Origin of the sequence: Kitasatospora sp. NBC_01302 (assembly GCF_035976515.1) — a bacterium.
GTDB lineage: Bacteria > Actinomycetota > Actinomycetes > Streptomycetales > Streptomycetaceae > Kitasatospora.
The window spans coordinates 8337577-8395247 of the sequence record NZ_CP108404.1 but is presented as its reverse complement, the minus strand read 5'-3'; the positions used below and the strand labels follow the sequence as shown (position 1 = coordinate 8395247).

The window sequence follows — 57671 nt, the reverse complement described above, 5'->3', positions numbered from 1 at the left end:
ATAGGCGCTACTGCGCCCACAGCGCCGCGTGCGAGCTGCCCTTGACGGTCCGTCAGGCAGCGCACAGCGCCGCAGCGCGGGCCGGGGTGATCCCGGCCCGCGCTGCGGTGTTGTGCGGTGTGCTGCTGTTTCTGCCGTTGCTGCCGTTGCTGCCGTAGCTGCTGTTGTTGCCCCGGTGTCAGGCGAGGCCGGCCTTGGTGGAGCAGATCGGCCAGGCACCGGGGCCCTGCGCGGCGAGGACCTTCTCGCCGATCTCGATCTGCTGCGCCTTGGTCGCCTGGTTCGCCTGCCCCGCATACGCGGTGCCACCGAACGCCGCCCACGTCGACGGCGTGAACTGCAGACCGCCGTAGAAACCGTTGCCGGAGTCGATGCCCCAGTTCCCCGTCGCCTCGCACTGCGCCACCTTGTCCCAGGCCGACGCCGGAGCAGCCGAAGAAGCCGTCGCCGTCACAAGACCGGCCACCGGCAGCACCGCCAGAGCGCCACCCAGCACGGCCATCCGCCGCCGGTTGCGCTGACGGGCAGCAGTGCTGACGGTGGCCACAGTGGTCTCGTTACGGAAAGTCATATAAATCCTCTCGACAAGCCAAAAAGACAAGGCGGAACCAGACCCCGAAGGGCCAACTCGCCTGTGCAGGAAGAAGCGCGGCCCACCCGGGACACCCGGGACTCGCCGCGCCGACACCAACGAAGCTACGGGCCCGCCCCGGCCGCCATCAAGCAATCACCACAGAACCCCAGGCCAGACCCGCAATACCACCGGTAACCCGCCCCTGAAGCCCTTGAAAACACCGGCCCGGCCACCACCCCGCACCCCCCGATGTGGCCGCCATCACCGCCCACCGCCCGTGAGCCCGACCACAAACTCCACCCACCGTCATCCCGCCCCCACGCCCCGCACCCGCCACCAAGATCCACCACCCCCGCCCCGATGGCCCAGCTCACACCGCCGGGGCGGGGGCGTCCGCGGCCGGGTCGCCGCCACCGGTGAAGAGGGCGACCAACCCGCGGGGCGCGTCCTCGGCGAAGCAGAGCACGAGGTTGGCGGCGGACTCGGCGGCGGCCGACTCGCTGCGCGGGAACATCGCCTTCTCATAGGCGTCGAGCGCGGCCTCGGTGTCGCCGGGGTGGTCGGCCAGGGCCAGGCCGAGCTCGGCGCCGTCCTGCATGGCGAGGTTGGCGCCCTCGCCGGCGAACGGCGACATCAGGTGGGCCGCGTCGCCCAGCAGGGTCACCCCGGGCACCCGCTCCCAGCGGTGGCCGACCGGCAGCGCGTGGATCGGGCGCGGCACCAGCGGGTGCCGGCTGTCGCCGATCAGCGCCGTCAGGCTCTCGTCCCAGCCGTCGAAGTGCGCCAGCACGGCCTGGGCGGCAGCCCCTCGGTCGGTGAAGTCGATGCCGGCCGCCCAGTCCTCGGGCGCCAGGAAGGCGGCGTAGACGTGCACGCTGCCGTCGGACTCGCGGTGCGCCAGGAAGCCCCGGCCGGCTCCGAGCGCGAAGAGCATGCCGCCACCGACCACGGCCGCGCTGCGGGGGTGGCGGACGTCGGCGTCCGGCAGGTCCGTCTCGACGAAGGACAGGCCGCTGTAGGCGGGGCGCGCCGCGGAGAGCAGCGGGCGGACCTTCGACCAGGCGCCGTCCGCCCCGATCAGCAGATCGGCGGTGACGGTACCGCCGTCGGCGAGGGTGAGCTCGTGCCGGCCGTCGGCCAGGGTGCGCACGGCGGTGGTCCTGGCGCCCCAGCGGACGGCCTGGGCGGGCAGCGCGTCGAGCAGCAGGTCGCGCAGCCGGCCGCGGTCGACCTCGGGACGGGTGCCGGTGCCGTCGTCGTCCTCCGCCAGGTGGACGGTGGCGTGCCGGTCGAGCACCCGGGTCGCCTCGCCACCGGGCAGCACCAGCCGGCGGAAGTCCTCGTACAGGCCGGCCGCGCGCAGCGCGGCCTGGCCGGACTCCTCGTGGATGTCGAGCATGCCGCCCTGGCCCCGGGCGTGCCGGGAGGCGTCGAGCTCGAGGACGGTGGCCGCGATGCCGTGCAGGTGCAGGACGCGGGCCAGGGTGAGGCCGCCGAGGCCGGCTCCCACGATGGCGATCGGGGTGTGGGTGTGGGTGGTCATCTGCTGTCTCCTGGCGTGGGCTCGGGCCGTGGTGGGTGGCCGTGGTGGGCGTGGGCGACCGGGGTGGGGGTGTGCAGGATGCCGTTGAGCAGCACGTGGAAGCCCCAGGCGAGGCGCTGTTCCGGGGCGCCGGAGATCAGCGGGGCCGCCAGGGCGGCGATCTGCGGGTGGGTGTCCGGGGAGGCGCCGTCCAGCGCCCGGGTGAGGGCGTCCCAGTCGGCCCCGGCCCGGCCCGACTGGCCGCGGGTGGCGTGTTCGGCCGCGGTGGCGGTGGCGAACTGCAGCAGCACGTCCACGCCCCAGGCCGCCTGCCCTGGCGGTACGGCGCCCTCGTCCAGCAGGGCGAGCAGCGCCTCGATCAGGTTCAGGTAGTGCGGTCCGCCGGGTCGCGCGGAGAGCGCGGAGCGGGCCAGGCCCGGCAGCTCGAAGAGCATCGCGGTGTAGTCGGTGAGGATCCGCTCCAGCCGGCCGCGCCAGTCCCCGTGCCCCTCGGCCGGGCCCAGGTCGATGCCGCCGAGCAACTCGTCGAGGATCGCGGCGTGCAGCTCGGCGGTGTTGCGCACGTAGACGTAGAGCGAGGCGGGGCCCGTGTCGAGCTCCTGCGCCAGGCGGCGCATGGTCACCTTCTCCAAGCCCTCGGCGCGCATGATCGCGACCGCGGCCCCGATGATGCCCGCCCTGCTCAGGGGCGGCTTCGCCGGGCGTTCGCGGCGGCTTCTGGGGGGCTGAGGGGTTGTGGTCACTCCTGAAGCGTAACGAACATGTTCGTAGCAAACAAGTACGTGACGAACATGTTCGCCCGAGGGTGCACATCAGAGGCCGGCCCAGCTCGGACCCGTCAGCTCCGGTCGGGCCGGCGGGCGCGGTAGCAGAGCTCCGGGCGGCCGACCTGCCCGTAGCGCGGCTCGCGCACGGCCAGGCCCACGTCCACCAGGTGCTCCAGGTAGCGGCGGGCGGTGATCCGCGAGACGCCGGCCGCCACACCCGCGGTGGCAGCCGAGATGCTGCCGTCGGCCGCGCGCAGCACCGCCGCCACGGTCTCCAGGGTCGGGGCGCTCAGGCCCTTGGGCAGGCTGCTGCGCTCGGCGGTGCGCAGCACGGCGAAGGCCTGGTCCACCTCGTCCTGCCCGGTGGCCTCGCCGCTGCGGGCCAGGCTCTGGCGGTAGCGGGCGTAGCGGTCCAGGCGCTCGTGCAGGGCGGCGGCGCTGAACGGCTTGAGCAGGTACTGCACCACGCCCGCGGAGACCGCCTGGCGGACGGTGGCCAGCTCCCGGGCCGAGGTGACCGCGATGATGTCGGTCTCGTGCCCGGCGGCGCGCAGCGCACGGCAGAGCCGCAGGCCGTGGCCGTCGGGCAGGTGAAGGTCGAGCAGGACCAGGTCGACGGGGGTGCCGGCGACCCGGGTCCGCTCCAGGAAGCGCAGCGCGGCGGCCAGTGTGTGCGCGGTGCCGGCCGCCCGGAAGCCGGGGGTGCGGCCGACGTAGCGGGTGTGCGCGTCGGCGGCCACCGGGTCGTCCTCGACCACCAGCACCTCGATCGGGCCCGATCGCCAGGGGCTCACGGCGCCCCCACCCGGCCCGCGGGGCGCGCGGCGCCGGTGGTCAGCGGGAGCCGAACGGTGAGCACCGCGCCGCGTTCGCGTCCCACCTCCACCGTGCCGCCGTTGCGCCGCGCGGCCTGCGCCACCAGGGCCAGGCCCAGCCCGTGGCCGCCGCCCTCCTTGGTGGACCAGCCGCGCCGGAAGACCGACTCGACCGCATCGGGGTCGATCCCGGGGCCGGTGTCGGCGACCCGCAGCAGCAGCTGGCCGGCGTCAGTGCGCGCGGTGACCGTCACCTCGGGGGCCGCCGCGTGGTCGCCGGCGCCCAGGATCGCGGCGTCCAGGGCGTTGTCGATCAGGTTGCCGAGCATGGTCACCAGGTCGCGGGCGGGCAGGTCGGGCGGCAGCACGCCGTCGTCGATCCGGCTGTCCTCGCTGAGCACGAACTCGACGCCGGACTCGGCGGCCTGGGCCGCCTTGCCCAACAGGAGCGCGGCCAGCACCGGTTCACCGACCGCGCCGACCACCCGGTCGGTGAGCCGCTGGGCGAGCGCGAGTTCGGCGGTGGCGAACTCCACCGCCTCCTGGTAGCGGCCGAGTTCGACCAGCGAGACGACCGCGTGCAGCCGGTTGGCGGCCTCGTGCGCCTGCGCGCCCAGCGCCTCGGTGAAGCCGCGCACCGAGTCCAGTTCGCCGTTCAGCGACTGGAGTTCGGTGTGGTCGCGCAGGGTCAGCACGGTGCCCATCGGGCGGCCCGGCACCCGGGCGGGGCCGGCCGGGCCGGTGCCGATCGCCGAGGTGTTGAGCACCACCACCCGCTCGGCGGTCAGGTGCACCTCGTCGAGCACCGGGCCCTCGGCCAGCACCGCCCGGGTCAGCGCCCGGGGCAGTTCGAGGTCGGCGAACGGCCGGCCCTCGACGTCCTCGTCCAGATCCAGCAGCTCGCGCGCCGCGTCGTTGCAGAGCACCACCCGCCCGGCCGGGTCGAGCAGCACCAGGCCCTCGCGCACCGCGTGCAGGGTCGCCTGGTGGTACTCGTACAGGTGGCTCAGCTCGGCGGCGCCCATGCCGTGGGTGTGCCGGCGCAGCCGGGCGTTGGCCAGGTAGGTGCCCAGGCCGCCGAGGGCGAGCGCGGCCAGCGCGACGCCGACCAGGGCCAGCAGCGGTCCGCGCAGCTGCTCGCTGATCGACTGCAGCGTGATGCCGGAGCTGACCAGCCCGATCACCTGTCCGCTGTCGTCCCGCACGGGGGTGATCACCCGCAGCGAGGGGCCGAGCGTGCCGGTGTAGGTCTCGGTGAAGGTCTCCCCCGCCAGCGCCTGCCCGATGTGCCCGAGGTACGGCTTGCCGATCTGCGCCGGGTCGCGGTGCGCGAGCCGGATCCCGTGGGTGTCCAGCACGGTCACGAAGTCCACCCCGCTGTCCGCCCTGACCTGCTCGGCGTACGGCTGGAGCACCGCCGTCGGGTCGGGGCCGACGATCGCCGCCCGCACCGACGGCGAGTCCGCCACCGCCCGCGCGGCGGCGGTCACCTGGCGGCGCGCGCTCTGCTCGGCCCGCTCCCCGGCGCCCAGGTACGCCAGCACCGCGCATCCGGCCACCACGGCGGCCACGATCACGATCTGCACGGAGAACAGCTGGCCCGCCAGGCTGCGCGGCAGCCGGCGGCGGCGCCGGCCGGCGGCGGGCGGGGCGCTGCCGGGTGGTCGGGTGGGACGGGGTGGGCGCGGCATGGCGGACAGTCTGCCTTAGCGCCTCCCTCACGAGAGGCCCTGGTCCGGGCGGCCTCGGACCGACGGGCCGCTGCTCGGGCGCCGATCGGGGCCGGTCCGGCCCTCGTGAACTCTATGAACGCAAACGTGACCGTCGTCACGCCCGCCGCCGATAGTCGGAGCGGCCCGTCCCCCCGTGGGCCGCAGCGAGGCAAAGGAGCCGACAGCCATGGCGATCATCAGTACGGACCGGAGCGACCGGACCAGACGGGCGACCGACCGCACCCAGTACCTCTATCTCGCGGTGCTGGCCGCGGTCCTCGCGGGCATCCTGGTCGGGTTGCTGGCGCCGGGGTTCGCGGTCGGCCTCAAGCCGGTCGGCACCGGATTCGTGAACCTGATCAAGATGATGATCAGCCCGGTGATCTTCTGCACGATCGTGCTGGGCGTCGGTTCGGTGAGCAAGGCCGCCAGCGTCGGCCGGGTCGGCGGCCTGGCCCTGGGCTACTTCCTGGTGACCTCCACCATCGCGCTGGGCCTCGGCCTGGTCGTCGGCAACCTGCTGGAACCCGGCTCCGGACTGCACCTCACCGCGGCGCTCGCCAAGGCGGGCCATGCCCAGGCGGCGGCCGGCCAGGCGACCGGCGCCAGTGACTTCCTGCTCGGGATCATCCCGAACACCCTGGTCTCCGCGCTCACCCAGGGCCAGGTCCTGCAGACCCTGCTGGTCGCCCTGCTGGCCGGCTTCGCGCTGCAGGCGATGGGCGCGGCCGGCGCACCGGTGCTGCGCGGCATCGAGCACCTGCAGCGGCTGGTCTTCCGGATCATGTCGATGATCATGTGGGTCGCCCCGATCGGCGCCTTCGGCGCGATGGCCGCCGTGGTCGGCGCCACCGGCACCGCCGCGCTGAAGAGCCTGGCCGTCATCATGATCGGCTTCTACCTGACCTGCGTGCTCTTCGTGGTGGTCGTCCTCGGGCTGCTGCTGCGCCTGGTGGCCGGGGTCAACGTGCTCGCCCTGCTGCGCTACCTGGGCCGGGAGTTCCTGCTGATCCTCTCCACCTCCTCCTCGGAGAGCGCGCTGCCGCGCCTGATCGCCAAGCTGGAGCACCTCGGGGTCAGCCGCCCGGTGGTGGGCATCACGGTGCCGACCGGCTACTCGTTCAACCTGGACGGCACCGCGATCTACCTGACGATGTCCTCGATCTTCATCTCGCAGGCGATGGACAGGCCGATGTCGCTCGGTCAGCAGCTCTCGCTGCTCGTCTTCATGGTGATCGCCAGCAAGGGCGCCGCCGGGGTCACCGGTGCGGGCCTGGCCACGCTGGCCGGCGGTCTGCAGTCGCACCGGCCCGAACTGGTCGACGGCGTCGGGCTGATCGTGGGCATCGACCGCTTCATGTCGGAGGCCCGCGCGCTGACCAACTTCGCCGGCAACGCGGTGGCCGCCGTGCTGATCGGGCACTGGACCAAGGAGCTGGACCACGGTCAGCTGCACCGGGTGCTGTCCGGCCAGGCGCCGTTCGACGAGCTGCTCCTGGCGGACGCGGCCGACGCACCGGTGGCCGCGCCCCGCGCGGACCCGGCCGACCCCCAGCCGGCGGGGGTCTGAGCGTCACGGCTGCGAGCGGCGCGGCTGCGAGCGTCACGGCTGCGGTTCGGTGTGTTGTCCCACCGGTTGTCACACCTGTGCGGCAGTCTGCTGTGCCGTCACCCCGGAACGAGGACGAGGAGCAACCCCATGCGCATCGTGGTCAGCGAGTTCATGAGCCTGGACGGCGTGGTGCAGGCGCCGGGCGGCGCCGAGGAGGACACCGACGGCGGCTTCGCGCACGGCGGCTGGTCGCACCCGTTCTTCGACCCGGAGGTGGTGGGCGGCGCCTTCTCCGAGGCGCTGGCCACGGCCGAGGCGCTGCTCTTCGGGCGCCGCACCTGGCAGACGATGGCCGCCGCCTGGCCCGAGCGGGCCGGCGATCCCTTCGCCGACCGGATGAACGCCATCCCCAAGTACGTCGTCTCCAGCACCCTCGGTGACGAGCTGGGCTGGCGCAACTCCACCCGCATCCCCGGCCAGGACGCGGTGGCCCGGATCGAACAGCTGCGCCGGAGCGAGGGCGGCGACCTGCTGGTGATGGGCAGCCCCACCCTGGTCCGCGCGCTGCTGGGCGAAGGGCTGGTCGACGAGCTGCGGCTGATGGTCATGCCGGTGCTGCTCGGCGGCGGGAAGTCGATCTTCCCCGAGGACGGGGCGCTGCGCACGCTCGAACTCGTCTCCACGGTCACCGGCAGCACGGGCGTCAACGTGTGCACCTACCGGACCGCCGGCAAGGGGTAGCCGGATCGACCGGGGCCGCCCGCGTGAACGGGCGGCCCCGGCTGGGGTGTTCGGCCGCGCCAGGCTCAGCGCCCGTGGACCGGGACGCAGGTGCGGCTCCCGGCGGCGTTGCGGTCAGACCCGGCGCTGGACGTGCAGCAGGTACTCCTTGCGGTCCAGCGGGTTGTGGTCCGTGCGCGCCCGCTCCGGGGTCGCCCCGCGGACCGGGCGGTAGCGCTCGAAGGCGTACTCCAGGACGGCCTCGCCGCGGGTCAGCCCCGGCAGGCGCTGCTCCAGCCGGTGGACCGCGGCGGCGGGGATCTCGCCCTCCAGCAGGCAGCCGGCGCCGTGCGGCACCGGGGCGTGCGGAAGGGCGCCGAGCCGGGTCAGCAGCGGCAGCACCGGGCCGTACGCATCGTTCGGCAGCTCCAGCCGGAACCGGTGCACGGGCTCGTGGACCGTGGTGCCGGCCTGCCGCAGCGCCGCCATCAGCACCAGCGGCGTGAGGTGGCGGAAGTCCCCGGCAGTGCTGGACATGCTGGCGTCGAAGGTGCCGTGGGCGTGGCTCTGGCGGGCCCAGTAGCCGCTGTGCGTCATGGTCACCGTGCAGTCCAGCACCTGCCAGCCGCGCAGCCCCTGGGTCAGGGTCCGGCTGACGCTCTCCTCCACCGTCTTGATGAACGCCAGTGGCAGCGAGCCGAGTTCGACCGCCAGTTCGAACCGCACCCCGGAGCCGGGCGGGCCCGGCTCGACGCGCAGCCCGACGGTGGCCAGGAACGGGTTCGGCGGCTTGGCGATGACCTCCACGGCCGAGCCGGCGCCGCACAGGCGCTCGACGCAGATGGTGGTGGTCTCGCGGAAGTCGACCGCGACCCCGTACTCGTCGGCGAGGGTGGCCTGGATGACCTCCTTCTGGACCTCCCCGTACAGCGAGACCGACACCTCGCCGCGCAGGTCGTCCTGGCGCAGGTTGATCAGCGGGTCCTGTTCGGCGAGTTGGGCCAGCGCGAGGTGGACCGCGGCCCGGCCGGCGCCGTCCCGGGGGACGACGACGGTCTCCAGGGTCGGCGGCGCGAAGTGGCGCTGCTCCCCCGCCGGGCCGGGGTGCGCGCCGAGCGGATCGCCGACCCGCACCTCGCCCAGGCCCCGGAGCCGCCCGATCCGGCCCGCGGCGAGAGCGTCGGCCCGCACGCAGGAGCCGTCCTCGAACAGCTCGACGGCGGTGACCTTGCCGGCCCGCCGGTCGTCGCCCGCGCCGAAGCCCACCTGGTCGCGGGTGCGGACCGTCCCGGCGAACATCCGCACGTAGGCGATCTTCTCCCCCGCCGGTCCGCGCTCCACCTTGAAGACCGTGCCGCTGGGCTCGCCCTCGGCGTCACCGCCCGCGGCGGGCAGCAGCGTGGCGATGCCGGTCAGCAGGGCGTCGATGCCCGCGCCGGTGATCGCCGAGCCGAACAGCACCGGGTGGAGCAGCCCGCGCGAGGTCAGCGCCGCGAGCCGACGGCGCAGTTGCCCGCCGGCCGAGGCCTTCGCCTCGTCCGCGAGGTAGGCGGCCAGGAACTCGTCGTCCTGCTCGGCGAGCCGGTCGACGAGCGCGGCGGTGAAGGCGGGGTCGGAGTCGGCGTAAGGGGCGTAGGCCGCCGCGCGCGTCCCGCTCCCGGTGACCGATCCGAGGGGCACCAGGGCCGGGGTCAGTCGCTCGGCGATCTCGCGCAGCACCCGGTCGCGGTCGGCGCCGCGACGGTCGATCTTGTTCACGAAGAGCAGGGTCGGGATGCGCAGCCGCTCCAGCGTGCGCATCAGCACGCGGGTCTGCGCCTGGACGCCTTCGACGGCCGACACGACCAGCACGGCGCCGTCGAGCACGCCGAGCACCCGTTCCACCTCGGCGATGAAGTCCGGGTGGCCGGGGGTGTCGATGAGGTTGACCGTCGCTCCCCGGACGGCGAACGACACGACCGCCGCCTTGATGGTGATCCCGCGCTGCCGTTCCAGCGCCAGCGAGTCGGTCCGGGTACTGCCGTCGTCGACGCTGCCCAACTCGTCGACGACTCCGGCGGCGTGCAGCAGCCGCTCGGTCAGACTGGTCTTACCGGCGTCGATGTGCGCCAGGATGCCCAGGTTCAGCATGTGCACGGTGCGTCAGGTCCTTCGATTCGGCGATGGTTTCGGCGGCGAGGGACGCAGACAGTGGACGCATGGGTGTGCTCCTTGGTCGATGGGGGCGCTGGGGCGTTGCGGCGCCGCCGGGCAGTGGATCAGCCGGCCGCCCGCGGTGGCAACCGATTTACGGCTCGCCGACCGGTGCGAAGATGGCCCGGTGGACCTGAATGAGCTGCTGGTCGGCCACTGGAGCAGTGTGCCGTTCTCCTATGGCGTGATGGAGGCCTCCGAGCTGGGGCTGCTCCGCGACGGGCGGGGGTGGAGCGCCTGGTTCAACGCGGACTCGCTCTGCGTGACCCGGCTGCGCTGGCACTGCCCGGAGCCCGGGGTGCTGGAACTGCGCGAACAGTGGACCGTCGCCGGGGAACTGGGCGGGACGGCGGGCCCCTTGGCCTTCGCCGGCACCGAACCGCCGGTGTGGGCAGGCGAGGTGACGCGGCACCGGTACACGATCGGCTCCGCCGTGCCGATGCCGGACGCCGATCCGCTGCCGGCGATCACCTTCGAGGAGGCGGTCGAGTTCTGTCACACCTTCGCCCGGGGCCCACGGGAGATCACCCCCGAGGAGGACCCGAGCCACCGGGTCCCGCCGCCGGCCGGCCGCTGAGGGTCCGGGTGCTCGGGCTTCACACGTCGACGTTCCGGGTGCCGAGGCTCTGGGTGCGCCGGTTCTCGGTGCTGAGGTTCTGGGTGCTCAGGTTTTCGGTGCTGAGGTTCTGGGTGCTCAGGTTCTCGGTGCCCAGGTTCTGGGTGCCCAGGTTCTGGGTGCCCAGGTTCTCGGTGCCCAGGTTCTCGGTGCCCAGGTTCTCGGTGCCCAGGTCCTGGGTGCCCAGGTTCTCGGTGCCCAGGTTCTGGGTGCCCAGGGTCACGACCAGCGCCAGCCGGTCGGCGTCCGGTGTGCCGGGCTCGGCGGTGTAGACCATGATGCGCAGGTCGCTGCCGGCCACGGTGAGCGTGTCGCAGTCCAGCGTGAGCGGGCCGACCTGCGGGTGGTCGATGGTCTTGCGCGCGGCCTCGTGCCGGTCGACCGCGCCGGAGTCCCACAGTTCGGCGAACCGCTCGCTCTTCGCGCGCAGCTCGGCGACGAGCCCGCGCAGCCGCTGGTCGGCCGGGTAGCGGGCGGCGGCCTCGCGCAGGTCGGCGACGAGCGCACTCTGGAAGCGCAGCCGCTCCTGCTCGGTGTGCCGCACCCGGCCGCCCGGTCCGAGCAGGTTGCGCCACACGCCGTTGCGCTCGTTGCCGCGCCGGCCCGACGGGTCGCCCATCAGGGCCGCGTAGGGCGGGTTGGCCAGCAGCAGCGTCCAGCTCGCGTCGAAGACGGCGACGGGGGTGCCGGTCAGCCGGTCCAGCAGCCGCTGGACGCTCGCGGTGATGTGGGTGGGCACCGTCAGCGGGCCCGGCGGTGCCAGCCCGGCCAACAGGTACAGGTGGGCGCGCTCGGCGGCCGACAGTCGCAGCGCCCTGGCCAGGGCCTCGACGACCTGCGCCGACGGATTGGCGGCGCGCCCCTGTTCGAGCCGGGTGACGTAGTCGACGGAGATCCCGGCCAGCAGGGCCAGTTCCTCGCGGCGCAGGCCGGCCGCGCGCCGGTGCCCGCCGCCGGGCAGCCCGGCGTCCACCGGCGCGACCCGGTCGCGCCAGCGGCGCAGTGCCGGTCCGAACTCCCCTGTGGTCATGCGGACCAGTGTGCCTCGGCGGCCGGGGAACTGCCTGGTACCACCAGTCCCAGGAAGAGCGGGCAGCTGGCTGGACCCGGTGGCCGGGGGGCAGGCTCGGGGCATGACGACAACACTGATCACCGGCGCCAACAAGGGTCTCGGCTTCGAGACCGCCCGACGGCTCGTCGCCGCCGGCCACACCGTCCACCTCGGCAGCCGGGACGAGGAACGCGGGCGCCGGGCCGCCGAGGCGCTGGGGGCCCGACTGGTCCTGCTCGACGTCACCGACGACGCCTCCGTCGCCGCGGCGGTGCGGACCGTCGAGGCCGCGGGCGGTCTGGACGTCCTGGTCAACAACGCCGGCGTGGAGCAGCACGGGCCGGACAACTCGACCATCGGCGCCGCCGAGCTGACCGCCGACACGATGCGCTCGGTGTTCGAGACGAACGTCTTCGGGGTGGTCCGGGTGACGCACGCGTTCCTGCCGCTGCTGCGGCGCTCCGCGGCCCCGGTCGTGGTCAACGTCAGCAGCGGCCTGGCCTCGCTGACCCGGGTCAGCGACCCGCAGGACGTGGCGCACGGGTTCCCGGGCGTCGCCTATCCCGCGTCCAAGACCGCGCTCAACATGGTCACCGTGCAGTACGCGAAGGCGTTCCCGGACATCCGGATCAACGCGGTGGAGCCGGGCTACACCGCGACGGACCTGAACGGGCGCGCGGGCCACCAGACCGTCGAGGAGGGCGCCGAGATCATCGTCAGGATGGCGCTGCTGGGGCCGGACGGACCGACCGGCGGATTCTTCGCCGCCGGTGGTCCGCTGCCCTGGTAGGCACCGCGTCGGTCAGGCGGACTCCTCCAGCTCCCAGGCCAGCTGAGCCATCTGGCCGGCGACGGCGAGCGGGTTCGGGGTCTCGGTGCTGCCGTCCAGGTACCGGTACTCGCTGCTGAGGGTGACCAGCAGGCGTTCCACCAGGCCGAGTTCCGGGTAGCGGCGCTCGGTCGCCAGCTGCCGGGCCGCCTCGTAGGGGGTGAGCCCGGCGCTGTGCAGGGCCCCGGCCCGCTCGGCGAGGTACTCCAGGTAGGAGATGTGGGCACGCACCCCGGCCCGGTCCAGCAGCGGGCCGTGACCGGGGACGATGGTCTGCGCCCCGGTGTCCAGGATGTCCTGGCAGGCCCGGATGATGCCGGACAGCGGGCCGGCCCAGTGCACGACGTGGTCGCCCGGCTGCTCGTCGGTGCTCGCGAAGATGACGTCGCCGGCGAAGACGACCTGCTGCTCGGGCAGGTGGACGATCAGGTCGCCGCCGGTGTGCGCGGGGCCGACCGTGCGCAGCCGGACGGGGATCCGGCCGACCTGCAGGTCGAGTTCGCCGGTGAAGGTCCGGGTGGGCAGCACCGGCACGCAGTCCGACCAGTCGAACCCGCCGAAGTGCCGCAGCAGGTAGCGGGTGACCGGGTCGGTGGCGCCGCTGTGCACCAGCGCACGCATGGTGGCCGGGTCGGGGTCGAACTCGATGTGGTGGACCGTCTCCTCGGTGGCGATGATCTCCGCCTCCGGCAGCACCGAGGCGCCCCACAGGTGGTCGCCGTTGCCGTGGGTGACGAAGACGGACTCGACGGTGCCGCCGGGCGCGAGCAGCGGGGCGCTCGCGACGCGGAACTCCTCCGCCAGACGCCGGTCATAGGGGGCGTCGACCCAGGCGGCCGGGCCGCTGGGGCAGGCGATGAGCCCGCCGTTGGAGAGCCCCCAGCCGGCACTCGGCGTGGTCAGGCGGGCATAGACACCGTCAGCAATCGGAAGAACATCCTGGTTGATCATCATAGTTGAACAGTCTGTCGTCGCTCGGTGTCACTGGGAACAGAAACCAGTGGTGGATTTCGCGGATCCGGCCCGCCGCGGGTCGGCCTTTGCGTGGTCTTTGCCCGCCCAGAGGGTTGGGCACCGTGATTCCGGCACGGCTGCGCCACCGGTCGCAGGCCTGCCACCTGGCTGATATGCCTGAATGGTCCGCTCGGGGCAGGCCCAGCCACACCAGGAGCCGACATGACCGATTACCCCCTGCTCAACCTCTTCTGGACCATGCTGGAGTTCTTCCTCTGGATCCTCTGGCTGTTCCTCCTCTTCAAGGTCATCTCCGACATCTTCCGCAGCCATGACATGGGCGGCCTGGCCAAGGCCGGCTGGATCGTCCTGGTCATCCTGCTGCCCTTCCTCGGCATCCTGCTCTACGTGATCGTGCGCGGAAAGTCGATGGCCGAACGCGATCGCGAGCAGGCCCGGCAGACGGACGCGGCCGTCAAGCAGTACATCCGTGACGCGGCCGGGGCGCCGGGAGACGGTGGATCCGGATCCCACGTCGATCAGCTGGCCAGACTCGCCGACCTCAAGGCCAGCGGCGCCCTGACCGAGCACGAGTACCAGGCGGCCAAGGACCGGCTCCTGGGCACGGGCACCGGCGTGGCACCCGCGGGCAGCACGGGCAGCACGGGCAGCACCGGCACGGGCACCAGCACGGGGACGGGCACGGGCACGGGCACGGGGACGGGCAGCGGAGTCGGCTGACCGGGACCGATACCTGACGCTTCACCGGCCGCCGGTGCGCCGAGCCCCCTCAGCGCACCGGCGCCGCGTGCGCCGACGCCACCCGCTCCTCCGCGTCGGCCAGCAGGAAGCAGACGGGCGGCAGGACGAGTTCGATCACGGTCAGGGCGATCTGGAACCACTGCGGCCAGCCGTACCGGGCCAGCGAGAGCAGCCGGCCCGCCGCGCCGAGCAGGAGGACGCCGGCCAGCACCCGCACCGCCGCCGCCGGGATCGGGCGCTGCCGGGCGGCCCAGAGCCACGCCAGCCCGTACCCGGCGAAGCCCGCCCCCATGAAGCGGCCCCAGCTGTCGACCGTCACCCCGGCGCCGCCCGCGCCGGGGATCGCGGCGTTGCCGAGCAGCACGTGGAACAGCCCGATCGCCACGCACGCCCAGCCCATCAGTTGCACGAGCACCCGGAGGGTCCTGGCCATGATTTCCACCCCGCCTTAGTAGACATGTGTCCACTAAGGTAGACCCTGGTAGACATGTGTCAAGTAGGATTCCGCCATGCCTCCCCGCCAGCGCCTCACCCCCGCCGACCGCCGGGACCAGCTCCTGGCCGTCGGCGCCCGGCTGTTCGCCGCCCACCCCTACGACGACGTGCAGATGGAGCAGGTGGCCGAAGCGGCGGGTGTCTCCCGGGCGCTGCTCTACCGCCACTTCCCGAACAAGCACGCGCTCTTCGCGGCGGTGTACCGGCAGGCCTCGGACCAGCTGCTCGCCGAGACCCGGATCGATCCCGCCGAGTCCCTGGTGGACCAGCTCGTCCAGGGCATGGACGTGCACCTGGACTACTTCGTCGCGAACCGCAACGCCGTCCTCGCCGCCAACCGGGTGCTCGCCGGCGACCCGGTGATCGGGACCATCATGACCAACGAACTGGACGCCCTGCGCGCCCGGCTGCTCACCGTGCTGCCGCTCGCCGACGCGTCCGCCCGCGAAGCGGTCTCCGGCGTGCTGAAGAGCTGGCTGGTCTTCGTCCAGATCCTCTGCGTCGACTGGCTCACCGAGGAGACCTGCAGCCGCACCCAGCTGCGCGACATCTGCGTCGGCGCCGCCCTCGGAGCACTGCAGCCACTCCTGCCGGCCGACTCGGCCGCGGCAGCGGACCGGCCGCAGTGAGCGGGGGCGGAGGCGGGAACGCCGGTGGCCCAGCCCCCGGGTGGGGGGCTGGGCCACGTCGTGTCAGGGCGGGGTCACCGGGCCGCGCGGGGGCGGACGCCGGACTGCCCTGTCGTCCTGATCAGAGCTTGATCTCGTCGCGCAGGTACTCGGCGGAGAGCCCGCCTTCGTACCAGCCGCCGATGTCCTGCATCTGTCGAGTCGAGAGATCGAACGCGAGGCGGTACTGGTTCCGTGCGACCATGGACCGCTGCCTGAACTCCTCGTGGTTCTCCCGCATGTGCTCGGCGGCGGTCCAGCAGTTCACCCTCGACAGCCGGGCCAGCAGCGTGCTGACGAACGCCGCGGCTCCACCCGCCGAAACCGATGCGCGAACAGCCCGATGAACTGGGGGAATCGCTCACCACAGGCGTCAAGGTCCAAGCTCGGGGCAGCAACCGCCGTAGGCATCAGTGCCTTCACAACCACGATGATCAGCGGTGACTGTTTCGTCCCTCCAGCCACCCCAGTCACACCGGCCTCGAAGCCCATGTGGCCGCCCAATACGGCAGCCGTAGATCGCTGCTGTGAGCGGGCCGCGTTGGCTCCGGTCACACGAGACGCATCTTGGCCAGCAATTCGAGCACCGCGGACTCACAGTTGTCAGTTGCCCAGCCGTACAGCTCTTGTACGGCTCGCGAGTAGCTGCCCTCCATCTCCGGGAGATCGGCAAGGACTTCGACTTCAGCTACGCCGCCATCCGTAGAGTCCTCCGGGGGATGGCGATCGCAAATTCCCGTCACCTTGATTGTTTGCTCATTGCCCGCTTGGCCGTCCGGGGCGAGCTTCGCAAAATACGGGCCGTCGAAGAAGTACATGTCCGCTGTCAACCCGGAGCGAACCTCCAAGATGGCAGAGCGAAGGGATCCTAGCACCGACAGCGGCGAATCGCTCCAATTGCACGAGGGAAACGCCTTGCCGTCCAGCCGAAGCCACACATCGCCCGTCAGGAATCGTGGATCCCTCGAACTCACCAACAGCGATTCACGGTCGACCTGGATGTCGAACACTAATCCTCCTGTCTGGAATTTCCTTTCATGGCGGTGGGGTGGCGCTCAGGACGGGAAACCGTTCTGGGCACCACCCCGATCCGTGATGCCCCGGTCGGCTTGGCGTGGTCGTCAGTCGCCGGACAATTCGTCTTCCTCAACTGGCTGGAGGTAGCCTGCTGGCCCTCCAATGGCCAGGATGTCTTCAAGAACAGCGCAGATGTTGCTCACACCAGGGTCGCGGATGACCAGGAGATCAGGGCAGGTGAGGTACTTCCCACCCAGCGACTCCCCAGTCTCCCTCCAGTGCTCCAGGATGCGTGCGATCTCGGCTGCCGAGAGCACGGTGGCACTCCACCTGGAGCCGTCCTCCAGGGTGAGCAGGAGGTCCAGGTTGCATGCGTCTTCGGGTTCATGACCGCAAGCGATCATGAAGAGTGCGGTCGCTCGGCTGAGCTGTACGGTGAATACGGTGTCACTTGGCATAGAGCTGCAACAACCTCGCAATGACCTTGTCTTCGTTGGCTTTACTGGATTTTGCAACGATCTGGATTCCGCCGTCAACGTTTCGGAAGAAGAGGCGGGCGCCGTTGCTGGAGCGGAGGTACGACACGTCTGTCCCTGTCAGGTAGCTACTACCGATGCCCTGGTTCAGGTTCCCGTCAGCCAGTCGGGCAATCATGTTGTCAAGGTCTCGTTGGACGACCTGGTTCTTGCCGGCAGCCTCCGCCGCCTTCACCAGCAGGGAATCATCATGGATGACCGAGGTGATTCGGCAGACACCTGAGGCGTTATGAACCAACACTGGAGTCGAGCCAGCCAGCACATAGAAGGTGTGCAGGTCGTCGACTGTCAGGTCGTAGACGCTCTGCGACTCCAGATCGCCACGATCGGTGAGGCCTGCCACCTGATGAGTCGAGCCGTCCGCGGCCCGGGGCGAATCACCTGAGTGCAGGTCGACAGCGAACGTCCAGCCGCGCTCGGGAACGTAGAAGCTGTGCCAGGCTGTGGTGCTGACGTTGCCTCCGCCCTTGAGAGCGATGTCAATGAGTCGGCGGGTCGGGTGCGAAAAGGCGGCTGTCACGGGCTCGGCACGGACACCCCCGTTCGTGCTGGTGGCAAGGACGTAGTCGCCGGCTTTCACACCGCTGATCGCCTTGTGAGAGCCATCGGCCATCAGTACCTGGGTATCGGACGGGAAGCTGTTCGTGGCGCAGCTCGCCAACGTTTCCTCGGCGGTCTTCGCCTCGTTCTCCAGTTCGGCGACAGCGCGGGCGTCTAGCTGGGCGGTGTCGAGGGCCTTGAGCGCGTCGGCAATGCCTACCCCACTGCGCATGGCGTCGTCGAGGGCCCCAACAACCTTGACGGCGTCGGCGACCTTGGCCGGGGGGACGAACCAGCTGGCGGCCCAGGCGCAGCCGCTGATGCTGCCGTGGGAGCAGTCGACGAAGTCCTGGGCGACGCCGTCCCAGAGGCTCTTGAGGATGGCCTTGTCGATCTGTTTGGCGATGTCCCAGGTGCTGAAGTGGCGTACGACCTGCCTGGGGGTGTCGGTGATCTTGTTGCCGAGCCAGGTGGTGTCCTCGGGCGGGCAACCGGTGGCGTCGATGTTGCCGGGGGTGGCGGTGTTGCACAGGTAGAAGTCGGTGGTGACGGTGTAGTGCAGGGTGAAGGTGATGTCGCAGCCGGCGTTGCCCATACCGAGCAGGCACTCGCCGGGCTTGGGGTCACCGTTCGGGGTCTCCTTGACGGTGGTGAACACCTGGGGCGTCAGTGTGGGACCGCCTGTAGTGACTGCGGTCTGTTGGGCTGCCTGGGCCTTGGCGCGTTCGTTGGCTTCGGCCTTGGCCTGGTCGGCGGCGGCCAGCTCCGCGGCGTGGACTGCGGAGTCCTGGGCGGCCTTGACCTGCTTCTGAGCGTCCTGGGCGGCGGCTGCCGCGGCGGTGGCGTCGGTGGCGGCCTGCTTGGCGACCTCGCGGGCGGTGGCGGCCGCGGCCTGGGCGCTGCCGGCGGCGGCCCAGGCCTTGCCGGCGTCGTCGCTGGCGGCGACGGCCGAGTTGTGGGCGTCGGTGGCATCGCCCGTGGCGCCCTGGGAGGCGGCCTGGGCTGCGGCTGCGTCGGCGGCTGCCGCGGTGTCGTACTGGACGGCGCGGGCCTGGGAGGCCTGGGCGTCGGCCGCGGCCTGGGAGGCCTGGGCGCTGGAGGCCAGTGCGTCCTTCGCGGAGGCCTGGGCCTTGGCGGCCCAGTCCGCGGCGCGGGCTGATGCCTGGTCTGCGGCCTGGGCGTCGCCGGTGGCGGCGTTGGCCAGCGAGGCAGCCTGGGCGGCGGCCTGCTGGGCCTGGTCGGCCTTGGCCTGGGCCAGGGCCTGCTGCTGGGCGGCGATCGACTTGGCGCCCTGCCCGGCCAGCACCGCGAGGTTCGCGGAGAAGTCGGTGTCCTGGTAGGGGGCGCCGAACTGGACGGCGTCGTTGGCGGGTTGGGCGACCTGCCTGGCCGAGGAGGCCGCCGCGCTGGCCGCCTGCGCGGTGGCATACGCGTAGCCGGCGGCTGAGGCGGCGGTGTCCTTCGCCTGTCCGGCCTGGGCCCAGGCCTGGATGGCGTTCTGCTGTGCGGTGTCGGCCTGGGCCTTGGCTGCGTTGGCGTCGTTCTGCGCGGCGGTGGCGTCCGAGGAGGCCCGGTCGGAGGCGGACATCGCGTCGGCTGCCGCCGACTGGTCGGCGCGCAGCGCCGCGTCGGCCGCGGACTTGGCGGAGGCGGCGTCGCTGGCGGCGCTCTTGGCCTGGTCGGCTGCTGCCTTGGCGCGGGTGGCTTCCGCGTTGGCCGTCTGGGCGTCCTTGGAGGCGGTGGTGGCCGCATCGCTCGCCTGGTTGGCGGCGGTCTGGGAGGCGGTGGCGTCCTGGTCGGCCGCTGTGGCTGCGTCCTTGGCGGCCTGGGCGTCCGGGCCGGTGGACTGGGCGGCGGCGTAGGCGTCGGCCGCCTGCGCCTTGGCGGCGATCGCGTTGTGCTGCTGCTCCGCGTCCCACGCCTTGCTTCGCGCGTCCTGCGCGGCTTTGTCGGCCTGCTGTGCCGCGAGAACCTTCTGGTCCGCGGTGGCGCCGGCGGCTGTGGCTGCGGCTGCCGCGGTGGTGGCAGTGTTCGCGGCCTGCTGGGCGGCGGTGCGGTCGGTGACGGTCCTGGCCTGCGCGGTGGCTGCCTTGTTCTTGGCGTCGGCCGCCGTGCCCTGCGCCGTCTCGGCCGCCTGACGCTTGGCGTGCGCCGTGTCGGCCGCCTGCTTCGCGTTCTGCTCCGCGCCCTGCGCGGTCGTCAGCGCGGCCTGCGCGTCCTTGGCGGCCTGCGCCGCCTTCTGCGCCTGCGCGGCCGCACCGTCGGCTTCGGCCTGCGCCTGGTCGGCCGCTGCCTGGGCCGCAGCACTGCGGAAGCTCGCCTGCGCGGCGTGCGTCTGAGTCTGGGCCAGCTGCTGCAGGGTCTGCGCGTCCGAGCCCGAGGCCAGGGTGGCGTTGTAGGTGGTCTCCGCGGCCTTCGACACCGCCGTCAGCGCGGCCGCCGTGGCCAGGGTGACCTGCGCCTGCTGCTGACCGGCCAGCAGACCGCGCCCGCGCGGCGCACCGGCCGCATCCGCGATCGCGTACGCCTGCTGCTGCGCCTGCACGGTCGCGTCAGCCGCCTGCTGCGCGATGGCCGCCTGCTGCTGGGTGATCTGCCACTGCGCCTTGGCCACCTGCTGGGTGGTGGGCAGTTCGTTGCGCACCCGGTCGAACTCGGCCTGCTTGGGGAAGTTGATGTTCTGGTCGCCGCTGCCGGTGCCGGTGTTGTCCTGCTGGACGTCGAACTGCTGCGGGCCGGTGCCGTTGCAGTCCCACACCTGCGCGGCCTGGCCCCAGTCGGAGGTGTGCAGATCCAGGCACAGCTTCGAGCCCACGTTGTACAGGCGCGTCAGGCCGTTGGTGGTGCTCCACTGCCACTGCTGGGAGGTGGTGCCGTTGCAGTCGTAGATCTGCACCCGGGTGCCGTCGTGCTGCGGGCCGTTGTTGCCGTCCACGTCCAGGCACTTGTTGGTCGCCGCGTTCTGCAGCCATCCCTGGTCGGTGGGCCGCCACTGCTGTGCGAAGGAGCTGTTGCATCCCCAGGACTGGACGGTCGTCCCGTTGGCCGGGTTGCTCTGCGCCACGTCCAGGCAGTTGCCCGAGGCGGTGTGCAGATGGAAGGTCATCGGCCCCCGGCCGGCCGTCCCCGGCCCCCCCGGGGGAGAAGTACGCCTGCCACCGGCTCAGCCGATCGGCGACCCAGGACTGACCGAGCGCCGAACCCAAGGCCTCCGCACCGGTGCGGAGCGCGGAGGTGGCTTTCATGTTCTGGGCGAGGATCACATCGCGCTGCGACTGCTGGGAGGCGATCTCCGTCTGCCACTCGGTGGCCGCGCTCTGCACCTCCTGGCCGAGCACCTTGTTCGGGTCAACCCGGTCCGGGTTACCGCTGTCGCACGAGGCGAACGCGGCCTTGAAGTCCTCCACCGCCACCCGGAACTCGGCCGTCCCCGGCTGCGGGGCACTGCGGGGGAATCCACCGCCAGCAAGGAAGATGCGCAGTTCGTCAGCCGACATGTAGAAGGTCGGGTGCATCTACAGCCAGGCCCCCCACTCGGCGCTGTCGCGCGAGTAGTTCGGGTCATCGGTGCCCGGGTAGCCGGGGTAGAGCTTGTTCCCCAGGTCCTCGGCGGCCTTCAACGCGGCAGTGTCAACCGACGGTGAGACAGGTTGCTGCCCAGGGTCGTTGGCCTGCATCTTCTGGGTGGCCGAGGCACTGGCCCAGAGCTGGTTGAACAAGTCCGGTGGCCACTGGAAGGCAGCATCAGTGATCCCGCCCGGGACCGTCAGCCCCGCCACCTGCTTGGACCAGGAGTCCTTACTCGCTTGCTCTGCTTGGTTGATCGGATCCCATATGGCGTTGTCCTGGCGGTACGCATCGGCGAGCGCCGGGTTGCGGGAACCCTCGTTCGCGGCCACCACCGCGTGCAGCTGCGCCGGCGTCCCGTCCAGCGCCCCCGCGATCACAGACTTCACAGCCGGACCCGCGGTACGAAGCATGGAACCCGCCAGACACTGGTCCGTTCGGTACTGTTCCGCAGCCGCCGGGTCGTAGCCCGCGGCTGCGCCCGGCACGGGAGGTGAGGTGTCGGCCAGGGCCTGCACCGTGGAGGCGCTCAGCGCCATCGTGGTGACCACCGCGGTCACCGCCGCTAGGCGGGACACGAACCCCCGGGCACGTCGCCCGCGAGGTGGAGCTTTTGTCTTCATACGCAAGATCCCTGTTCAGGGCACGCGCACGCCAAGGAACGGCACACACGCCCCCCCGAGCCGCCGCATACCGTTCATCAGCCCAGGCCACCGCGATCCTGCAGCAGCGGGCACCCTCCCCCAGGGAGCACATGAGTGCATCCCAGGCACGCCGGAACATGAAAGCTCCGTACGCGATTTCTTAGTATTTCCTTAAGAAAGCCTGGGGTCAACAGGATTCTGAAGACCAATCAGGTGGGACAATTAAGGAACTACTTCCCATAACACCTGATGCGGCGTTACCCGATGAACAGGAGAAGGACACAACCAAGCGTCGTCATGTCGGCCTTGACGGGAAGCCAGCCGCTCACCGCACCCGAGGCGGCGTCTCTCTCGGCGTCGCTACTCTCTGCCCGCGGCCGGGCCGAGCAGGATCTGCACCGCGGCGGTGCCCGGCTTCCCGGCGGGGCCGGGGCCGCCCGGGAGCAGGCGGCCGTCCGGGGCCACGGTGAAGAGCAGGTCGTGGCCGGGCGGGAGGCCGGTGGTGGCGGGACGGGTGGTGAGCCGGGCGCCGTGGGCGAAGCGGTCGGCCAGGTCGGCGCCGGTCAGCCCGGCGCCGAACAGCACGGCACCGCTGGGACCGGCCTCGGCGCCGTGCTGCATCGGCTCGGCCGGGGCCAGCCGGTAGACCTCCCGGTCCTCGTCCTGTGCCAGCAGCACGGCCACCAGGGCGTTGAACTCGTCGTCTCCGGTGAGCAGGTAGACGGCGGTGATGCTCTCGGTCTCGGCGCCCTCCCCGCTGGCGCAGTCCAGCAGGTCGCCCTCGGCCAGGTCCAGACCGGCCGCGGCGATCCGCTCGCGCTGCGTGGTGCGCCCGGCCCACAGGAGTGCCTCCAGCCCGGCCGCGCGCAGCAGTCGGCCGAGCTCCAGCACCCACGGGTCGCCGCCCACCAGCAGCGGCCGGGTGCGGGCCGGGCGCACCACGCCCAGCAGTCGGGCCACCGGGGTGGCGGTGAACCCGTAGAGGGTGACGGTCGCGACGATCACCAGGAAGGTGGCGGGCAGGATCTTCGCGGCCCCGCCGATCCCGGCCGACGCCAGCCCGGCGGAGAAGGTGGCCGCGGTGGCTGCCGCGACGATGCCGCGCGGCGCCATCCAGCCCAGGAAGGCCCGTTCGCCCTCGGACAGCTCGGTGCCGATCGTGCAGAGGGAGGCGAGCAGCGGGCGGGCGACCACCACCAGCACGGCCACCAGGCCCAGCGCGGGCAGCACGACCGGCCGCAGCGAGTCCCAGGTCACGGTGGCGGAGATCGAGATGAACAGCACGCCGACCACCAGCGAGACCAGTGCCTCGAAGAACGGCCGGCGGATCGCGAAGTGGAAGTCGGGCAGGGTCGCCACCGCCACCCCCGTCGCGATCGCCGCGATCAGTCCGGTGTCGTCGCGGATCGCGTCGCAGCCGGCGGCGACCCCGATCACGACCGCCAGTTGGACGGTCGTGCCCAGGATCTCGCCCAGCCGCAGGCGCACCAGCAGCCACCAGAGCAGCGCGATGCCGACTGCACCGCCGAGCAGCCCGATGCCGATGCTGGCCAGGAACTGCCCGCTGCCGCCGCCCAGGCCGTGCCGGCGGTCGTTGAGCAGCGCGTGGAAGACCAGCGCGCCGGCGATGCCGCCGACCGCGTCGATCAGCGAGCCCTCCCAGAGCAGGATCCGCTGCAGCCGCACCTCCGGGCGGACGAAGGTCAGCAGCGGTCCGACCACGGTGGGGCCGGAGACCACCAGGATCACCCCGAGCATGGCGGCGGCCTGGGCGGAGAGCCCCAGCAGCGGGGCCGCGGTGACCCCCGCGATCACGGTGGTCAGCACCAGGCCGCCCCAGACCAGGCGGTTGACCACCCGCCGGGTGTCGCCGCGCAGGTGCCGCAGGTCCAGCCCGAGGCCCGCGTCGTAGAGGATCACCGCGACGGCCAGCGAGACGAGCGGGGCGAAGGCGGGGCCGAGGATGCGGTCCGGGTGGACGTCGTCGGTGATCGCGCCCGCGGCGAAGCCCAGAGGCAGCAGCACGATGATCGCCGGGATCCGCAGCCGGGCCGCCAGCACCTGCCCGCCCACGGCGAGCACCACGATCAGGCCGGCCCCGATGAAGATCTGCTGCGACGTCATCCGCGCCCTTCCCTCGCCCGTCCGGGTCTGCCCGCAATCAGAGGCCGCCCAGGTCAGGGGCGGCGCGACGGGGTCGAGCATCTCACCGAAGGGGCCGCGCGGCGGGGATCCCGGGGCGGGCGCGGAGGTGGTGGCGCGGAGGTCGTGGCGCGCAGCTGGTGGCGCGGAGGTGGTGGCGCAGCCGTGGCCCGGCCCCCGGGGCAGGGGCCGGGCCCGCGGTCGCGCTGGCGCGGGTCAGCCGAAGGCGCGCAGGCGGGTGGTGATGTGGGCCGCCGCGCCCTCCATCAGGACGTCGGCGACGGCCGCGACCGTGCGGGCCTGCCAGGGGTGCAGCCCGGTGCCGGCCACCACCTGGTTGAAGGCGCCCATCGAGGGGCCGCAGTGGACGAGGTAGTCGACCCTGGCGCGCTGGTCGCCCGTCACCGCGAGGCGGAAACCGCGCTCGAAGTAGCCCCGGCACAGCGCGGTCAGCTCCGCCTTCGGGTCCCCGCCGGGCGCCGCGGCCGACGGCAGCTCGCCGCCGAGGTAGCGGTCGAGGACCTGGGTGCGAGTGTCGCTGTCGAGGTCGGCGAGTGAGGTGTGGCGGCGCCACAGGTCGTGCAGCTTCGCGGCCCGGGCGGGGAAGAAGAGGCCGCGCTTCAAGTAGCGGGCGCGGACGCCGAGTTCGAACATCTCGCCCCAGGGCGCGGTGTCGACGTCGTATTCGCGTGCCTCCTGGAGGAGGTCCTTGACCTGGGTGCTGGTGGCCGCCTCCACCGTGCACTGGTTGACCGAGCCGGTCAGCACGAACTCGGCGCCGAGCAGGAACGCCGCCGCGGCCGCCTCCGGCGTGCCGATGCCGCCCGCGCAGCCGACGTGCACCCGGTGGCCGCCGGGCCGGGCGGCCCCGTCGCGCAGCCGGAGCACCGAGGGCAGCAGGGTCAGCAGGTCGGCCGTGCTGCTCAGCCAGCCGCCGTCCGCCTCCACGCACAGGTCGTCGGCCATCGGACGCGCGGCGGCGGCGCGGGCCTCCTCCTCGGTCACCTCGCCGGCCGCGAGCAGCCGGGTGACCAGGTGCTGCGGCGGCGGCGCGAGGAACTCGGCGGCGACGTCGGTCCTGGAGACCTTGGCGATGATCCGCCCGCCCTTGAGGCGGAAGCGGACCAGCGCCGGGGTGATCAGCGGGAAGCCGGAGGCTTCGATCAGATCGACGCCGTGGCGCAGCAGTTGGTCGACCAGGGCGGACTCCTGCTCCGGTGCGCCGTGGCGGTAGAGCAGGTTGACGCCGAAGGCGCCGCCGAGGCCCAGCTCGCCGGTCAGCGCGCGCAGCTGCCGCTCCACCTCGGCCGGCGCGAGGCCGCCGGTGCCGAGGAAGCCGAGCAGCCCGGCCTTGGCCGAGGCGCGCAGCAGGTCGGGGCCGGAGACGCCGCCGTAGAGCGAGCCGACCAGGTAGGCGCGGCGCAGCCCGTAGCGCTCACGGAAGCCGCGGGCGCCCAGGTCGTCGGGGCTGAGCGCGGCGGGGGCAGCGGGGGCAACAGGGGCGGCGGGGGCAGCGCTGGGGACGGTGGGGACGGACGCGATGGGGACGGTCTGCGGCTCAGGCGCGGGCGCGGGCGGCAGGGTCGGGGCGGGCAGCGGCTCGGCGGCGGCCCGGATCTTGGTGACCAGCTTGCCGAGCACCCGCCCCGGTCCCAGCTCGACGAAGTCGAAGTCGCCGAGCCCCATCAGCCGGCGCACCGTCTCGGTCCAGCGGACCGGGGAGGCGATCTGCGCCGTCAGGGTCTGCTTCAGCGCGCCCGGCGCGTACGGCTGGGCGTCCACGTTGGCGAGCACCGGGACGGTCGGCGGGTGCAGCGTGAAGCCGTCCAGGTAGGCGGCGAACTCTGCGGCCGTGTCGCGCATGTAGCGGGAGTGGAAGGGGGCGCTGACGTTGAGCCGCACCGCGCGGGCGCCGGCGGCCTCGAAGGCGGTGCAGGCCGCGTCGATCTGCTCGCCCGGCCCGGAGATCACGAACTGGTCGAGCGCGTTGTGGTTGGCGAGGTCCAGGCCGTCGAGCCCGGACTCGGCGAGCACCCGGGTCACCGTGGCCTCGTCGGTGCCGACCACCGCGGCCATCGAGCCGCCGCCGGCGGCGGCCATCAGCTCCCCGCGCCGGCGCACCAGGTGCAGCCCGGTCTCGAAGTCGAAGACCCCGGCGGCGAAGAGTGCGACGTACTCACCGAGGCTGTGGCCGATCAGGAAGTCGGCGGGCTCGGGGTCCTGGGCCAGCCGGTCCAGGTAGCTCAGGGCGCTCACCACGTAGAGCGCGGGCTGGGTGAACTCGGTGCGGCCGAGCTTGCGTTCGGGGTCGAGGACGCAGAGCTCCTGGATCGGGTAGCCGAGCACCCGGTCGGCGATCGCGGTCTGTTCGGGGAACCGCTCGAACAGCTCCCTGCCCATCCCCCGCTGCTGCGACCCCTGACCTGGGAAACCATAGACCTTCATGCCGCGTGCCTTCCTTGCCGTCTTCGGGGCTGCTGTCGTCGGGGCCGGTGTCTTCGGGGCTGCTGTCATCGGGGCCGGGGACACCGGTGCCGGTGCCGGTGGCTTCGGGGCGGCGAGCCGGCGGGCCCTGGCCGTCACCTCCCGGTCGTGGCCGAACGGGCTGAGCAGCGGCAGCGACCTGGACCGCGCCCCCGCCGGCAGGTTGTTGCGCACGAAGTTGTGCAGCGTGCCGGAGGGGCCGAGGTCCAGGTAGAGGAAGTCGCCGCGGCCCAGCATCCCGGCCATGGTCCGCTCGAACTCGATGGGCAGGCGCGCCACCCGCCAGAAGTGCTCCGCGGTGGCCCGCCCGACCAGGCGGCCGTCCACGCAGGAGACCCACGGGATCCGCGGCGGGGCGAACTCCACGCCGTCCAGGGCTCCCCGGCATTCGTCGAGCACCCGGTCCATCAGGCCGGAGTGGTAGGCGTACTCGACCGGCACCCGCTGGTGCAGCACGTCGGCCGCGCGCAGCGCCGCCTCGGCCCGGGCCAGCGCCTGCTCGGTGCCCGCCACCACGAAGTGGCCCGGGTAGTTGCGGGCGGCCACCTCGCACTCGTGCAGTTCCGGCACCCGGTCCAGCGCCTCGGGCCGGGCGATCACGGCGAGCATGCCGCCGCGCGGGCCGGCCCGCAGGCCGTCGGCCTGCCGGACCAGGACCCGCAGGCACTCCAGCGGGTCGATGCTGCCCGACACGGCCGCCGCCGCGTACTCGCCGAGGCTGGAGCCGAGCAGGTAGTCGGGCTCGATCCCGGCCGCCCGCAGGCTCTCGGCCAGCGCGAGTTCGATCATGACGATCGCCGGGTGGGTGATCCGGGTGTCGGTGAAGGGGTCGTTCTTGCGCTTGGCCGGGTCGAAGAGCCGGGCGAGCACGGACTCGCCCAGGGCCTCGGCGACCACGGCGTCGTAGCGCTGCAGGGCCGTGCGGAACACCTCGTCCTCGTCGAAGAGTTCCTCGCCCATCCGGTAGTACTGGGAGCCCTGCCCGGAGAACATGAAGACCACGGGCAGGGACCCGGTGGGCGGCCCGGCGACGTGGGCCGGACCGACGTGTGCCGGCGGGGTGCGGACCGGCTCGGCGCGCAGCGTCGGCGCGGTCACCGGTAGCTGTCCCAGAACAGGCCCGTGGCGGCGGGCGCCACGGGTTCGCCGGTGCCCCGCACGACCACCCGGCGGTTGAGCTCGGGCTGCGGCAGCGGCGGGCGGGCGCCGCGGTGGCCGGCCGGCGCGGGGCCGAGCAGCAGGTGGGCGTTGGTGCCGCCGTCGGCGAAGCAGTTGATGGCGGCCAGCTCGGCCGTGGCCGGCCAGGGCTGCGCCTGCCTGGGGAAGTACAGCGGGGAGGCGGCCAGGTCGAAGTGCTTCAGCGGTTCCTGTCCGGAGCCGAACGGCACCTGCTCGCGGTGCTGCAGCATCAGCACCACCTTGACGAAGGCGGCGATGCCCTCGGCGGCCAGCGGGTGGCCGATGTTGGGCTTGATCGAGCCGAGCGCCACGGGCTGCGCGGAGCCGCTGCGGTAGACGCCCTCCACCGCCTTGAGTTCGAGCAGGTCGGTGACGGTCGAGCCGGAGCCGTTGGCCTCCACCCAGCCGACGTCCTGCGGCTGGTGGCCGCTGCGGGTCAGTGCCGTCACCATCACCTCCTTCTGCGCCTGGAGGTTGGGCGTGGCCGGGCCCGCGGTGCGGCCGTCGTTGTTGATCGCGATGCCCTTGAGCACCGCGAGCACCCGGTCGCCGTCGGCCTGCGCGGCGGCCAGCGGCTTGAGCAGGACGACGCCGACGCCCTCGCCGAGCACCAGGCCCGCCGCCCGGCTGTCGAAGACGTGGAACTCGGCGCCCGGGTTGAGCAGTCCGCGGCGGCCGAAGACCTGGTGGGCCCGGTCGTCCGCGAGCAGGCTCACCCCCGCGACCACGGCCGACTCGATGTCGCCCGCGCGCAGCGCCTGCACGGCCATGTCCATCGCCACCAGGGCGGAGGAGCAGGCGGTGTCGACCACCAGGCTCGGGCCCTGGAAGTCGAAGAACTGCGAGATGTTGGCGGCCAGGTAGTTCTGCCCGGTGACCACCACCGGGTTCTTGGCCTGCTCCAGCAGCGCGCCGTCCGGGGTGTGGGTGGCCCGGCCGCCGACGTAGACGCCGATCCGGCGGCCCTTCAGCTCGGCCGGACGGTAGCCGGCCTGGTGCACGGCGCGGTGCACCTCCTCCATCAGCAGCAGTGCCTGCGGGTCCATCGCCGCGACGTCCGCCTCGGAGAGCAGGAAGGCCTCCGGGTCGAAGCGCAGTTCCTCGGGCAGCAGGCCGGCGTGGTAGCCGAGCGGGCGGCCGAACCGCCGTTCGGGGATCGGGCGCAGCGCCGAACGGCCCTGGCGCAGCAGCTCCCAGTACGCCTCGGCCGAACCGGCCTCGGGGAACCGGCAGGACAGGCCCACCACCGCGATGTCGCCGGTGGCGCGGGGCTGCTCGGCGGCGGGGCGCGCGGGGGGCTGGGGTGCGGGTGCGGGCGCGGGGGCTGCGACAACGGGGGTGCCCACGCTGCCCGGGGTGCCCACAGTGCCCGCGGTACTCGGGGTGCTCGTGCCGAAGGCGGCGAGCAGCTCCACCGGGTGCTCCTCGGCGAGGTAGGCCGCGAAGCCGTCGACCGTGGGGTACTCCAGCAGCGCCGAGGGGTCGACCGAGACGTCGAGCCGCTTGGCGACGGTCTGGACCAGCTGGGAGACCATGATCGAGTCGATGCCGAAGTCCTGCACCGGCACGTCACCGGTCAGCCTCGCCCGGTCGAACCGGAGGTCCGCCGCGAGGCGGTCCAGCAGCCAGCCGGCCACCGCCGCGATCGCCCCCTGAGCCTCCTTGCCAGCGGCGGGTGTTGCCGCTGCCGGTGCGGCGGCGGGGGTCGGCGCGAGCGCAGCCGCCGCGGCGGGCGCCGAAGCAGCCGGAGCAGCCGGTACCGCCTCCAGCCGACGGGCCGTCAGCCGCTCGGGGCGCCAGTCGGCACCTGCCCTGGCCACCGCGGGCAGCACCACCCGGGCACCGCTCGCAAGCGCCCGGTCCAGCAGGCCGAGCCCCTGCTCGTCCGTCAGGGCGGCCAGGCCCGAGGCCTGGTAGGCGGCGCTGCGCGCCTCCCCCATGCCGGTCTCCTTCCAGCTCGGCCACTGCACGCTGACCAGCGGCAGACCGTACGGGCGGGCCTCGGCGACCGCGTCCAGGTAGGCGTTGGCCATCGCGTAGTCGCTCTGGCCGACCGCGAGCGCGGGCAGCACGGCGGCGACCGAGGAGTACAGCACGAACAGGCTCAGCGGCTCGTCGCGGAAGCACTCCACCAGTGCGTCGACGCCGAGGATCTTCGGGCCGATCACCCGGGCGATGCCGGTCTGCGTCTTGCGCACGAAGGCGGGGTTCTCGAAGTCGGTGAAGCCGGCGCTGTGGACCACCCCGCCCACCGGACCCATCCGGCGCCGGACCTCCGCCAGGGTCTTGGCCAGTGCCTCCGGCTCCTCCAGCGGGACGGCCAGGGCCTCCAGTTCGACGCCCTGCGCGACCAGCTCGGCCAGCGGGCGCAGCTTGCGGCCGAGCGGGCCGTCGGCGGCGATGTGACCGGCCCACTCGGCCCGGGGCGGCAGCGCCTCGCGGCCGGTGAGGACGAGCTTGCGCACGCCGTGCCGGGCGACGAAGTGCCGGGCGGTCAGCAGCCCCAGGCCGCGGGTGCCGCCGGTCACCCAGAGCACGTAACCGGCCGGGAAGCGCGGCTCGCGCTGCCCGCCGTGGCCGCCCTGGGGGAGTTCGCGCAGCTCGGACCGGTGCCGGATGCCGTCCCGGTAGGCGATCTCGGGCAGGTCGCCCTCGGTGGCCAGCTCCTCGGCCACCCAGTGGCACAGCTGCTCGTCCGTGGTCCGCCGCCCGAGGTCCAGGTGGCGCGAGCGCAGGTGGCGGTACTCGCTCTGGAGCATCCGGTACAGGCCCACCCGGGCCGCGCCGCCGAGGCCCACCGGGCCGGCCTGGCCGCTCTCGCCGCCCTCGTCGCTCCCGGTTGCGCGGGAGACCAGCAGCACGGACAGCTCGCGCCGCCCCTGGTCGACCTGGTGTTGGAGCCAGCCGAGCCAGCTCGGCAGCAGGGAGTGGGCGGGCGGCAGCGCCGGGTCGGCGCAGCCGGCCAGGTCGACCACGGCGTCGAACCGGTCCCAGCGGGTGGCGGGGTCGGCGAGTTCCGCGGTGAGCCGTTCGCCGGTCAGCACCTCGGCGGCGGGCAGCAGAGCCGCCAGCCGGGCAGCCAGCGCCTCGGTGCCCGGCACGGCCAGCACGGCGGTGCATCCGGGAAGCGCGGTGCGGGCGGCGGCCGGGGCGGGGACCCACTGCCGGGTCAGCAGCAGCCCCTGGGGGGCGGGTTCGCCCGTGCCCTGGGGGGTCGGCACGGCGCTGGTGGGCCGGGCGGTGGTCGGCGCGACGGTCCTCAGCGCGGCGAGTTCGGCGTCGGCGGCGGCCAGCCAGACCCGGTCGCCCTCGAAGGGGTAGCCGGGCAGCGGCACCCGCCTCGGCCGGGTGCCGGGGTGCAGGGCCGACCAGTCCACCGAGCGGCCCGCGGTCCAGGCCTCGGCGCAGGCGGCGGGCTCGGCGGCCGGTGCCTCGCCCGCGGCCGGGCGGCGCGGGTCGACCACGCCGGTCCAGCTCCCGGCCGGCTGGCCGCCGGCCGCCGACTCCTCCAGTCGGGCGGCGAGTTCCGGCAGGTCGTGGAAGAGCACCGCGAGCCGGTGGGCCATCGCCTCGCGCCCGCTCTGCAGCGTCCAGGCGACCTCGGCGGGTGCGGCCTGGGCCCCCTCGGCGCGCAGGTGGGCCGCCAGGCGGCGGGCCTGCGCGGTCAGGTGGCGGGCGTCCTTGGCGGAGAGCACGGCCAGCTGCGGGCCGGGGGCCGGGACGGACGGTGGCGCCTGCTCGCCGAGGTACTCCTGCAGGATGATGTGGGCGTTGGTGCCGCCCGCGCCGAACGAGCTCACCCCCGCCGTCCTGGGCCGCACCGTGCCGTCCGCGAGCACCCGGCGCGGCCACGGCGCGCCCTCGCGCTGGACCCGGAACGGTGTGGTGGCGAAGTCGATGTTCGGGTTGAGCCGGTCCGCGTGCAGCGAGGGCGCCAGCTCGCCGTGGCGCAGTTGGAGCAGCACCTTGGTGATCGCGGCGATCCCGGCGGCCGACTCGGCGTGCCCGATGTTGGACTTCACCGAGCCGATCGGCAGCTGCTCGGGCAGCTCCTTGCCGAAGGCCCGCAGCATGCCGTTGACCTCCACCGGGTCACCGAGGGCGGTGCCGGTGCCGTGCGCCTCCAGGTAGTCCAGGTCGGCGGCGCTCAGCCGGGCCCGGTCGAGCGCGGCGCGCACCAGGTCGCCCTGCGCCTTGGGGTTGGGCACGCTGTAACCCGCGCCCGCGCCACCGTGGTTGACGCTGGAGGCCTTGACCACCGCGAGGATCCGGTCGCCGTCGGCGAGGGCCGCGTCCAGCCGCTTGAGCAGCACCGCACCGGAGCCCTCGGCCGGCACGTAGCCGGTGCCGCCCTCGCCGAAGCTGCGGCAGCGGCCGTCCTCGGCGAGGAAGCCGCGCTGGGCGAGCTGGAGGAACTTCACCGGGTGGCTGGAGATGTTGACGCCACCGGCCACCGCCACCTCGCAGTCGCCATTGCGGATCGCCAGGCAGGCCTGGTGGATGGTGACCAGCGAGGAGGAGCACATGGTGTCCAGCGCGACGCTGGGCCCGGCGAAGTCGAAGAAGTACGAGACCCGGTTGGCCACCGAGGCGTAGGACGAGGAGGTGGCGAAGCCCGTGCCGCGCAGCGCCTCCTGCACGCCGTAGAGCTGGTAGTGGCCGTACATCATGCCGACGAAGACGCCGGTGCGGGTGCCGCGCAGCTGCTCGCGGGTGTAGCCGGCGTCCTCCAGCAGGTGCCAGACGGTCTCCAGGAAGACCCGCTCCTGCGGGTCGGTGTGCTCGGCCTCGATCTGCGACATCCGGAAGAAGAGCGGGTCGAAGCGGTCGGCGCCGCGTACGAAGCCGCCCCACTTGCCGTAGGTCTTGCCGAAGACGGACTTGTCCGGGCTGTAGAAGCCGTCGTGGTCCCACCGCTCGCCCGGGATCTCCTCCACGCTGTCCCGGCCGGCGCGCAGGTTGCGCCAGAACTCGTCGACGTCGTCGGCCTGCGGGTAGCGTCCGGCGACGCCGATGATGGCGATCTCCTCGCTCCCGGCGGCGGGGCGCAGCGGAGCGGCGAGGGGCGCGGGCGCAGGCTCGGCCACGGGGGCGGCCACGGACGGCGCGACGGGCGCGGGTGCGGCCACGGGCGCTGCGACGGCTTCGGCCACGGGCGCAGGCGCGGGTGCGGCGGCCGGGACGGCGGGCGCGGCGAGCGCCTGCGGGTGCTCGGCCGCCAGGTGGCCGGCCAGCTCACGGACCGTCACGTACTCGAAGAGCAGGGTCTTGGAGAGCGGCCCGAAGTGTTCCTCCAGCCGGCGCACCAGGCTCATGGTGATCAGCGAGTCCACGCCGTACTGGTCGAAGGACTCCGTGACGGTGATCTCCGTCTCGGGGAGCTTCAACTCCTCGGCCAGCAGCCGCAGCAGCAGCTGCTCGGCCTGTACCTGCGCGTCGCCCGAGGCCTGCGGCGCGGCGGCCGGGCCCGCCGTCGGCCGGGCCCGGCCGCCCTCCAGGGCGGCCAGGATCCGCGCCGGGTCGCCCGGGGCGAGCAGCAGGTGCGACGCGCCGCCGGCCAGCGCGCGCTCCAGCGCCGCCAGGCCGGGAGCGGTGCGCAGCGGGCGCATGCCGAGCACCCGGGTCATGTACTCCTCGGCGGCGGCGTCGATCCGCATGCCGCCGTCCGCCCAGACCGGCCAGGCCGCGGAGAGGGTGCGGCCCCGCCGGGCGCCACTGTGGCGCTGCCGCTCGCGCTCGGCGGCGAAGTGGTCCAGGAAGGCGTTGGCGAAGGCGTAGTCGCTCTGGCCGATGTTGCCGAACGCGGCGGCTGCGGAGGAGAAGAGCACGAAGTGCGCCAGCGGCTCGTCCTTGGTCGCCTCGTCGAGCAGCACCGTGCCCTGCACCTTGGCGGCCAGGACGGCATCCGTGTCCGCCCGCTCCTTGCGCTGGAGCAGGCCGTCGCGCAGCACTCCGGCGGCGTGCAGGACGCCGCCGACCGCGCCGTGGTCGCGGCGGGCCCCGGCGACCAGCGCGCGCACCTGGGCGGCGTCGGCGAGGTCGGCCTGCACGAAGGTGGCGCCGATGGCCGCGATCCGCTCCCGCGTCCGCGCGTCGGGCGTGCGGCGGGCAGCGAGCACGATCGCGTCGGCGGGCAGCCCGGCGGCGCGCCGCACGCCGGCCAGGTGCTCGGCGAGCAGCAGCCCGAGTGCACCGGTGCCGCCGGTGATCAGCTGGGCGCCGGGGCCGGTGAACGCCGCGCCGGTGGCGGCGGGCAGCTCGACCTGTCGCCAGGCGCGCCGGGTCCGGCCCAGCTCGCCGATCCGTACCTCGGGCTCGCCCTCGGCGCCGAGTTCGGCCACCACCGCCTCGGCGAGGGAGCCGGTCGCGACCGCCAGCACGCCGAAGTCGACGGCCGGGTGCTCCAGCCGCACCGAGCGGGCGAAGGCGGCCATCGCCGGGTGGACCGGCGAGGCGGCGGGGTCGCGGTGGACGTAGAGGTGGCGCAGCGCGCCGCGCCGCTCGCGCTGCCAAGCCTGGAGGAAGGCCAGCGCGGCGTGGAAGCCGGTCTCCAGCGCGCTGCCGGGCTCGCGCTGCTCGCCGGCCAGCTGCACCACGTGGACCGGGCCGTGCTGCCCGGCCCGCACCGCGGCCGCGGCGTCGAAGCCGGCGCCCAGCTCGATCCGGTGGGTGGTCACCCCCAGCTCGGCCAGCGCGGCGCCGACCGCGATGCCCTGGGAGCCGGCGTCCAGCAGCAGCACGGTGCCGGTGAGCTCGCGCCGGGCGGCCTCGGCGGGCTGCCAGTGGGGCTCGAAGGCGGCCACCGCGTCCACCGGCGGCCGCACGGGCACCGCGCGCAGCGTGAAGTCCTCGATCGCGGCGACCACCTGGCCGCTCCCGTCGAGCAGCGTCACGTCGAAGCCGAGCGTGCCGGGCGGCACCGGGCGCCGGGCGCGGGTGGCGTGGGCGTGCACCTGTTCCGGCAGCCGGCCGTACAGGCGCACCGAGCCCAGCGAGTACGGCAGGTAGGGCACCGGGACGGCGGGGTCGCCGGCGCCGGGGGCCAGCCGGCCCGCGGTCTGCAGGGCCGCGTCGAGCAGCGAGGGGTGGAAGACGTAGGCGTCCGCGTCCGCGCGGCGCTCCGCGGGCAGTCGCAGCGTCGCCAGCACCTCGTGCTCGCCCTCGGCGAGTTCCTCGATCACCTGGAAGCTCGGGCCGTAGGCGAAGCCGAGCCGGGTGAAGGCCTGGTAGCACTCCGCGCCGGGGTGCACCCGGGTGCAGCGGGCGCGCACGCCCGCCAGGTCGACCGGGGCGGGGCGCTCGGCGGGCCCGGGCTCGCCGAGCAGCAGGGTGCCGCGCGCGTGCACCGGGGCACCGTCGCCGGCACCGGCCACCTCGAAGGCCGTCCCGGTGAGCCTGACCTCCAGCCGGTGCTCGCCACCGGCGGGGAGGCGGACCGGGCTGGCCCACACCAGGCCGTCGACACCGCGCACCGGCCGTTGTCCGGCGGCCAGTTCGCCCGCCAGGCGGGCCATCTCCAGGTAGGCCACGCCGGGCAGCACCAGCTCGCCGCCGACCACGTGGTCGCGCAGGTAGAACTCCTCGCCGGTGAGCGTCTTGGCGTACACCTGCTGCCCGGCGGTGGAGCGGTCGGCGTCCAGCAGGGTCGGGTGCAGCCGGGCGGGCGCCCCGTCGGGGGCCTGCGCCGGGGTGACCCAGTGCCGGGTGCGGGCGAACGGGTAGGCGGGCAGGTGCACCCGGCGGCGCGCGGCGCCCTGGTGCAGGGCGGCCCAGTTGACCTCGGCGCCCGCCAGCCAGGCGTCCGCGAGGCTGCTCAGATCGCCCGGGTCCCCGGTCGCGGCGGCCGGGACGTCGGCGGCGGCGCGCTCGGCCCGTCCTGTGCGCACCGAGGACGGGCGCCCGGCCAGGTGCTCGGCCAGCTCGGTGCGGAGCGCGGCGGTGCCGTGGGCGACCACGGCGAGCCGGTGGGCCATCGGCTCGCGGCCCAGCTGCAGGGTGTGGGCGAGGTCGGCCGGGTGGACCTGCTGCCCGGCCAGGTGGTCGGCGAGCCGCTGGGCGGTCAGCCGCAGCGCCTGCGGGTCACGGGCGGAGAGCACGAACAGCTGCTCCGCGGCCTGCTCCGCACGGATGTCCGGCACGGTCGGTTCCTCCAGGACGAGGTGCGCGTTGGCCCCGCCGAAGCCGAAGGAGCTGACCCCGCCGCGGCGCGGCAGCTCTCCTCCGGCCTCGTCGCGCGGGCGCGGCCAGGGTCGGGCGGTGGCGGCGACCTCGAACGGGCCGCCGTCCAGCTCCAGGTAGGGGTTCTGCTCCTGGAAGTGCAGGCTGGCCGGGATCGTGCCGTGCCGCAGCGCGAGCGCGACCTTGAACAGCCCGGCGATGCCCGCGGCGGCCTCCAGGTGACCGATGTTGGTCTTGACCGAGCCGATGGCGCAGCCGGCCGCCGGGGCCGGGCCGCGCTCGGCGCGCAGCCGGCGGAAGGCGGTGCTCAGCCCGGTGGTCTCGATCGGGTCGCCCAGCGCGGTGCCGGTGCCGTGCGCCTCGATGTAGCCGACGGTCGCGAGCGGCACGCCGGCGGCCCGGTAGGCCTCGACCAGCAGGTCGGCCTGGGCGTCGGGGTTGGGGGCGGTGAGCGAGGTGCTGCGCCCGCCGTGGCCCAGCGCGACCGCCTTGATCACCGCGTGCACCGCATCGCCGTCGCGCCGGGCCCGGTCGTTCGCCTTGAGCAGCACCACGCCGGCGCCCTCGCCGCGCACGTAGCCGTCGGCCCGGGCGTCGAAGGCCTTGCACCGGCCGTCGGGGCTGAGCATCTCGCCCTGGCTGAGCGCCTCGTAGACGCCCGGCGCCAGGATCAGGCTCACTCCGCCGGCGATCGCCAGGTCGCAACTGCCCTCGCGCAGTGCGGCGCAGGCCTGGTGGACGGCGGTCAGCGAGCCGGAGCAGGCCGTGTCCACGGCGATGCTCGGGCCGCGCAGGTCCAGCAGGTAGGAGACCCGGTTGGGGATGATGGAGAGCGCGGCGCCGGTGAGGGTGTGGCCCTCGGTGCCGCGCCCGGCGGCCCGCTGCACCTCCAGGTAGTCGGAGTTGGTGACCGCGACGAACACGCCCACCCGCTTGCCGGCCAGTTCGGAGGGGCGGTAGCCCGCGTCCTCGATCGCCGACCAGACCACCTCCAGCATCAGGCGCTGCTGGGGGTCCATCAACTCGGCCTCGCGCGGGGAGATCCCGAAGAACGCGGCGTCGAAGCGGTCGACGTCGGGGGCGAAGCCGCCCCAGCGGGAGCGGGAGCGCGGCTGGTCGCGCCAGTCCCAGCGGTCGGCGGGGATCTCGCCGACCAGGTCGTCGCCGGCGGCCAGGTGCTGCCAGAACTCCTCGAGGTCGGCGGAGCCCGGCAGGCGCCCGGCCATGCCGATCACCGCGATGTCCTCGGGGCGGCCCGGCTGCGCGGGTTCGCGGACGGGCTCGGGGGCGGCGACCGTCGCCCCGGCCGGAGCGGGCGCGCTGCCGAACCGGGCGGCCAGCTCGGCCCGGTGGTGCTCCCACAGGTGCTCGGCCAGCGCGAGCAGGGTGCCGCGGCGGTAGAAGAGCGTGGGGTAGACCTCGATGCCGTACGCCTTGCGCAACTCGGCGCTGAGCGCGGTGAAGGTCACCGAGTTCATGCCCACCTCGCCGAGCGGGGTGCGCGCGCCGATCTCCTCCGGGCGCGCCTGGACCAGACCGGCGACCAGCCGGGCCAGGTCGGCCACCAGTGCCTGCAGCCGCTCGCCGGGGCCGCCGACGGCCTCGGCGGCGGGGTGCGGCTCGCCGGCGCCCACGGCGCCGAAGGCGGCCCGCAGCTCGGCGGGCGACAGGCCCGCGAGCCGCACCCGGTCCACCTTCTCGTTGAGGGTGCGGGGGAAGCCGGTCACCCGGATCAGCGCGTCGGGCAGCATGTGCTCCGGCAGCCAGGCCGCCAGCTGCTCGCGGGTCGGCTCGGCGGCGCCGTCGGCGAGCAGGTAGGCGGCCAGCAGCGCGTGGTTGCCGCCGCCCAGGTCACGGGCGACCACCACGGCCTCGCGCACGCCGGGCAGGCGGCGCAGGGTCGCCTCGATCTCCTCCAGCTCCACCCGGAAGCCGCGCACCTTGACCTGGGAGTCGATCCGGCCCAGGTACTCGATCCGGCCGTCGGGCAGCCGGCGCACCAGGTCGCCGGTGCGGTACATCCGCGCGTCCGGGTCGCCCGCCCACGGGTCGGGCAGGAAGCGCTCGGCGGTCAGCTCGGGGCGGCCGAGGTAGCCGTCGGCCACCCCGTGGCCGCCGATGTGGAGCTCGCCGGCCACCCCGGTCGGCACCCGGCGGCGTGCGCTGTCCAGCACGTGCAGCACGGTGTTGGCGATCGGGGTGCCGATGGTCACCCGCTCGCCCGCCGCCAGCCGGCTCGCCGCCGACCAGATGGTGGTCTCGGTGGGCCCGTAGAGGTTCCACACCGCGCGGTTGCCGGCCAGCAGCGCCTGGGCGGTGTCGCCGGAGAGCGCCTCGCCGCCGCACAGCACGGTGAGGTCGGCGCTGCCCTGCCAGCCGGCGGCCAGCAGCATGCTCCAGGTCGCCGGGGTGGCCTGGACGACGGTGGCGGCGGAGCGCTCGACGGCCGCCCGCAGCCGCAGGCCGTCCCGGGCGGTCTCGGTGGCCACCAGCTCCACCGTGCCGCCGCTGATCAGCGGCAGGTAGAGCTCCAGGCCCGAGATGTCGAAGCAGACCGTGGTCAGCGCCAGCAGCGTGTCCGCCGGGCCGAAGCCGGGCTCCCGCGCCATCGACCAGAGGAAGTTGGTGAGCGCCCGGTGCGGGACCCGCACGCCCTTGGGCCGGCCGGTCGAGCCGGAGGTGTAGATGACGTAGGCGGTGTCCGCGGGCCCGGCGGGGCCGGGCGAGGGGGCGGCGGGCGGCTGCACGTCCGCCCGGTCCACCAGCAGCCGGGGCACCGCGCCGTGGTCGCCCTGGACGGTGGAGTGGGTGAGCATCAGGTGCAGCCCGGCGTCCTCGGCCATGTAGGCCAGGCGCTGCGCCGGGTAGGCGGGGTCGAGCGGGACGTAGGCGCCACCGGCGGCCTGCACGGCGAGCAACGCCACCGGCAGGTCGGCGTCGCGCGGCAGCAGGACGCCCACGGTACGGCCGCGGCCGACCCCGGCGGCCGTCAGGCGCCCCGCCAATGCCACTGTCCTGTCCGCCAGCTGACGGTACGTCAGTTCGGTGTCCTGGTAGCGGACGGCCACCGCGCCGGGGCGGGCCTCGGCCTGGCGCCGCACCAGCTCCCAGACCAGGGTGTCGGCCGGGTAGTCGGCGGCGGCGGGCGGGGCCAGCTGCTCGCGCTCGGCCGCGGTGAGCAGCTCCAGCTCGCCGACGGTGGTCCCGGGCGCCCGCACCGCGTCGGCGAGCAGGGTGGCGAAGTGCTCGCCGATCCGCTCGACGGTGGCGGCGTCGAACAGCTCGGGGTCGTACTTGAGCGAGTAGCGGCAGCCCTCGGCCTGCTCGACCACCTCCAGGGTCAGGTCGAACTCGCCCTCCTGGTGGACGCCTTCCACCGGGCCGAGCACCAGGGCCCGGCCCGGGTCGGCGGCCTGCGCGCCGCGGGTCCAGTTCTGGAAGTAGAAGGCCACGTTGAACGGCGCACCGGAGGCGGGGTCCGCGCGCCGCAGCTCCTCGGCGAGGGTGATCAGCGGGTAGGCGCTGTGCTCCAGCGCGCCCAGGGTGGTCCGGTGGACCCGGCGGACCAGGGCGCGGAAGGGCTCCTCGCCCTCGATCCGCTCGGCCAGCACCACCATGTTCATGAAGTAGCCGAGCACGTCCTCGTAGCCACCGGCCGGACGGCCCGCGGTGGGCGTGCCGACCGCGATGTCGCCCTGGTCGCTGTAGCGGTGCAGCAGCGCGAACCAGCCCGCCAGCAGGACGCCGAAGAGCGAGACCTGCTCGGCCGCGGCCAGCGCGCGGGCCTGCTCGGCCAGTGCCGCGGGCAGGTGGCCGTCCACACTGGCGCCCCGGAAGCCGGGCACCGGCGGGCGCGGGCGGTCCAGTGGCAGCGGCACGGTGGTCCGCCGGCCGCGCAGCCGCTCCACCCAGTACTCCCGCAGGCGCTGCCCCTCGGCGCTCGCCAGCAACTCGCGCTGCCAGGCCGCGAAGTCGGCGTAGCTGCGGGCGGGCCGATCGGCGGGCAGCAGGCGGCCGGCGCGGACCGTGCGGTAGCCCTGCTCCAGCTCGGCCAGCAGCAGGGCGATGGAGACCCCGTCGAAGACCAGGTGGTGGAAGGCGAGCAGCAGCGCCTGGCGGCCGTCGCCGAGGGTGTAGAGGGTGGCGCGCAGCAGCGGGCCCTCGGCGAGGTCGAAGGTGCGGCGCAGCTCGGTGCGCATCCGGGCCAGCACCTCCTGCTCGTCGACCGAGGTCAGGAAGACCTGCTGGAAGGGCAGTTCGGGCTCAGCGGCGATCCGGACGAACGGCCCGTCAGGGCCGGTGCGCACGCTCGCCCGCAACTCCTCGTGGCGGTCGAGCAGGTCCTGCAGGACCACCCGCAGGGCGAGCACGTCGAGGTCGCGGTCGAGCCAGAGGGCGAGCGGCAGGTTGTAGGCGTAGTTGCCGGGGGCGATCTGCTCGATCACCCACAGTGCGCGCTGCCCCTCGGAGAGTTGATGGACCGTCAGATCGAGGTCCTGGCGCTCCCGGCGCGGGCGCAGCACGAGCTCGGCGGCCACGGCGGCGGGGGCGGCCATCGGGGCCGCAGCGGGTGCGGGGACGGCGGGTACGGGGACGGCGGGCGTGGCGGCGGGTGCGGCCTCGGCAGTGGCGGGCGCGGGGGCGGGCGCGGCCTCGGGCGTGGTGGCCGGGACGGCGTCGGCCAGCCAGCCGGCCGCCAGGTGGGCGGCCAGCTCGCGCAGCGTCGGGCGCTCGAAGAAGTCGCCGAGCGGCACGCTGACCCCGAAGGCGTCGTCCACGGCGGAGACGATCTTCATGCCGCTGAGCGAGTCGAATCCGTAGTCGGCGAGCGGGCGGTCGGGGTCGATCCGCTCCTCCAGCTTGAGGACCCGCTCCACCAGCTCCCGCAGCCGCTCGCCGACGGTGTCGGCGGCAGCGGCAGGAGCGGCGGCGGGGGCGGTGCCCGCCTGGGCGTCGGCGGTCTCGCCCGGCGCGGCAGCGGCGACGGTCGGCACCGCGCCCAGCACCACCCCGTCGCTCTCGGCGACCAGCACGGTCTGGCCCAGCTCGGCGCGGTCCGCGCCCAGCGCCCGGACCTGGGTGTAGCCCTCCTCGTGCAGCAGACGGGCCCAGCCCTGCGGCGAGGCCAGCGGCGAGTCGGGCATCCGCAGCTCGCCGTCGTCGAAGACCCACCAGCCCTCCAGCACGCCGCCGCCGATGGTCAGCAGCGGGCGCACCGAGGTCAGCTCGTTGAGCACCAGCCAGCCGCCGGGGCGCAGCAGCGCCTTGGCCCGGCGCAGGGTGGCCCGCAGGTTCCTGGTGGCGTGCACCACGTTGGTGGCCAGCACGATGTCCGCCGAGGCCGGCTCGAAGCCCTGCTCGGCGAGCTCCCGGTCCAGGTTGAGCACCTGGAAGCGGGTGAACGGGTAGCGCTCGGCGAAGCGCTCGCGGCCGAACTCCAGGAAGCGCGGCGAGATGTCGGTGAAGGTGTAGCCGACCCGGCCCGGGTGCTCGGCCAGCGCCGGCAGCACCCGCTCGCTGGTGGCGCCGGTGCCGGCGCCCAGCTCGACCACCTGGATCGTCGCCGCGGCCGGCAGCTGCGGCAGCCGCAGGTCGAGGAAGCAGCGGACCGTCTCGCGCACCAGCAGATTGAAGGAGTCGGTGAGCGGGTTGCCCTTGTAGAAGTTCTGCACCAGCTTCATCGAGGAGCCGGGGAACATGATCTCGGTGGCGCCCACCTCGCCGCGCAGGATCTGCGGATAGGCCTCCAGGAAGAGCCGGTTGAGGGTGACCGTCGGCTCGATGTCCGGGTAGGCGGTGGCCAGCCGGTCGAACTCGGCCGTCCAGCCGGCCGCCGCCGTGGCCTGGTCGACCGCGTCGACGGCGGCCGTGGTGGTGACCTGTTCGCCGTCCCGGGCCAGGAAGCCGGCCCCGGCCAGGATGTTGAGCAGCGCCTCGTGCAGCCGCTGGAACCGGCCCTGGATGCCGAGGGCGCCGCGCAGGTGCTCGCTGTGGTGCCGCTCGCCGGAGCGCCGGAAGACGCCCATCCGCTGGTAGACGCCGAGCAGCATGGGGGCGGAGACCGCCTCCAGCTCCTGGTAGCCGGCGATCACCCGGGCGGCGGCGGGGTCGGTGGCGGTGCCCGCGCCCAGTCGGGCGGCGGCACCGGCGAGGGCGGCCGGGTGGCCGCCGCCGTACGACTCGCCGTCGAGCGCCGGGTCGTGGCCCATCGCCTCCAGGGCACGGCGGTTGGCCCGGATCGGCATCGCCTGCGGCAGGCCGCTGCCCAGGATCCGCCGCACGGCGGCGATCCCCTCGGCGGCGCTGAAGCCGCTGATGCCCAGGCCCGCGAAGATCTCCGCGAGGCCGGGCTGGGCCCCGGAGCCGACCTGGCCCCAGTACCCCTGGTTGATCACGGTGACCGGGAAGTCCAGGCGCTCGCGCAGGAAGAGCGCGTAGGCGTCCTCGGTGGCCGAGGCGCAGATGTAGGCGCCGTTGCCCGCGAAGCTGCCGAAGGAGCCGGCCGAGGAGAAGTAGGCCAGGAAGTCGGGCGACTGCCCGGCGAGGGCGGCGGCGAGCACCGCCGCGCCCTCGGTCTTCACCTTGGTCGCGGCGGTGAAGGAAGCCTCGTCGAGGTCGGCCAGGGTGTGGTTGTCGAAGACCATCGCCGCGTGCGCCACCCCGTGCAGGGCGCCGAAGCGGCGGTGCGCCTCGGCGACTGCCGCCGTCAGGTCGGCGGCCGAGCAGGCGTCGCCGCGCAGGTGCGCGACCTGCCCACCGGCGGCCTGAATCGCGGCCACCGCGGCCTGCTGCTCGGCCGTCAGCGCGCCGCGGCTGAACCAGAGCAGCTTGGCGCGGTGGCGCCGGGCCAGGTGCAGGCTCAGCTCCTGGGCGATGCCGCCGGTGCCGCCGATCAGCAGATAGACGCCGCCGTCCCGGAAGACCGGTCCGCTCTCGGGCAGTTCGACCTTGCCCAGGCGGCGCAGGTAGCGCACCCCGCCGCGCAGGGCCGCCGTGCGGCCGGTGCCGTCCAGGGGCTCGGCCAGGATCGCGTCCAGCAGCGGGCGGAGGGCCTCGGACGCCGTCCGGCCGTTGAACTCCTCGGAGGCGAAGTCGAGTCCGGCCACCCGCAGTTCGGGGCGCTCCTTCGGGGCGACCTGCAGCAGACCGTGCAGACCGGCGCCGAAGGGGTTGCGCACCGGGCTGCCCGCCACCGGGTGCACGTCGCTGGTGACCGCCACCACCCGGTCGACCGCCGCGGCCCGCAGCAGGTGGAAGAGGGCGTGGGAGCCGTAGCGCAGCTGCTCGGCCGCCTGCTCGGCGCCGAGCCCGTCGGTCACCCCGGCGCCGGCCGCACCGAGGTGGAGCACCAGGTCGGCGCGGGCGGCCGCGGCCAGCCAGACCTGCGTGGGCTGCTCGTCCAGCCGGACCAACTCCACCCGGGCGTCCGGCTGGTGGGCCGCGAGGGCCTCGCCCAGCCAGCGCGAGGTGGCGGTCACCAGGGCGACGATCCGCTGCCCAGGACGCGCGGGCTCGGCGGCGGGCGCCTGGGCCCGCACCCAGAGCGGGCGGTAGAAGTCGGGCAGCTCCTCGGCCACCGGCTCGGCTGTCGGCTCGGCCACGGCGCCGGCGACGGCGGGGAGTTGGGGGATCCAGTAGCGCCGCCGGGCGAACGGGTAGCCGGGCAGCTCGATCCGGCGGGCCGCCGCGGGCGTGATCCGCGCCCAGTCGACCCCGGCGCCGGTCACCCAGCGCTCGGCCACCGCGGCCAGGTCGCGCCGGGCCACCGCCTGCTCCAGCGCGGCGGCTTCGGGCCCGGCGAGCTCGATCCGGGCGCGGGCGGCCCGGCCGGTGCTGACCCGGCCCTGCTGTGTTCCGGTCCCGGCGGCGTAGCCGGCCAGCACCTCGGCGGCCTCGGCCGCCGAGCGGGCGACCAGGGCCAGGCGGAACTCGTACGGGGTGCGGCCCGCCTGCAGGGTGTGGGCGACATCGGCCAGCCGCAGGTCCGCGTCCTCGGCCGCCGGCCCGGCGTCGGCGTCGGCCGAGGAGGCGGCCAGTGCCGCGGCCAGCGCGCCGATGGTGTCCGCACTCGTCGCGGCGGCCGTCAGCTCGGTGCCCGACTCGGCGGCCAGCAGCGCGTGGTAGCGGGCGAGCTCGGCCACGCCGAAGCCGCAGTCGGCCAGTTCGGTGCCGAGGTCCAGGAACTCCACGGCCACGCCCACGGTTTCGGCGGCCAGCCGCAGGCAGAGCCGCTGGGCGCGGGCAAGCCCTCGGTGCTCCGGGTCCTGGGCCGGCCGGCCCGGCACGGTGGCCCGGCCCAGGAAGGCCGCCAGGTCCGCCGCGCTCGCCCGCAGCCGGTCCTCGCTCTTGGCGGAGAGCACCAGCAGTTGCTCCGACCCGGCCGCCACCGGCTCGGGCGCGCCGACCGGCAGGTACTCCTCCACGACCACACAGGCGTTGGCGCCGCCGCCGCCGAAGGAGCTGACCACGGCGCGCAGCGGCAGGCGCTCGGTGGCGCCGTCCGCGTCCGGGCGCTCCAGGTGCACCCAGGGCTGCAGGGTCTGCTGCACCTCGAAGGGGGTGCGGGCGAAGTCGATCTCCGGGTTGCGGCGCGCCGAGTGCAGCGAGGGCACCAGCAGCCGGTGCCGGAACTGCAGCAGCACCTTGGTCAGGCCAGCGATGCCCGCCGCCGACTCCAGGTGGCCGATGTTGGACTTGACCGAGCCGACCGCGACGGCGGGCCGCTCCCGGTCGGACGCGGGGTCGATCCGCCCGCCGAAGGCCTCCAGCAGCCCGGCGATCTCGATCGGGTCGCCCAGCGGGGTACCGGTGCCGTGCGCCTCCACGTAGCCGACGGTCTCGGCGGCCACCTGGGCGCGCTCCAGCGCCGCGCGGATCACCGCGGTCTGCGCAGCCGCACTCGGCACGGTGTAACCGCCGGTCTTGCCACCGGAGTTGATGCTTGATCCACGGATCACCCCGAGCACCCGGTCGCCGTCGGCCAGCGCCTTGGCCAGCGGCTTGAGCAGCACCGCGCCCACGCCCTCACCGTCGACGAAGCCGTCCGCGTCCGCGCCGAAGCTCTTCAGCCGGTCGTCGTGCGCGATCATCCCGCGCTGCGCCAGGGTGCGCAGGTGCATGGGATGCAGGATCAGGTTGACGCCGCCCGCGATCGCCGCCGCGCACTCGCCGGTGCGCAGGCTCTCGCAGGCCAGGTGGATCGCGGTCAGCGAGGCGGAGCAGGCGGTGTCCACCGCGAGGCTGGGGCCGGTGAAGTCGAAGGTGTAGGAGACCCGGTTGGCGATCGACCAGTGGTTGGAGTGCGCGTCGCTCGGCACGCCCAGCGCGTTCGCCTCGCCGCCCATCCACTCGTAGTTGCTGTTCATCACGCCGACGAAGACGCCCACCCGGCCCTGGGCCGCGAGGGTGGCGGCGGGGTAGCCGGCGTCGTCCAGGGTGGCCGCCGCGGTCTGCAGGAAGAGGCGCTCCTGCGGGTCCATCGCCTCGGCGTCGGCGGGCGAGATCTGGAAGAAGAGCGGGTCGAACTTGTCGACGTCGTCGATGAATCCGGCCCATTTGCTGTAACTGCCGCGCACGCCGCTGGGATCGAAGTGCGCGTCGGCGTCCCAGCGGTCGGCGGGCACCTCCCGGATGCAGTGCCGGCCGGCGAGCAGGTTGTCCCACAGCTCGCCGACCGTCCCGGCCAGCGGGTAGCGGCCGGCGACACCGACGATCGCCACGCCCTCGCTCGCCGGGGCCGGGGTACCGGCACCCCGGGCCAGCAGGCTCAGCAGCAGCTTCCGCTTGTCGTCCACAGTTCTCTCTCTCACAGGGTCATCGGGCGCGGGGTCAGCGGGCCCGGTGTCTACCGCCGCTGGGACGACGGGTGGGGAAGCCGGAGGGGCGGGGGCAGGGTGTGTCTCATCATTCGCGCGCCCGGCGGGAATGATGAGACACGGCCTAGTCCTGCCGGGCCGCGGCCCGCTGGGCCCGCCGGGAGGTGCGGGTGGCGGGGGCCGCCGCCCCGGGCTGCGGGCCGGGGGCGAAGCCCATCAGCTCGGCAAGGTTGTCCACGAAGCTGCGGATGGTCGGGAACTCGACGAAGGAGGTGGCCGGGACGGCGAAGTCCAGCTCCTCGCCGAGCCGGGCGACCACCTCGATCAGCACCAGCGAGTCCAGGCCCAGGTCGAAGAGGTTGGTGTCCAGGGCCGCCAGGTGGCGCCCGCCGAGCACCTTGCCGATCCCCTCGACCAGGTAGTCGGTGACCAGCTCCACGTTCTGCTGCCGGTCCTCGGGATCGAACCTGGCGATCAGCCGCTCGGCGTCCGCGGGCGCGGCGGCGGTGGTGTGGGCGCCGGGCTCGACCCAGTGCCGGCGCCGCTCGAAGCGGTGGGTGGGCAGCGGCACCCGGCGGATCTCGCTGCCCTCGTGCACGGCCGCGAAGTCGAGCTCGGCTCCGAGCACCCACTGCTGCCCGGCCAGGGTCAACAGGTGTGCCAGACCGCCCGGTTCACCGGCCGCGGGGGTCAGCGCGACGGGGTGCCGACCGGCCTCGGCGAGCAGCTCGGCGAGGCCCTCGGTCACCCGTCCGGCGGCGGTCCAGCTGCCGGGTAGCAGGCTCTCCTCCTCGGTCAGCCAGCGACCGGTGCCCGGCGCGAGCACCGGCAGCCGCGGCGCCTGCGGCCGCAGCGGCGCGCCGCCCTCGGCCAGGGCCAGCGCCTCGGCGAGCGGCAGCGCCTGGGAGAGCGCCGCCGCCACGGCCAGGCCGGTGCCGCCGGGGGCCAGCCCGGCGGGCTCCACGCCCCAGGCCAGCAGGGTCCGGGCGAGCGCGTACTCGTGCACGAAGCCGGCCCGCGGGCCGCCCTCGCCCAGCAGCGCCTCGGCCGCACCGGGCCGGCCCAGCGCGCCGGCGCAGGCGTCGACTGCCGTGCGGTACTGCGGCACCGCCTGGTACAGCTCCGCGCTGTCCGCGGGCTCGGCCGCGGCGCCGGTCAGCACCAGCACGGGGGCGGTCGGCTCGCGGCCCACCACGCCCTGGCGCAGCTGCTCCTCGTCGCCCAGTGCCAGCGCCATGGCGGCCTGCCGGGTGCCGCGGGCCACCAGCGCGAGCCGGTGCGGGTGGCTGCGCCGGCCCAGGCCCAGGGTCTGCGCCACCGCGCCCAGGTCCAGCTCGCGGTGCTGCTTGAGATGGCGGCCCAGCGCCGCGGCGGCCTGCTGCAGGGCGGCCTCGGAGCGGGCGGAGAGGACCAGCAGCTCGCAGTCGCGCCCGCGCGGGGCGGCGGTCCTGGCGGGGGGCTCCTGCAGCACCACGTGGGCGTTGGTGCCGCCGATCCCGAAGGAGCTGACCCCGGCCAGCCGCGGCCCGTCGGCGGCCGGCCAGGCGGTGGCCTCGGTGTTGACGAAGAACGGGCTCGCGGCGAAGTCGATGTCGGGGTTGGGCGCGGTGTAGTGCAGGCTCGGCACCAGGGTGCCGTGCTCCAGCATCAGCGCGGTCTTGATCAGGCCGGCCAGGCCGGCGGCGGTGTCCAGGTGGCCGATGTTGGTCTTCACCGAGCCGAGCGCGCAGAAGCCGGTCCGGTCGGTGCCCTGGCGGAAGGCCTCGGTGAGCGCGGCCACCTCGATCGGGTCGCCGAGCGGGGTGCCGGTGCCGTGCGCCTCCACGTAGCCGATGCCGTCCGGCTCGACGCCGGCCACCTCCTGGGCGTCGGCGATCACCTCGGCCTGCCCGGCGATGCTCGGCGCGGTGTAGCCGGTCTTGTGCGAGCCGTCGTTGTTGACCGCCGAGCCCTTGATGACCGCGTGGATCCAGTCGCCGTCGGCCAGCGCCTCCTTGAGGCGCTTGAGCACCACCACGCCGGCGCCGCTGCCGATCACCGTGCCCTGGGCGTTCGCGTCGAAGGCCCGGCAGTGGCCGTCCGGCGAGAAGATCATGCCCTCCTGGTACTGGTAGCCCTGCTGCGAGCCCAGGTGCACCGCGCCGACCAGGGCCAGCTCGCACTCGCCGCTGAGCAGCGCCAGGCAGGCGGTGTGCACGGCGACCAGCGAGGTGGAGCAGGCGGTGTTGACGTTGATGCTGGGGCCGCGCAGGTCGAGCTTGTAGGAGACCCGGGTGGCCAGGAAGTCCTTGTCGTTGGCCAGCATCAGCCGGTAGTGGTCGATGGAGTTGGCGGTCCGGTAGCGCTCGCCGAGGTTGTGCAGCAGGTAGGTGTTCATGCCCGCACCCGCGTAGACGCCGATGTGGCCCTCGGTGTGCTCCGGGTCGTAGCCGGCCCGCTCCAGGGCCTGCAGCGCGCACTCCAGGAAGATCCGGTGCTGCGGGTCGAGGATCTCGGCCTCGTCGTGGGTGAACTGGAACAGCTCGGAGTCGAACAGGTCGACGTCGGGGATGGTCTGACCGGCCTTCACGTAGCGCGGGTCGGCCAGTCGCTCGGCGGGCACGCCCGCGGCGAGCAGCTCCTCGTCGGTGTAGCGGGTCAGCGTCTCGCGGCCCTCGCGCAGTACGTCCCAGAAGCGCTCGACCGAGTCGGCGCCGGGGAAGCGGCAGACCATGCCGATGATCGCGACATCGGAGTCGGAAACAGTCATGACGGGATTCCCTTCGCTTCTCAGCTGAGCGTGATGCCGAGGTCGGCGGCGACCGAACGCATGTCGAGGAAGCTCTGGGCCACGAAGCGGGCGGCGTCCTCGGAGGCGTCCATCCGCTGGAACACCTCCACCAGCGTGGCCTCGTGGTCCGCCCGGCTGCCCTCGCCGGCGGCGATCGCCCGCACCACCTCGCCCAGCTTCGACTCCACGTCGGCGAGGTCGAGCGAGCGGGGGAACTTGATGCTGAAGGTGTTGCGGTCGTAGTCGGCGTTGCGCTTGACCGAGCGCACATGGCTGGCCGCGTTGAGCTTGTAGAACATGCAGTCGAAATTCTTGAACGAGTAGTAGTTCAGCAGCGGGAACAGCGTGCAGTGGGTCTCCAGCGGCGAGGACTGGTAGAGCCCCTTGGCGCGCAGCTCCTCGACGATCCGGTCCGGGTCGTACTCGTGGCGCATCGCGATGAACGGGAAGACGATCTTCGGCAGGTTCTCGTCCTCGTCGAAGAGCAGTTCCTCCAGCTCGCCGCCGAACAGGGTGTCGGTCAGCCGCTCGCCGAAGGTCTTGTAGAAGCCGCGCACCACCTCGCGGACGTTGGACTCCATGGTGAGGATCTGCTGCGGGTCGGCGCAGAGCGCGATGTAGGGGATCTTCTGGCGGTAGGCCATCAGGATCGCGCGCAGCACGAAGAAGGTCCGGCAGGAGACGCAGGGCAGCTTCTCGTCCAGGTACTTGCCCGGCTTCTTGGGCGCCGGACGGTTGAACACCTCGCGCATCATCAGCTTGATGTTGTCGTCGTCGGCGTCCAGCACGAAGGTGGCCGGGATCTTCTCCCGGGCGAGCGCGATGTTCTGCGCGGCGTGCACGCTCTCGAACGGCACGTCGAAGGTGAAGGCCAGCACCCGCTTGCCGTACTCGTTGACGAACTTGTCCAGCATGTAGGTGCTGTCCTTGCCGCCGCTGTACATGAACAGGCAGTCGTACTCCCCGCCGGACGGCGGCGCCTGCTGGAACTCGGTGAACACCTCATTGGTGTAGCGGTAGTTGGTGAGCAGGTCCTCGGCGAAGTCCAGGTTGCAGAGATTGCACACCTGCTGGTCGTCGAGTACCACGCCGGGGTGGTCGGCCTTGAGCGAGCAGACCTTGCAACTGGACACGGAACTCCCTGTGGTACCCGTCTCGGATCGGATTGCTGAGGTGCTGGCGGGGTCTGCGGTGGGTGGGGCGCTCCCGGTCACGGCCGCCCCCGTCGCCGGCCGCGCCGCTGTTCCAGTGCGGCGGTGTCCCGGCCGCGGCGCGGCTGGGCGGCTTTCGCCGGTCCGGCGCCCTCGTCCTCGCCGGCGGCCAGGTGGGCCGCCATCGCCCGGACGCTCGGGTGGCCGAACATGTCCAGCCGGGTGACCGGTCGCCCGAGCCGCTCGCGCAGCACCGCCGCCACCGAGGTCAGCTTGAGCGAATCCCCGCCCAGGTCGAAGAAGTTGTCCTCGGCGCCGACCCAGTCCAGGCCCAGTGCCTCGCACCAGACCTCGGCGATCCGGCGCTCCAGGCCGGTGCGCACCGCCGCCGCGCCGCCCGCGATCCGGGCCACGCCGGGCCTGGGCAGCGCCTTGCGGTCGATCTTGCCGTTCGGCGTGAGCGGCAGCTGCGGCAGCACCACGACGGCGGCCGGGACCATGTAGCCGGGCAGGCCCTCGCGCAGCGCCTCGCGCAGCCCGGCGGGCGGGGCGAGCGCGGCCGTGCCGGTCGCGTAGGCCACCAGGCGGCGCTCGCCGGGCTGGTCCTCGCGGACCAGCGCCACCGCGGCGGTCACCTCGGGCAGCCGGCGCAGCGCGGACTCCACCTCGCCCAGCTCGATCCGGAAGCCGTTCAGCTTGATCTGGCCGTCGATCCGCTCCAGGTACTCCAGCCGGCCGTCCGGCAGGTGGCGCACCAGGTCGCCGGTGCGGTAGGCCCGGCCGGTGCCGCCGGGGGCGGTCACGAAGCGCTCGGCGGTCAGCTCCGGCCGGCCGAGGTAGCCGTCGGCGACGCCGTCCCCCGCGATGTACAGCTCCCCCGGGATGCCGGGCGGCACGGGCAGGCCGCGCTCGTCCAGCACGTGGCAGCGGGTGTTGCCGATCGGACGGCCGACAGTGACCGGCGCACCGGGGTGCACCCGCTCGACGGTCGACCAGATGGTGGTCTCGGTCGGGCCGTACATGTTGTACAACTCGCCGACTCTGGTGACGAGTTGCTCGGCCAGTGCGGTCGGCAGCGGCTCGCCGCCGCAGAGCGCGCGCAAGCGTGGATCGCCGGGCCAGCCGGCCGCGAGCAGCATCTGCCAGGTGGTGGGGGTGGCCTGCAGCACGGTGGGGGCCGAGCGCTCGACCACCTCGCGCAGCGCGAAGCCGTCGGCCGCCACCGCGGCGGGCAGCACCTCGACGGTCCCGCCGCGCACCAGCGGCAGGTAGAGCTCCAGACCGGCGATGTCGAAGCAGACGGTGGTGAGCGCCAGCAGCGAGTCCTGGGAGCCGAAGCCGGGCCGCCGGGCCATCGTCCACAGGAAGTTGACCAGCGCCCGGTGCCCCACCTGGACGCCCTTGGGCACGCCGGTGGAGCCCGAGGTGTAGATGACGTAGGCCGGTGCCTCGGGCACCGAGCGGTCCACGGGCTCGACGGGCGCCTGCTCCGGTGCGCTCCGGGGGGCGGCGAGCACCGGGGTGACCGGGAAGGCCGCGAGCGTCGCGCTCAGCGCCTCGTCGGTGAGCACCAGCCGGGCGCCGGAGTCCGCCAGCATGTGGCCGATCCGGGCCGGCGGGTAGATCGGGTCGATCGGCACGTAGGCAGCGCCGGTCTTCAGCACCGCCAGCAGGCTGATCAGCAGCTCCGGGGAGCGCTCCAGGTAGACGCCGACCAGGGAGCCGGGGCCGGCGCCCAGGTCGATCAACCGCCTGGCCAACTGGTCGGCGCTCTGGTCCAGTTCGCCGTAGCTCAGCTCGCGGTCCGCGAACCGGAGGGCAGGGGCGGCCGGGGCGGCGCTGGCGAGGTCGGCGACGAGTCCGGTCACCGTGCGCCCGCTCGGGTACTCCTCGGCGGTGTCGTTCCAGGCATCCAGCAGCAGCGCGCGCTCGGCGGCGGTCAGCAGCGGCAGGCGGCCCAGCGGCTGTGCCGGTTCGGCCGCCGCGGCGGCGAGCAGGAGCGCGAAGTGTGCACCGAGCCAGCTCTGTTGCGCGTCCGTCAGTTCGCTTCCCTGGAAAAACACTTCGCCGGTCGAGTCGATCCTGATGACCAGCGCCCTGTCGGTGGAGGCGAGTTCGCTGCCGGGCAGCAGGACCGCGACCGGCAGCGCGGCGCGGGCGGCCCCGGCCAGCTGCGGGTGGCGCAGCAGCAGGTCGCGCCGGTAGGGCGGGCGGGACCGCAGCGCGGCGAGCTCGGCGCCGAGCTGCTCGGCCAGCTCAGGGAGGGTGCGCTCCAGCAGCTCCTCCGGGGCCCGCAGCGGCAGTTCGGCCGCCAGCAGGCCCCCGGGCGCACCGCCGGGCACCGGCAGCGCGACGTCGCGCTCGCCGCCGCGGCAGAGCCGGGCCAGGAAGGCGAGCACGGCGGCCAGCGCGAGGGGTGCGGGGTCGGCAGCGGCGGCGCGCAGTGGCTCGGGCAGCACGACCGGGCCCACCGGCCGCTCGTCCTGGCCGAGTTCGCCGAGCCGGCCGAATCGCGGCGGCAGCACGGGCTCCAGCTGCGCGAGGACGCGCAGCCAGCGGCCCTCCGCGCGGTGCGCCGCGCGGCCGTCCGCCGCCAGCCGGGCCACCTCGTCCTCGGTGAGCCCGGTGAAGCGGCCGGCGTGCCGGGTGGCGAGGGTCCCGGCGAGGGCGACCAGGTCGACCCGCTCCCCCGTGAGCCACGCCAGCGCGGTGAGCCGCACGTCCCGGTCGACGGTCGCCACGGTGATCGCCTGCGGCGTGGCGTCGACCACGGTGCCCGGCTCGGCGGTGGAGAGCCGGTCGGTGACCTCCACGCCCTGGACGGCCACCAGGGCCTGTCCGGTCCCTGGGTCGTCGCCGAGGGCGAGCAGCGCGGTGCCGAAGTCGTTGCGCCGGCGGCCGAACGCGGTGGCGCGCACCAGGGCGTCCAGCTCCGCGGCCGGGCGCTGCCAGTCGAAGAGCCCGGCGCGCGGCAGTCCGTCGTACTTGCCGTGGTAGCTGCGCAGTCCGAGGTCCTGCGGGGTGCGGGTCGCCGTGCCGGCCGCCAGCTCGTCGACCAGCTCGGCGAAGGACTCGATGCCCGCCTCGAAGCAGGCCACGTCCAGGTCGTGCACGGTGGCCGCCGGGCCGACGGGGACGGCGCGCTGCTTGAGCACGTCGCCGGTGTCGGCCTCGCTGGTCATCACGTGCCAGGTGACGCCGTGCTGCTTGTCGCCGTCCAGGATGGCCCAGCTGGTGGCGAAGAGACCGGCGTGCCGGGGCAGCGGTCCGTCGTGGAAGTTGACCGGCAACCGGGCGGGCAGCGCCAGCACCTCGTCCGGCAGGATCCGCAGGTTGGCGATGCTGAACAGGTAGTCGAAGCGCAGCGGCGCCAGCCGCTCGGCCAGGTCGGGCCCGAACGGCACGGCCGCCAGCCCCTCGGCCCGGGCCCAGCCGACCAGGTCGTCCGACGGGGAGACCACGGCCGTGACCGTGTGCCCGCGCGCCAGCAGCAGCCTGGTGCACTCGACCAACAGGGCCTCCTCGCCCACCACCACACAGCTGAACGGCTCCGCGCTCATCGTGCGCCTCCTTCGGTCTCGCCGCGCTGGGCGAGCAGTTCGGCCAACAGCTCGTCGACGGCCGCGTCCGACAGGCCCGCCACCAGGCTCTCGACCTCGCCGGCCGGGGCGGGTTCGGGCGCCTGCTCCGGTGCTGGGGCGTTCGCCGGGATCGGGGCCCGGGGCGGGGTCTGGGCCGATGCCGGGGCCGGGGTCCGGTTCGGGGCCGGTGGTGCTTCGGCGCGGAAGTGGTCGGCGAGGCGGCGGATGGTGATCCGCTCGAACAGCAGCGTCGCCGGCTGCGGGCCGTAGACCGCCTCCAGCGCGCGGGTCAGCTCCAGCGTCACCAGCGAGTCCACCCCGTAGTTCTCGAAGGTGAGGTCGGGGTCCAGCTGCTCCGGGGCCATCTCCAGCACCTTGGCGAAGACCGCCGTCACCCGCTCCAGCGCGTCGTCCCGACCGGTTGGAGCCGGGGTCACGGGCTGGAGCTGCGGCTGGAGTCGGGCGTGGTCCGCGATCGGCGCGGCGGCCGGCACCAGGCCGTCGCTGACTGCGGCGATCACGCTCTGGAAGGCCGGGCCCGCCTCCGTGGTGGGCGGGGCCGCGTCCAGGTGGCGGAACCCGCAGGCCGCCAGCGCGTCCCGCCACTGCCGCTCGCTCGCCAGCGGGGAGCCGGGCAGCCGCTGCTCGGGGTCGGCGAAGAGCCACCAGCCGGTGGTCAGGCCGAAGATCAGCGCCAGCTGGTGCTGGGCCCGGGTGCCCTCGACGAGCAGCAGCACGCCGCCGGCCCGCAGCAGCCGCTTGGTCTGCGCCAGGGTGTGGCCCAGCCGGCCGGTGGCGTGGAAGACGTTGGTGCCGAAGACCACGTCGTGCTCGCCGAGCACCACCGGCCCGCCGGACAGCTCCGCCTCGATGTCCAGCACCTCGAACCGTGCGAAGGGGTGCTCCGCGCCGAAGCGCTGGCGCCCCTTGCGGACGAAGGCCGGGGAGACGTCGGTGAAGAGGTAGTCGACCGAGTCGGCGTACGGCGCAAGGGCGGCGAGCACCGCCGCACTGGTCCCGCCGGTCCCGGCACCGACCTCCAGCACCCGCACCGTGCTGCCGGGGGCGGCGGCCAGCCGGGCCTCGACCTGCTCGACGATCAGCCGGCCCACCTCCGCGTTGCAGCGGTCGGTGACCGGGTCGCCCCGGTAGACGGCGGCCACCCGCTCGGGCGAGCCGTCGGGGAAGAGCACCTCCATGGCGCCGATCCGCCCGGTGAGCACCTCGGGCAGCACCGCCAGGCAGTCCCGCAGCAGCTCGGCCACCGGGGCCACGCTCTTCTGACGGTCCATCAGCTCGTCGAGCTCGCGGACCACGTCGGCCTCCCGCTCGACCGCACGGCCAACGCTGCGCACCCGATCGCCCTCGATCCGGAGGTACCCGGCGGCGGCCAGCATGTCGAGCTGCGCCTGGAAGAGCGCGGCGTGCTCGGCCACCACGCCCAGTCGGGCGGCCGTTTCGGCGCGCGATTCGCCGTGCCCGGCCGGCCCGTCGAACAGCCCGGCCCGGTGCAGCGCCGCCGCCAGCAGGCGGTGGGAGATCTCCTCCAGCTCCGCCACTGCGAGCTGATGATCCATCAACTCACCGTCGGGCAGGCCGGTGTGACGGGAGCGGACGACGGGCAGCGCGGCTGGGGCGGTGCCGGGCAGCACGGTCAGGGTGCGGTCCGGTGCGACACCCAGGTTGTCCAGGATCCGCTGGTCGGCGTCGAGCGCCAGCAGTTGGGGCAGTTCGCCGCCCAGTAGCCGCTCGACCACGGCCATGCCGTGCTCCGCCGTCATCGGCCGGATGCCGGCCGCCGCGAAGCGGCGCAGCACCCGCTCGCGCGCCTCGTCGCCACCCGCGTGCCAGTAGCCCAGGTTGAGCACCCGCACCGGGAAGGGCAGGGTGCGGGCGGCGTGCAGCGCGTAGGCGTCGGCGAAGGTGCAGCCCGCCGCGTAGCCCGCCTGGCCGTGGTTGCCCTCGAAGGCGACGCCGGAGGAGTAGAAGAGCACGAAGTCCAGCTGCTCCTGGCGGGTTGCCCGCAGCACGCTCCAGGTGGCGTCCGTCTTGGACTGCAGCGCCGCGCGCAGGTCGGCCTCGGGCAGTTCCCGCACCACCTGGTTGACCAGCACCATCGCGGCGTTGACCACACCGTGCAGGGCGCCGAACTCCCGCTTGGCGAAGGCGATCGCCTCGCCCAGCGCGACCGGGTCGGTGGCGTCCAGCGCGAGGTGGCGCACCTCGGCCCCGGCCGCCGTCAGCTCGGCGATCGTCTCGCGCCGCTGGTCGTCCAGCGGGGAGCGGCCGACCACGACCAGCTTGGCGCCGTAGGCGCGGGCCAGGTACCGGCAGGTGTCCCGCCCCACGGCACCCAGGCCGCCGATGATCAGATAGACCCCGCCGCGCCGCAACCTGCTGCTCTCCAGTGGGAGTTCGACGCGCTCCAGCTCCCGCACCCGCCGCACTCCGCCGCGCACCGAGACCGGCACCGGCCTGGCCGCGAACGGCTCGGCCACCACCTGGGCCACCGCGGTGGCGATCTCGGCCGCGCGCAGGTCCAGCAGCGCGACCCGCAGGTTCGGGAACTCCTTGCCGACCACCATCGCCAGCCCGGCCAGCCCGGCGGCCCAGGGCCGCGAGTCGTCGCCCGGCTCCAGCGGGTGGACGCCGGTGGTGACGACCTTCAGGCCCACCTCGCGCTCCAGCAAGCGGTGCCGGTCCAGTGCGCGCACCAGGCGGTAGAGCGAGACCGCGCTCTCGTCCAGTGCCGCGCGCACGCCCGCACGGTCGGCGGGCTCCCGGTCCGGCTCGGCGCCGAGGAAGTAGATCAGCTCGGGGCCGCCCGCCTCGGTCAGCGCCCGGTCCAGCTGTGCCTCGGTGAGGCCGCCGGGGCCGATCGGCAGCCGCACCAGCCGCGCGCCCCGGTGGGCCTCGGCGAGGCCCGCGGCGAGCGCCCCGTCCGGCCCCGCGGCGTCCAGCCGGGCGCCGACCAGCAGCACCCGGTCGACGGGCGCCGCAGCGCCTGCGGCGGCCCGAGGCGTCCAGGTGGGCCGGTAGCCGACCTGGAGGGGCGGCTTCGCCTCACGGTAGGTCAGGCCGGTGAAGCGCACCCGCACCGCACCCGCCTCGTCCAGCACCAGCACGTCGCAGCGGTCGGGCCCGGTCTCCCGGACGTGCGACCAGCCGGTCGGCGGCACCGGGCCGAAGACCTCCACCCGGTCCACCGCGAAGGGCAGCATCGGCCGGGCCTGCCCGCCCCGGCGCCGTACCAGCAGCGCCGCGACGGTGTGCAGCGCGGCGTCCAGCACGCCGGGGTGCAGCGGGTGGGCCGCCTCCTCGGTGGCCGCGCCGATCCGGCCGAGCACCTGGTCCGGTCCGGTCCACACCTGCTCGACCCGGCGGAAGAACGGCCCGTACGGCAGCCCCTGGCCCGCGAGCAGCCGGTAGAAGGCGTCCCGCTCGGGGCCGGCGGCCAGGCCCGCCCGCAGCACGGCGATGTCCACCGCCTCGGGCGCGGGCGGCGCGGCCACCAGCCGGCCGCGCGAGCGGACGGCGCCGTCGGCGCCCAGCACCTCGTAGCGCTCGCCGTGCTGCTCGTGCTGCTCGTCCTCGAAGCGGACGGTGACCTGCTCCTCGGCCCCGGCCACGGCCAGCGGGGCCAGCCAGCGCACGTCCGCCAGGGCCTGGCCGGTCAGTCCGCCGCGGGCCTCGGCGACCAGGTCGAGGTGCCCGACGCCGGGCAGGATCGGGCGCCCGCCGACCACGTGGTCGCGCAGCACCGGTGCGCCGGCCGGGAGGAGCCGCCGCCAGGTCCGGGAAGTCCGGTCAACTGCCTTACTGGGTACAGTGGTTACCGGTGCGGTGAGGTCCAGCCAGTGCCGGACCCGCTCGAACGGGTAGCTCGGCAGCGGCACCCGGCGCCGGGCGGCCGGGCGCAGCCGGTGCACCAGGTCCCAGTCCAGGGTGATGCCGGAGACCCAGAGCCGGCCCAGCAGGTCGTCCTCGCCCGCCCGCACCTGGGCCGCCAGGAACTCCTCGCCGCCACTGCCCTCGGTGAACAGGCCTTCCAGCGGCGGATGTTGCTTCACCTGCCCGTGGTGCAGCCACTGGCCGACCTCGCCGCGTGCGACGGCGGCGAACCGCTCGGCCGCCTCGGCGAGGTCGGCGGCGACGAAGGCCAGCCGCTCGCCCATCGGCTCCCGGCCCACCCGCAGGGTGAAGGCGAGGTCGGCGAGCCGCACCGGCTGCGCCGGGGCGCTCAGTGCGCGCCCCAACTCGGCCGCGTAGGCGCGCAGTCGGTCCTCGGTGCGGGCCGAGAGCACGATCAGCTCGGGCAGCGGAGGCTGTACAGGCTGCGGAAGCTGCGAGGGCTGCGAGCACTGCGGGGCGAGGTACTCCTCCAGGATCACGTGCGCGTTGGTCCCGCCCGCCCCGAAGGAGCTGACGGCGGCCCGGCGCGGCAGCACCCGGCCGTCGGCGTCGCGCGGCTGCGGCCAGGGTGCGGTCTCCCGCTGCACGGTGAACGGCGAGCGGTCGAAGTCGATGACGGGGTTGGGCTCCTCGGCGTGCAGCGTGGGCAGCAGCGTGCCGTGCCGCAGCTGGAGCACCGCCTTGGTGACACCCGCGATCCCGGCCGCGCCCTCCAGGTGGCCGATCGCGGACTTCACCGAACCCAGCGCGCAGAACCCGGTGTCGGTGGTGTGCCGGGCGAACGCCTGCGCCAGCGCGGTGTGTTCGATCGGGTCGCCGAGCGCGGTGCCGGTGCCGTGCGCCTCCAGGCAGCCGATCGACCGGGCGCTGATGCCCGCGGCGGCCAACGCCTGCTCGACCAGGG

Annotated in this window: 27 protein-coding genes (1 of these 27 running past the window's edge); 6 read left to right on the top strand and 21 right to left on the bottom strand. The window is 74.1% G+C overall.

Annotated features, from left to right (window positions below; translation table 11 throughout):
* Positions 1 to 178: 178 nt before the first annotated feature.
* The 5 genes from OG294_RS36380 to OG294_RS36360 form a co-directional block, all read right to left on the bottom strand.
* A complete protein-coding gene (locus OG294_RS36380; RefSeq protein ID WP_327070834.1) occupies positions 179 to 547 on the bottom strand; it encodes a transglycosylase family protein in 369 nt (122 codons plus the stop codon).
* 397 nt (positions 548 to 944) lie between these two features.
* Positions 945 to 2117, bottom strand: coding sequence for an FAD-dependent oxidoreductase (locus OG294_RS36375; protein ID WP_327070833.1), 1173 nt, complete (start codon positions 2115 to 2117; stop codon positions 945 to 947).
* Entirely contained in the window at positions 2114 to 2860 is a 747-nt protein-coding gene (locus OG294_RS36370) for a TetR/AcrR family transcriptional regulator (RefSeq protein WP_327070832.1), read from the bottom strand. The genes OG294_RS36375 and OG294_RS36370 overlap by 4 nt, the downstream gene beginning before the upstream one ends.
* Before the next feature lie 95 nt (positions 2861 to 2955).
* Entirely contained in the window at positions 2956 to 3678 is a 723-nt protein-coding gene (locus OG294_RS36365) for a response regulator (RefSeq protein WP_327070831.1), read from the bottom strand.
* Entirely contained in the window at positions 3675 to 5390 is a 1716-nt protein-coding gene (locus OG294_RS36360; protein WP_327070830.1) for a sensor histidine kinase, read from the bottom strand. The genes OG294_RS36365 and OG294_RS36360 overlap by 4 nt, the downstream gene beginning before the upstream one ends.
* A gap of 208 nt (positions 5391 to 5598) precedes the next feature.
* Between OG294_RS36360 and OG294_RS36355 the strand changes: the two genes are divergently transcribed.
* Together OG294_RS36355 and OG294_RS36350 are read left to right on the top strand one after the other, a co-directional pair.
* Positions 5599 to 6981: a cation:dicarboxylate symporter family transporter gene (locus OG294_RS36355; RefSeq protein WP_327070829.1), complete on the top strand. Its 1383-nt coding sequence runs from the start codon at positions 5599 to 5601 to the stop codon at positions 6979 to 6981.
* A 129-nt stretch (positions 6982 to 7110) separates the two neighbouring features.
* Complete coding sequence (locus OG294_RS36350; protein ID WP_327070828.1) at positions 7111 to 7704, top strand: dihydrofolate reductase family protein; 594 nt, start codon at positions 7111 to 7113, stop codon at positions 7702 to 7704.
* Positions 7705 to 7818: 114 nt separating this feature from the next.
* On the opposite strand, the gene OG294_RS36345 is transcribed toward OG294_RS36350, so the two are convergent.
* The gene (locus OG294_RS36345) at positions 7819 to 9819 is read right to left on the bottom strand and encodes a translation factor GTPase family protein (RefSeq protein ID WP_327070827.1); all 2001 of its coding nucleotides are present in this window, start codon (positions 9817 to 9819) and stop codon (positions 7819 to 7821) included.
* Positions 9820 to 10003: 184 nt separating this feature from the next.
* On the opposite strand from OG294_RS36345, the gene OG294_RS36340 reads away from it, so the two are divergent.
* Complete coding sequence (locus tag OG294_RS36340) at positions 10004 to 10453, top strand: hypothetical protein (protein WP_327070826.1); 450 nt, start codon at positions 10004 to 10006, stop codon at positions 10451 to 10453.
* Positions 10454 to 10472: 19 nt separating this feature from the next.
* Here the strand turns inward: OG294_RS36340 and OG294_RS36335 are convergent, their stop codons facing one another.
* Complete coding sequence (locus OG294_RS36335) at positions 10473 to 11522, bottom strand: MmyB family transcriptional regulator (RefSeq protein ID WP_327070825.1); 1050 nt, start codon at positions 11520 to 11522, stop codon at positions 10473 to 10475.
* Between the two features lie 103 nt (positions 11523 to 11625).
* Between OG294_RS36335 and OG294_RS36330 the strand changes: the two genes are divergently transcribed.
* On the top strand, positions 11626 to 12333 hold the full coding sequence (locus OG294_RS36330; RefSeq protein WP_327070824.1) for an SDR family oxidoreductase: 708 nt from the start codon (positions 11626 to 11628) through the stop codon (positions 12331 to 12333).
* A gap of 12 nt (positions 12334 to 12345) precedes the next feature.
* Here OG294_RS36330 and OG294_RS36325 read toward each other — a convergent pair whose 3' ends face one another.
* Positions 12346 to 13326, bottom strand: coding sequence for an MBL fold metallo-hydrolase (locus tag OG294_RS36325; protein ID WP_327070823.1), 981 nt, complete (start codon positions 13324 to 13326; stop codon positions 12346 to 12348).
* 222 nt (positions 13327 to 13548) lie between these two features.
* Between OG294_RS36325 and OG294_RS36320 the strand changes: the two genes are divergently transcribed.
* Positions 13549 to 14067 (top strand): SHOCT domain-containing protein, encoded by a 519-nt coding sequence (locus tag OG294_RS36320; protein WP_327070822.1) that lies wholly within the window; start codon positions 13549 to 13551, stop codon positions 14065 to 14067.
* 49 nt (positions 14068 to 14116) lie between these two features.
* On the opposite strand, the gene OG294_RS36315 is transcribed toward OG294_RS36320, so the two are convergent.
* Positions 14117 to 14521: a DUF4345 domain-containing protein gene (locus OG294_RS36315; protein WP_327070821.1), complete on the bottom strand. Its 405-nt coding sequence runs from the start codon at positions 14519 to 14521 to the stop codon at positions 14117 to 14119.
* 76 nt (positions 14522 to 14597) lie between these two features.
* Here OG294_RS36315 and OG294_RS36310 point away from each other — a divergent pair, with 76 nt between their 5' ends.
* Positions 14598 to 15212 (top strand): TetR/AcrR family transcriptional regulator, encoded by a 615-nt coding sequence (locus OG294_RS36310; protein WP_327070820.1) that lies wholly within the window; start codon positions 14598 to 14600, stop codon positions 15210 to 15212.
* Between the two features lie 121 nt (positions 15213 to 15333).
* On the opposite strand, the gene OG294_RS36305 is transcribed toward OG294_RS36310, so the two are convergent.
* The 12 genes from OG294_RS36305 to OG294_RS36250 form a co-directional block, all read right to left on the bottom strand.
* Complete coding sequence (locus OG294_RS36305) at positions 15334 to 15519, bottom strand: hypothetical protein (RefSeq protein ID WP_327070819.1); 186 nt, start codon at positions 15517 to 15519, stop codon at positions 15334 to 15336.
* Between the two features lie 283 nt (positions 15520 to 15802).
* Entirely contained in the window at positions 15803 to 16261 is a 459-nt protein-coding gene (locus OG294_RS36300) for a hypothetical protein (protein WP_327070818.1), read from the bottom strand.
* Between the two features lie 111 nt (positions 16262 to 16372).
* Positions 16373 to 16726 (bottom strand): hypothetical protein, encoded by a 354-nt coding sequence (locus OG294_RS36295; protein ID WP_327070817.1) that lies wholly within the window; start codon positions 16724 to 16726, stop codon positions 16373 to 16375.
* A complete protein-coding gene (locus OG294_RS36290; protein WP_327070816.1) occupies positions 16716 to 20450 on the bottom strand; it encodes an RICIN domain-containing protein in 3735 nt (1244 codons plus the stop codon). The genes OG294_RS36295 and OG294_RS36290 overlap by 11 nt, the downstream gene beginning before the upstream one ends.
* Positions 20451 to 20859: 409 nt before the next feature.
* On the bottom strand, positions 20860 to 21471 hold the full coding sequence (locus tag OG294_RS36285) for a hypothetical protein (RefSeq protein ID WP_327070815.1): 612 nt from the start codon (positions 21469 to 21471) through the stop codon (positions 20860 to 20862).
* A 444-nt stretch (positions 21472 to 21915) separates the two neighbouring features.
* Positions 21916 to 23679 carry a cation:proton antiporter gene (locus tag OG294_RS36280; protein ID WP_327070814.1) on the bottom strand — a complete coding sequence of 588 codons (1764 nt, stop codon included), beginning with the start codon at positions 23677 to 23679 and terminating at the stop codon, positions 21916 to 21918.
* Positions 23680 to 23913: 234 nt separating this feature from the next.
* On the bottom strand, positions 23914 to 27174 hold the full coding sequence (fabD, locus tag OG294_RS36275) for an ACP S-malonyltransferase (protein ID WP_442789385.1): 3261 nt from the start codon (positions 27172 to 27174) through the stop codon (positions 23914 to 23916).
* A gap of 101 nt (positions 27175 to 27275) precedes the next feature.
* Positions 27276 to 45332, bottom strand: coding sequence for a non-ribosomal peptide synthetase (locus OG294_RS36270; protein WP_327070812.1), 18057 nt, complete (start codon positions 45330 to 45332; stop codon positions 27276 to 27278).
* Positions 45333 to 45477: 145 nt separating this feature from the next.
* Positions 45478 to 48102: a type I polyketide synthase gene (locus OG294_RS36265; RefSeq protein ID WP_327070811.1), complete on the bottom strand. Its 2625-nt coding sequence runs from the start codon at positions 48100 to 48102 to the stop codon at positions 45478 to 45480.
* A gap of 20 nt (positions 48103 to 48122) precedes the next feature.
* Positions 48123 to 49256 (bottom strand): OzmP, encoded by a 1134-nt coding sequence (locus OG294_RS36260; RefSeq protein WP_327070810.1) that lies wholly within the window; start codon positions 49254 to 49256, stop codon positions 48123 to 48125.
* A 77-nt stretch (positions 49257 to 49333) separates the two neighbouring features.
* Positions 49334 to 52834: an amino acid adenylation domain-containing protein gene (locus OG294_RS36255; RefSeq protein ID WP_327070809.1), complete on the bottom strand. Its 3501-nt coding sequence runs from the start codon at positions 52832 to 52834 to the stop codon at positions 49334 to 49336.
* On the bottom strand, positions 52831 to 57671 hold the final stretch of the coding sequence (locus tag OG294_RS36250) for an SDR family NAD(P)-dependent oxidoreductase (RefSeq protein ID WP_327070808.1). 10036 nt of this gene lie beyond the right edge of the window; only the last 4841 of its 14877 coding nucleotides appear in the window; its start codon lies off the right edge, out of view — the gene reads right to left on this strand; its stop codon occupies positions 52831 to 52833. The genes OG294_RS36255 and OG294_RS36250 overlap by 4 nt, the downstream gene beginning before the upstream one ends.

Coding starts and splice junctions, on each gene's coding strand:
- OG294_RS36375 (WP_327070833.1), bottom strand. CDS start 2,117: ATGACCACCCACACCCACACCCCGATCGCCATCGTGGGAGCCGGCCTC.
- OG294_RS36360 (WP_327070830.1), bottom strand. CDS start 5,390: ATGCCGCGCCCACCCCGTCCCACCCGACCACCCGGCAGCGCCCCGCCC.
- OG294_RS36355 (WP_327070829.1), top strand. CDS start 5,599: ATGGCGATCATCAGTACGGACCGGAGCGACCGGACCAGACGGGCGACC.
- OG294_RS36350 (WP_327070828.1), top strand. CDS start 7,111: ATGCGCATCGTGGTCAGCGAGTTCATGAGCCTGGACGGCGTGGTGCAG.
- OG294_RS36335 (WP_327070825.1), bottom strand. CDS start 11,522: ATGACCACAGGGGAGTTCGGACCGGCACTGCGCCGCTGGCGCGACCGG.
- OG294_RS36330 (WP_327070824.1), top strand. CDS start 11,626: ATGACGACAACACTGATCACCGGCGCCAACAAGGGTCTCGGCTTCGAG.
- OG294_RS36325 (WP_327070823.1), bottom strand. CDS start 13,326: ATGATGATCAACCAGGATGTTCTTCCGATTGCTGACGGTGTCTATGCC.
- OG294_RS36320 (WP_327070822.1), top strand. CDS start 13,549: ATGACCGATTACCCCCTGCTCAACCTCTTCTGGACCATGCTGGAGTTC.
- OG294_RS36315 (WP_327070821.1), bottom strand. CDS start 14,521: ATGGCCAGGACCCTCCGGGTGCTCGTGCAACTGATGGGCTGGGCGTGC.
- OG294_RS36310 (WP_327070820.1), top strand. CDS start 14,598: ATGCCTCCCCGCCAGCGCCTCACCCCCGCCGACCGCCGGGACCAGCTC.
- OG294_RS36295 (WP_327070817.1), bottom strand. CDS start 16,726: ATGCCAAGTGACACCGTATTCACCGTACAGCTCAGCCGAGCGACCGCA.
- OG294_RS36290 (WP_327070816.1), bottom strand. CDS start 20,450: ATGACCTTCCATCTGCACACCGCCTCGGGCAACTGCCTGGACGTGGCG.
- OG294_RS36280 (WP_327070814.1), bottom strand. CDS start 23,679: ATGACGTCGCAGCAGATCTTCATCGGGGCCGGCCTGATCGTGGTGCTC.
- fabD (WP_442789385.1), bottom strand. CDS start 27,174: ATGTTCTCCGGGCAGGGCTCCCAGTACTACCGGATGGGCGAGGAACTC.
- OG294_RS36265 (WP_327070811.1), bottom strand. CDS start 48,102: ATGACTGTTTCCGACTCCGATGTCGCGATCATCGGCATGGTCTGCCGC.
- OG294_RS36255 (WP_327070809.1), bottom strand. CDS start 52,834: ATGAGCGCGGAGCCGTTCAGCTGTGTGGTGGTGGGCGAGGAGGCCCTG.